Source organism: Actinoplanes sp. NPDC024001 (genome assembly GCF_040638955.1).
Classification (GTDB): Bacteria; Actinomycetota; Actinomycetes; order Mycobacteriales; family Micromonosporaceae; genus Actinoplanes.
In genome coordinates, this window is sequence record NZ_JBEZZB010000086.1 from 1 (window position 1) to 42,734 (window position 42,734).

The window sequence follows — 42,734 nt, forward strand, 5'->3', positions numbered from 1 at the left end:
GGCGACCACCACAGGCCATCTCCCGATCCTCGCCGAGTTCCGGCGAGACCTTACAACCAAGATCTCGTCGAAAGGATGGTGCCCTAGTGACCACCGTGCACCGGCTCCCGTCCGGCGCGTACCTCGTGGTGTGCAAGGGCGCACCGGAGAACCTGCTCGATCCCACCGCAGACGCTGCCCTGCTCGACGCCGCGGCGGAACTGGCCGCCGACGGGCTGCGCGTGCTGGCGCTTGCCACCACGACTGTCACCGAACAGCCCGACCCGACCGAGCCGCCCCCGCTGCGTACGACCGGGCTGGTCGGGATCGGCGACCCGCTGCGAGCCACCGCCCGCGACACCGCCGCAGCGTTCGAGCGCTCCGGCGTACGCCTGCTGTTGATCACGGGTGATCACCCGGGGACCGCGACCGCGATCGGACGCCGGCTCGGCATCCTCGGCCCGGGCGACGTCGTCGCCCGCGGCGACGACGGCCCGCTGACCGCCACCGACATCGAGCACGCCCGGGTGTACGCGCGCACCCAGCCGGAGCAGAAGCTGGACATCATCGCCGCCCTGCAGCAACGCGGCGAGGTCGTGGCGATGACCGGCGACGGCGTCAACGACGCGCCCGCGCTGCGCCGCGCCGACATCGGTGTCGCCATGGGCAGCGGCACCGAGGTCGCCCGGCAGGCCGCCGAGCTGGTGCTGGTCGACGACAACCTCGGCACCGTGGCGGACGCCATCGGCGAAGGCCGGCGCATCTACGACAACATCCGCCGCTTCCTGCGATACGCGCTCTCCGGCGGTGTGGCTGAACTGTTGGTGATGCTGGCCGGTCCGCTGCTGGGCATGCCGCTGGCGCTGCTGCCGGCCCAGCTGCTCTGGATCAATCTGCTCACCCACGGGGTACCGGGCGTCGCCCTCGGCGCCGAACCCGCCGAGGCGGACGTGCTGCGCCGGGCGCCGCGGTCTCCGCAGGAATCGGTCCTCGGCGCCGGCCTGCTGCGCGACATCCTGGCCGGAGCCGGGCTGCTGGCGGTGGTGACCCTGGCCGCCGGCGTCGTGGCCGGCCGGTCCGGTCTGCCGTGGCAGTCGGTGATGTTCCTGGTGCTCGGCCTCAGCCAACTCGGCGTCGCCCTCGCCGTCCGCGCGAAAGCCGCCCCGGGGACACCCCGAAACCATGCGCTGCTCGCCGCGGTGGCTGTCTGCGTGCTCCTGCAAGTCGCCGGCGTCCTGGTCGCTCCTTTGCGGGCACTGCTGGGCACAGAGCCGCTGACCGTCACGACGATCTTGGCGTGTTGCGCGGTCGCCGCCCTGCCCGGTGCAATCCTGCGGCTCACGCGCCGCCGGCACTGAGGTGGGGCCGTCCGGCCGCTGCGGCCGGGACCTTTCACCCTGCCCGGCAGGCATCGATGAGCCTTTGATTGAGGAAGAACGGTCGGACCCGTCACCGCGCTCCCCGCGCGGTGCACGGCGCCCGAGAGGAGGTCCGTACCGTGCACAGAAAAATCATCGTCGGATATGACGGGTCGTCCTACTCCCATGCCGCCCTCGACTGGGCACTGGACGAGGCGGCCCGCACCGCAGCACCCGTCCACATCATCTACGCCGACGAATGGCCGGTCCTCGCCCCCGCGGCGAGCATGGTCCCGTCTCCGGCCCTGCGACCGGAAAGCTACGTAGTCGACGTCATCAACGGCACGCTGGAGCACGCGGTCGCCCGGGCGAAAAAGATCCAACCCCTCGTCGACGTGACCTCGACGGTCATACGCGCCCACGCCGCGCCGGCGCTGATTGACCTGTCCAAGCAGGCCCAGTTGATCGTTCTCGGCGCGCGGGGACACAGCGCCGTCGGCGGGCTACTCGGTTCGGTCAGCTCCGCGGTCACCGCCCACGCGCACTGCCCGGTCGTCGTCGTCCGCGGCGAGGCGGCCGCGGACGCCCCCGTGGTGGCCGGCGTCGACGGCTCCGCTATGGCCTCGCCGGTGCTCGCCTTCGCCGCTGCCCAGGCGGCCGAACGTAAGGTGCCGCTGCGGGTGATCCGCGCCTGGCCGCCGGTGACCGGGCTCTGGGAGGAGACCCCGATGGTCACCAACAAGGTCACCGACCATGAACGCGAGCCGTTCGACACGCTGGTCACCGTCATCCGCGACGAGTACCCCGATCTCGTCGTCGAAGCCGAGGCGACGGTGGCGCACCCGGCGGCCGTCCTCACCCGTGCCAGCACCGGCGCGCAACTGCTGGTGGTCGGCAGCCGAGGGCACGGCGCGTTCAGCGGCCTGCTGCTCGGCTCGGTCAGCCAGCATTTGCTGCGGCACTCCGCATGCACTGTCGCGGTGGTCCACCGCGAGATCTGATCCCGAACGGTTCGGTACGCCGTCGACCCCGGAGGCAGACATGAACCCGGTACGGCGCGACATGACGCCACTGCCCGACCTGCTGCACGACGAGGCCCGCGGCGGCCCGGTCCGGCAACGGCGGCCGGTGTACGTCGACCTGCTGCCGCCGTGCAACGCCGGCTGCCCGGCCGGGGAGAACATTCAGGCCTGGCTCGCTCTCGCCCAGGCGGGCGAGTACGAGCAGGCCTGGCGGGTGCTCACCGCCGACAATCCACTGCCGGCAGTGCACGGCCGGGTCTGCTATCACCCGTGCGAGTCGGCGTGTAACCGTGCCCACCTGGACAGCCCGATCTCCATCCACGGCGTCGAGCGGTTCCTGGGCGACCTGGCGCTGGAGCGTCGCTGGATGTTCGACCCGCCGCCCGCGCCGACCGGCCGGCGGGTTCTGGTGATCGGCGCCGGCCCATCCGGGTTGTCGGCCGCCTACCATCTCGCCCGGCTCGGCCACCAAGTGAAGATCTACGACGCGGGTGACGAGCCCGGCGGCATGATGCGCTACGGCATCCCCGCCTACCGGCTGCCCCGCGAGGTGCTGGGCGCGGAGATCGCCCGGATCGCCGCACTCGGCGTCGTCTTCCGGACCGGCCACCAGGTACACGACCTGGAGGACGAGCGCCGTGCGGGTGGCTTCGACGCGGTCTTCGTGGCCGTCGGTGCCCACCTGTCCAAGCGGGTCGATATTCCCGCCCGCGAGGCGGGCCGGATCGTGGACGCCGTCACGCTGCTGCGCAGCGTCGCGGCCGGCGAGCGCCCGGCGATCGGCCGGCGGGTGGCCGTCTACGGCGGTGGCAACACCGCGATGGACGCGGCCCGGGTCGCCCGCCGACTCGGCGCGACGGAGGCGGTGATCGTCTACCGGCGGACCCGGGCACAGATGCCGGCGCACGCCGAGGAGGCCGACGACGCCGAACGCGAAGGCGTGAAAATCAACTGGTTGCGGACCATCCAGGCGTTCGACGGCCCGGAACTGACCGTCGAGGTGATGGAGCTCGACGAGACCGGACGGCCGGTGCCCACCGGGCACACCGAGACCCTCGCCGCCGACACCCTGGTTCTCGCGCTCGGGCAGCGTGCCGACACGGCGTTCCTGCAAGGCGTGCCTGGTGTGGAGTTCGGCCCGGATGGCACGGTCGTGGTGTCGCCGACGTTCATGACCGGCTGCCCCGGCGTGTTCGCCGGCGGCGACATGGTGCCCGCGGAACGTACGGTGACCGTCGGTGTCGGGCACGGTCGCAAGGCGGCCCGCCACATCAACGCCTACCTGCACGGCCTGCCGGCGCGGACGCCGCCCAAGCATCCGGTGGCGGAGTTCGACATGCTGCATCCCTGGTACTTCGGCGACACCGGACGCCGCGAGCAGGCCGAGCGTGAGTCGGCCGCACGCGTCACCGACTTCGCCGAGGTCGTCGCCGGACTCGACGAGAGCGCCGCCCGGTTCGAGGCCGGCCGGTGCCTGTCCTGCGGCAACTGCTTCGAGTGCGACGGCTGCCTCGGCGCTTGCCCGGAGGACGCGGTGATCAAGCTCGGGCCGGGCAACCGGTACCGGTTCGACTACGACCGGTGCACCGGCTGCGGCACTTGCTTCACCCAGTGCCCGGTGCACGCGATCGAGATGTTCCCGGAGGTGCCGCGATGAGTCGCGCGATGGTGGACGGCAACGAGGCCGCTGCGTTGGTCGCGTACCGGCTGAATGAGATCTGCTGCATCTACCCGATCACCCCCTCGTCGCCGATGGCCGAAATTGCCGATCAGTGGTCTGTAGCGGAACGTCCCAACGTCTGGGGGTCGGTGCCGACCGTGGTGGAGATGCAGAGCGAGGGCGGTGCCGCCGGGGCATTGCATGGCGCGCTGCAGAGCGGCGCGCTGACCACGACGTTCACCGCGTCGCAAGGGCTGCTGCTGATGATCCCGAACATGTACAAGATCGCCGGGGAGCTGACGCCCGCAGTGCTGCATGTAGCCGCCCGCTCGCTGGCCACCCAGGGCCTGTCCATCTTCGGCGACCACTCCGACGTGATGGCGGTCCGCGCCACCGGATTCGCCATGCTGGCCTCCGCCTCCGTACAGGAGGCCCACGATCTGGCCCTGGTGGCCCAGGCCGCGTCACTGCGCACCCGGGTGCCGTTCGTGCATTTCTTCGACGGATTCCGCACCTCGCACGAACTCAACACCATCGAAACCCTGACCGACGATGACCTGCGGGCACTGGTCCCGGCCGGACTGGTCCGGGACCACCGGGCCCGGTCACTGTCCCCGGAACGCCCGGTGATCCGCGGCACCGCCCAGAACCCGGACGTCTACTTCCAGAGCCGCGAAACGGTCAACCCCTTCCATGCCCGGGTGCCCGCCGTCGTGCAGGACGCGATGGATCAACTCGCCGTCCGGACCGGACGCCACTACCGCGTCGTCGAGTACCACGGCGCCCCGGACGCCGAACGCGTCCTGGTGCTGATGGGCTCGGGTGCCGAGACAGCCCAGCAGACGGTCGCACACCTGGCCGCGCAGGGCGAACGGGTCGGTGTCCTGCAGGTGCGGCTGTACCGGCCGTTCCCGGCCGCCGAATTCCTGGCCGCCCTGCCGGACTCCGCCGCCCGGATCGCCGTGCTGGACCGGACCAAGGAGCCCGGCTCGGCCGGCGAGCCGCTCTACCTGGATGTCGTGGCGGCCCTGGCAGGAAGGGACCGGCCGATGCCCTCCGTGATCGGCGGCCGCTACGGGCTCGGCTCCAAGGAGTTCACTCCTGGCATGGTCGCCGCCGTCCTGGCCGAGCTGGCCGGCACACAGCCGCGGCCGCGGTTCACCGTCGGCATCATCGACGACGTCACCGGCACCAGCCTGCCCTGGACCGACCTCGACATCGAAGCACCGGGCACCACCCGGGCCGTCTTCTTCGGACTGGGCGCGGACGGCACCGTCGGCGCCAACAAGAACACCATCAAGATCCTTGCCGTCGACCCGAAGATCCACGCCCAGGGCTATTTCGTCTATGACTCCAAGAAGTCCGGCGGTCTCACCGTCTCCCACTTGAGGTTCGGTCCGAAACCGATCCATGCCCCGTACTTGATCTCCCAGGCCGGCTTCGTCGCCTGCCACCACATCGGTCTGCTCGACCGGGTGGACGTGCTCGACCGGGCCGCTCAGGGCGGAATCCTGCTGCTCAACAGCCCACCGGACCAGGTGTGGCAGGACCTGTCCCGCCCGGTGCAGGAACAGATCCTGGCGAAGGGCCTGACCGTCTTCGCGATCGATGCGGACCGCATCGCCGCCGACGCGGGCCTGCCCGGCCGCACCAACACCATCCTGCAGACCTGTTTCTTCGCAATCTCCGGCGTGCTGCCCCGCGGGGAGGCCGTCGCGCGCGTCAAGCAGGCCATCACCAAGACGTACGCCAAACGCGGTCCCGACGTCGTCGCCCGCAACCACGCCGCCGTCGACGCGACCCTCCGGGCACTGCACCGGATCACACCGCCCGCGCAGGTGACCACTACCCGCCGACCGCCGCCCGTGGTGCCGGCCGACGCACCGCCGTTCGTCCGTGACGTCACCGCCGTGATGATGGCCGGCCGCGGCGATCGGCTGCCGGTCAGCGCGCTTCCGGTCGACGGCACCTACCCGGGCGGCACCACGGCCTACGAGAAGCGCAACATAGCCGAACTCGTCGCCACCTGGGACCCGCAGACCTGCATCCAGTGCGGCACCTGCGCGTTCGTCTGCCCGCACAGCGTCATCCGGTCCAAACTCCTCGACCTGAAAGAACTGGCCGGCGCACCGGACGGGTTCCCGTCCGCACCGCTGAACGCCCGCGGTCTGCCGGACAGCCGGTTCAGCCTCCAGGTCTACCTGGAGGACTGCACCGGCTGCGGGCTCTGCGTCGAGGCCTGCCCGATCGGGACGCCCGAGCGCAAGGCCATCAACCTGGCACCACGGAAGCCACAACTGGACGCCGGGCGGACGCACATCGCATTCTTCGAGACACTTCCGTACGCCGACCGCTCCCGCGTCGACTTCGGCACCGTCCGCGGCACCCAGTTCCTCCAGCCGCTGTTCGAGTTCTCCCTGGCCTGCACCGGCTGCGGGGAGACGCCCTACCTCAAAGTGCTGTCTCAACTGTTCGGCGACCGGCTGATGGTCGCCAACGCCACGGGCTGCTCGTCCATCTACGGCGGCAACCTCCCCACCACCCCCTGGACCCGCAACGCGCAGGGCCGCGGCCCGGCCTGGTCCAATTCGCTGTTCGAGGACGACGCCGAGTTCGGGCTCGGTTTCCGGCTCACCGCCGACCTGCACCGCGACCTCGCCTGCAGCCGGCTGCGGGAGCTGCACGACCGGCTCGGACCGGACCTGGTGGACGCGATCCTGGACGCGCCGCAACGCCGCGAATCCGAGTTCGCCGCCCAGCGCGACCGGCTCACGGAGCTCAATCGGCGCCTGACAGCGCTGCCCGCCGACGACCCGGCTGTCGCGGACCTGCGCAGCGTCCTGGATCAACTGGTACGCCGCAGCGTCTGGATCGTCGGTGGCGACGGCTGGGCGTACGACATCGGGGCGGCCGGGCTCGACCACGTGCTCGCCTCCGGGCGCAACGTGAACGTGCTGGTCCTCGACACCGAGGTGTACTCCAACACCGGTGGGCAGATGTCCAAGGCCACCCCGCTGTCGGCGGTTGCCCGGTTCGCCGCCGGCGGCAAGACCACCCCAAAGAAGGACCTCGCGCTGCAGGCCATCGCGTACGGCAACGTCTATGTGGCCCGGGTAGCGATGGGTGCCGACCCGCAGCAGACGTTGCAGGCACTGCGGGAGGCCGAGGCGTACGACGGGCCGTCGCTGGTCATCGCCTACGCGCACTGCATCGCCCACGGCATCGACATGCGCGACGGCCTGACCCAGCAACACCGGGCGGTGGCCACCGGATACTGGCCGCTGATCCGCTACGACCCGGTGCTGCGGGCCGCCGGTGCCAACCCCTTCCTACTCGATTCGCCACGGCCACGCCTGCCGCTGAGCGACTTCACCGATCGGGAGCTGCGGTTCCGGCAGTTGCACGACACCGACCCGGCGGAGGCGGCCCGGCTGGCCGGGCTCGCGCAGGAGGCGGTCGATCAGCGGTGGCGGCTGTACGAGGAGATGGCCGCGTACGGCCCGGACCGATTCCCGGCAGACGCCGGACGCTGACCGGCAGCGGCCGTCCTAACGGTTGTCACCGCGCATCCAGTCGTTGGCACCGAGAAGCTGAAGCACCAGACGCACCGCCGCGCTGACGGCCACCAACACCACCGGGAAGTCCTGTTCCTGGCCACGAAGCCGCAGCAGAAGCAGTTCCCGCCCTCCGGCAGCATCGCAAAAGCCCACCTCGGCCAGATCAAGCTCCAAACACGGAGCCGGAACCACGAGCAGGGCCGCGAGCCGCCGGCGCAATGCGGGCACGTGGAACACGTCGAGATCACCACTCACCCGGATCCGCAACGTGCCGTCGCCCCTACGGTGACCGGTCACCCGCAGGGCCTGCTCGGATCCGTTGTCACTGATGTCCCAGGAGGACATGGCGCGCTCCCGCACGAGCCGCTTGCAGCAGGCCAGGTCTTGGCCTCATATCCATCGTTTCCCGACGTCGGCCGCCACCATCAGGCAGAAGGACCTGTCTTGCAGGGGCGCGGCCGGCTCCAGGCCTTTCGCCTCTGCCCGAGGGACGAAGGATTACACAGACTGAAGATAGACATCGAAGACTGTCGGCACCCCGGAGGGGGAATCGTCATGACTGCTGACACCGCGAGACGCCGGCCCTCAACGGCTTCCCGCCGAGTGGGTTACGGCGTCTCCGCCGCGATCAACATCGTCGCTCTCTATCTAGTCAACGTTTGGCCGGGCTGGGACGCGGCGCCGTTCCTCACCGAACAGACAACCGACGTGATACCTCTGGTCAACGCCTCGCTGCTGGCTGGTGTGATCGTGAGCCTGGCACAACTCGTCCACGACCCGCAGTGGCTGGTCGCGCTCGGCAGCATGACCACCACCGCCATCGGGACGCTCTCACTCATCCGGATGTGGCAGGTGTTTCCCTTCGACTTCGGTGGTACCTCGTTCGACTGGCCCCTGGCGACACGCGTTTTTCTCGCCGTGTGCATCGTGGGCAGCATCGCCGGTTTCGCCGTACAGGCGGTCGCTCTGGTAGGCGCCCTTAGAGAGGACTCAGACCGCACAAGGAGATTGACGTGAAGGCCAACGACGGCATTCGAATCTTGCACCCCGCCACTGGCGAGCTGCTACGGGTCTGCCGCGGCCCGACCTCGGCGGGATCCTGTCCGTTGGCCGGCTCGGACGGCGTCGTGCCCTGCGCCGGTCTGCTGATCTCGCCGGCGCACGCTGATCCCGAGTACTGGCCGCTGCGGATACCTTCCGGCTATCGGCACTGCGATGTGCTGTGGAACGAAAGAGCGCTGTCCTGCCTGGAGAAAGCCGAGAACTCCCGGCGACGGTGGCAGAGCGGCCTGGCCCTGGAGAACCGGCGGGTGGTGGCGCTGGCAGCCGCCCACGACCCACGCTACCGGCGAATGACAGCACGCCAGCTTGAGAAGACGGCCCTGTGGCGGTGGCGGTTGTCAACGGCCGCGCAGGCCCTGCGCCGATCGGAGAACAACTCCCGGGAGCGGGCGGAGAAGTACCTGGCCTTCGTCGAGTTCCGCCGCAACGCCGGTGCCGGACCCGCATAACCCGGCCCAGCTGATCCGCGAAAGCTGCTCGCCGCACGGGCGCCGGTGACCAAATCTGTCAGCTGGCAGTGCGGGCCGAGCCGTGGAGCGCTTTCGAGGACGCGTTCGCCTGGGGTCTTTCGGCCCTGACGAATACCCGCCAAGGCCTGCGACCGTGAAGGCACCCACGACTGGCGGAGGTGTTACGGATGGACAAGCCGGCGAACAACCTGCCCCGCGCCGAGGCCCGAGAAGCCCTGGAGTCGGCCGCCCGGGCATCCCTGCGAGCTCCGTCAGTCTTCAACACCCAACCCTGGAAGTGGCGCCTCACCGGCGAAGTGCTCGAACTGGCCTCCGATCCCGGCCGCCGGTTAGGAGTTACTGACGCCGAAGGCCGTCTGCTGCTGCTCAGCTGCGGCGGCGTCCTGCACCACGCCCGTATCACCCTGGCGGCCGCCGGATGGCACAGCGTGGTGCAGCGTTTCCCCGAGGAGCGGCGACCGGACCTGCTTGCACGGATCAGCGTCGCCGGCGCCGGCGAACCGGACCCGCTCGCCCAGAATCTCGCCGCTGCTATCAGCCGGCGCCGCACTGACCGCCGTGCCTTCGGCGAGAGCCCCGTGACCGAGCAGACGCTCACCCGCCTCCGCCGGCTCGTCGAAGCCGAAGGCGCCTATCTTCACGTCGTGCCGGACGATCGGGTGCCCGAACTGGCCATCTCGGTCGACCTGGCTGCCGACGCCAACTACTTCGACCCGGCGCACCGCACCGAGCTCACCGCCTGGACGCACCGGCCGGCCTGGACCGGGGACGGCGTGCCGCCGAGCACCGTGGTCGAACCGAGCTTGCGCCGCGTACCCGTACGCAACTTCCTGCCCGGCGGCTCCGCCGGCCTGCTCGCCAGCGCCGACCACGACGAGGGCGCCACCTACGTCATCATCTTCGGCACCACAGACCGGCCGGTTGACCTGCTCCGCGGCGGTGAAGCCATGTCCGCCCTGCTACTGCAAGCCACCGTCGAAGGGCTGGCGACCGCGCCCATCAGTGAAGCGGTCGAGGTGGCGTGGCCCCGGCAGTTGCTGACGCGCTTGCTGGCCGGCATCGGCGAACCGTATTTGATCGTGCGGCTCGGCTACGTCGAGTCGGCGGAGGACGTGCCCCCGTCTCCGCGCCGTACGCCCACCGAGGTCATCGAAATCGAGGAGTGACCACCGGGGCCGCGCGACCAGCGCCTGGACAATTGGTCGTGCCGGCCTGGGAGCATCTCTCAGACTCCTGATCACCCGGGCGGTGTCCGCAACGGATGAGCGTGGGCGTCCCGCTCGGCCAGGGCCGCCATCGCGGTCCGGTACTCCTCGCGCCGGATCCTTCCCGACAACAGTTGATCGAGAAGATCGTATTCGGGATCCGGCGGCGGCGTGAGCGCCATCAACGGTGCCAGGCAGGGATCATCGTGCCGGGCCGGGCGTTGTGCTGTTCGGGGCGGCTGGTCGGCCAGGACCAGCAACACCAGGCCGACCAGTCGAATGACCAGGAGAACCGCAACGACGACGAGTAGGGCTCCCATGTCAACCGACCAGGAACACCGGGCAGAGAGCCCGTTGCGGCAACAGGTGCGCGGCCGAGCCCAGCAGCGAACCCGAGAACGCGGGATGCTCGTACCGGCCGACAACCACGGCCGCGGCTCGGCCGGACTCCTCGGTCAGCGCGGTCACCGGGTCGCCGGAGATGATCCGGTGATGAACCTGCACTCCGTCGCGGGTCTCCAGACGACGAGCCAGGTCCATCCGGTCACCGACAACGTGCAGCAGCACGACGTCGCAACCACGGGTGAGGGCCTCGGCCAGGGCGAACTCCACGGCGGCCCGGGACGGCGCGGAACCGTCGACCGCGGCCACGATCGGTCGCGTCCCGAACTCGGGGCCGGCCGGCCAGCCGGGCATCCGGATCACCAGGACCGGCCCGGCATGGTGCCGGCCGACCCGGTCGGCGACGCTGCGGCCGAGCGCGGTGGTGGTGGCGCCGTGCCGGTGGCCGACCACCAGCAGGCCGGCGTCCCCGGCTTCTACGATCAACGCCTGAGCGGGATGGGCGCCGGCGACGAGGCGGCTGCTCACCGGCACCGTCGGGGAGCTGGCGTGCACGCGGTCGGTGAGCCGCCGCAGCAGCCCCGCCCCGGCCCCGTCCGACCCGCTGCGCCGGACGTTGACGATGTGCAGCGCCCAGCCGTGCAGCTCGGCCTCGATCGCGGCGTGATCGACCGCGACGCAGCTGATCGGGCTGTCGTCCACGCCGACCAGCACGACCCCGGTGGCGGTGTAGGTGGGTTGCGGGTGGGTCTCCGGGGCCGGTTTCGGCGCGACAGCGTACGGGTCACGGTAGTCGGCCGCGCCGAGATAGCGGTTCATCATTTCGCCGAAGCGGTTGGGGTGCCGCACCTCGCCGGCGGCACGGCGCGCCTCTGTCTCCGCCCTGAACCTGCTGAGGTCAGTCATGACGGCACCTCCGAGAATGCCGGGGACGCCTGCGACGCGCCGGCGCCTCTACCTCTATGCCACCACCGCCACAGTCTCGGTGACAGTGCCGTTCGGCCCGGGCTCGGGGTCCAGCCGGACGGCTGCCACACCGGGGACCCGGCGGGCCAGCGCCGCCGCGATCCGGCGCTGCTGTTCGTTCGGGAATTGGCCGGCGACAGTGACGATCCCGGCGTCGACTGTCGCAGTCCACAGGCCTCGGCGGCCGGCGTACTCGTCCAGGCGTTGTTGTACGTCGGCGGCGAGCACCGAGTCGTCGCGAACCATCGCTTTGAGGATGTCGCGGCGGCTGACGATGCCGATGACGGTACGGTTCTCCAGTACCGGCAGGCTACGTACGTCGTGGTCCAGCATCACCTGTGCCACGTCCGCCACGTCGGCGGCCGGTGTAGTGACCAGCGGATACTCGGACATGACCTCCATGACCAGTCCGGGCCGGTGTACCGGGTCGGTACCGGGATGGCTGCGTGGGTCCGCTGCCGGTCCGGCGGGAACCCGGTGCCACAGCAGGTCGCTGTCGCTGACCATGCCGACCAGCAGACCGTCGGTGTCGAGTACGGGTAGAGCGGTCACTTCGTGGGTGGTCATGAGATCGGCCGCGTTCTCCACGGGCGCGTCCTGTGCGATGACGTGGACCGGGCTGGTCATGATGTCGCGGACTCGCATGATGGTGCCTCCTCGATCGTGGTGGTCCCGCGGCGGCGGAGCCGCGCGCGGTAGATCTCGTCGACGCCCCACACCAGCACCGGGAACGGCACCAGGAACGCCAGTTCAGCGACGCCGAGAGGGGCCGTGCCGAAGACGGCCTGCAGAGGCGCCAGGTAGATCAGGGCGGCGGCGAAGACCAGTTCGAAGGCGATGCCGCCGAGCAACAGCCGATTGCTGAACACGCCGATGGACCGCAATGAGGCGCGGTCGGTGCGCGCCGCGAACGCAGTGCCGATCTGGCAGGCCACGATCCCGGCGAATGTCATCGTGGTGGCTTTCGCGTACGCCGCCGCGGGCAGCTCCGCACCCGGCTGCCAGCCGGCGCGCCACAGCACCCAGAAGAAGCCGCCCATGACCAGCACCGCGGAGGTGACGCCGAGCAGTCCCCAAGCGCGCAACAGCATCCGGCGGTCGATGACCCCCGCCTTCGGCGAGCGGGGTGGACGGTTCATGAGCCCGGGCTCGGCCTGCTCGCGGCCCAGCGCCAGCGCCGGGACCGTCTCGGTACCCAAGTCGATGGCGAGGATCTGCAGCACGGTCAGCGGCAGGGGGACGGCGCCGCCCGAGAGCGCGAAGATCAGGAAAGGTACGACCTCCGGCACGGCGTGCGCGAAGATGTAGAGCACGAACTTGCGAACGTTGTCGTAGACGCGCCGGCCGGCTTCGACGGCCCGGACGATCGTGGCGAAGTTGTCGTCGGTGAGCACCATGGTCGCGGCCTCGCGGGCGACATCGGTGCCGGAGCGGCCCATCGCGATCCCGATGTCGGCGCGGCGCAGTGCGGGGGCGTCGTTGACGCCGTCGCCGGTCATCGCGACGATGTGACCCTCGGAACGCAGCGCCTCGCAGATGCGCAGCTTGCCCTCCGGCGAAGAGCGGGCGAAGACGATCTCCCCGTTTTCGGCGAGCAGCCGGTCCAGTTCGGCGTCGCCCATCCGGTCGAGCTGTTCGCCGGTGACGATGCGCTGGTGCCCATCGCCAATACCGACCTCGGCCGCGATGTGCGCCGCAGTGGGCCCGTAGTCGCCGGTGATGACGTGCACGCGGATCCCGGCACGGTGCGCCGCGGTCACCGCATCGGGCACCGCGAGGCGGGGCGGGTCGAGCATCGCGACAAGGCCGAGCAGGGTGAGGCCGGTCTCCGCGACGTCCCGGCTGGCAGTCAGCACCAGCGGGTCGGCGACCCGCTCGGCGACAGCGAGTACGCGCAGACCGGTGTCGGCGTACCGGTCGATCGCTGCCTCGGCGGCCGCGCGCACATGCTCGGTCAGGTTGACGCACAGCGGAAGCACCGACTCGGGCGCACCTTTGGTGTAGAGCATGCGGCCACTCACGGTCGACATGCGCTTGGTGCGGGGGTCGAAGGCGTAGAGCGCGGTTCGGGCCGCGTCGCGCTCGGCCGCCGGCACCGGCACTCCCAGCCGCGTGGCGAGCCGCAGCAGTGCCAGCTCGGTCGGGTCCCCGCTGTCCGCCGGGACGCCGCCGTCACCGGTCAGGTGCGCGGTGGTGCACGTGGCCGCTGCGAATGCCAGTGCCCGGGCGGGCTCGTTACCGTCGTCCGCCTCGTGTTCTCCCTCGGTTGTCCAGAGCCGGGTGACATGCATCCGGTTCTCGGTCAAGGTGCCGGTCTTGTCGGTGCAGATCACCGTCGTCGAACCGAGGGTCTCCACGGCGGACAGGCGTTTGACCACCGCTCCGGCCCGGGCCAACTGCCGGACCCCGGCAGCCAGTGCCAAGGTGATCGTAGGCAGCAGGCCTTCGGGGACGTTCGCCACGATCAGGCCGATGGAGAAGGTGATCGCCGCCGTCCAGCCGAGCCCGGCGAGCACACCGATCGGCAGGAACGCGGCCCCGGCGGCGACCGCTACGGCGGCGATGATCCAGGTGGCTCTGCGGACCTGTCGTTCCAGCGGGCTGGAGCGGGACGGGCCGCGTTGCGACAGGGCGGCGATCCGGCCGATCTCGGTGTGCATACCGGTGTGGGTCACCACGGCCCGGGCCTGCCCGGCGACGCAGGAGGTGCCGCTGAACAGTAGCTCTCGCGCCTCCAGCAGCGGGCCCGGCACCAGCTCGGTGTCAGCGCTACGGGTGACCGGGACGGATTCGCCGGTCAGCGCGGACAGGTCCACCGCCACCGTGCCGTCCACCAGCCTGGCATCGGCGCATAGCCGGTCGCCCTCGGCGACCTCGATGACGTCGCCGGGCACCAGGTCGCGGGCCGGCGCCTCGATGAGCACCCCATCGCGCATGACGCGCGCGGACATCGGCAGGTAAGCCGCGAGGGCCTCGACCGCTCGTTCGGCCTGCTGCTCCTGCACGAACGCGAACGCGGCATTGAGCAGGATGACCGCAACCACCGCCACGGCCAGCGCCGGGCTGTGCCCCGCCCAGGCCAGTACCGCGGCGACCATGAGCAGGACCGCCAGCGGCTGGGTGAACTGAGCGAGCAGCTGCCGCGGCCAGCGGCGCCCGTGCCGGCGGGACAGCTCGTTGGGGCCGTACACGGTGAGCCGGCGCGCGGCCTCTCGCGAGCGCAGGCCGCTGGGCGTGGAGCGCAAGTGCCGGAAGAGCTCGGTCGGAGGCTGGCGTTCGTCGACCTCGGCCGGTGCCGTCATCGTTTGAGCCATAACCTCAGCGTCTGCTCGCCGCCACGGCCCGGACAGGGCCGGACGGCCCGCACACGCGGGACCCTGCGACACCGAGCGGCCCGATCAGCGCTCCGATCGGCGCCTGACTTCCCACAGCAGCAGTACCGCCGGCACGAGGAAGAGCGCGGCGATCACCGGCTCCACCGGATCGAAGGCAACCGCGCCAGGTACGCTGGCGGCCGCCTGGAACCACAGGGCCACCATGTAGCTGACCTGGTGCAGCGTCCCGGAGATCAGAGCCACCGCGGCGAGGACGAAGCCGGCGGCGGTGCCCCTCCACAACAGCGCGCTCGCCAAGGCGTAGAACGGCACCAGCAATACGAGATCCAGCACGATGCCCAGATGCACCAGCAGATCCGGTTCGACCAGCATGCTTCCCGCCGGCACCTCGCCGGTAGCGGCGAACCGCAGCGAGGAGAACACCCACATCCCGCCCATGGCGACTGCAAGCAAGCCCAGCACCGCGCTGACCAGACGCCTCGGCGTACGCCGGGCGACCACAGCATCGGCGGACGGTATGCCGACGGCCAGAACGGTCCCGGCCAGCGCCAGGACAGCAGCCATGAAGACGGCGACATGCAGCAGGAACACGTCGTTGAACGAGACACCGAACAGGTAGTACGCGTAGGTGTAGACCAGGTAAGCCAACATCCCGAGCTGCAGCAACCGTGCGAGCACGGAACCGCGCCGGCCCCGCGACTGTGTCCAGGCCAGCACGGGCGCTACTACCACCAACGTCACGAGATCGAAGCCACGTAGCATCTCGGCGACCGATGCGGGACCCACGTACACGCCGTCGACGAGGAGTCCGATCAACGACGACGCACCCGCCAGGACAGCCACCAGCACCGACAGCCGAGACGCCGTCAGCCACCTGATCTCGGACGGCGCCCGCATCCTCTGTGTCATGCTCTCAGACTTGGCTAGGGCAGCCGTCGCGGTCAGAGCCGAACGTCCCGGCAGAGCCGGGACGAAGCTGACACCGGCCGGCGCGATGCGCCGGCCGGTGGGCGGGTGGATCATTTCTTGGTGACGGCGATGTTCCGGCCGGCGGGCTCCGGCGCGGTCAGCGGCACGGTGATCTCCAGGATCCCCTTGTCGTAGACCGCGGTGATGGCCGCCTCGTCGGCGCCGGCCGGCAGCCGCACCGAGCGGTGCAACATCCCGTACCGGAACTCCGAGCGGCTCGGCCCGGTGCTCTCCTCACGCCGTTCCGCTTTCACGGTCAGCACCCCGTGCAGAGCCGTGATCTGCACGTCCTTCTCCGGGTCCAGGCCCGGCAACTCGGCACGCAGCACGTACTCCTTGTCGGTGATCCGGTCCTCGAAACGGATCGCCGGCAGCGGACGCGGCAAGTCGACCTCCAGCCAGTCCGTCATGTCGCCGAACAGGCGTGGTAGCAGCCCACTCATACCAGTCCTCCCTTCTGCCTCTTCGGTTCCATCACATCTCGCGCAACCAAGTCCGTTCAGGGTCCAAAGCCCTGTTCACGGTTGCCGCGTACCACCACGACCGGGCAATGCGCGTGCTGGACGCACTGGTGGCTGACGGAACCGAGCAGCGCTCCGGCGAAGGCGCCGTGCCCACGCGATCCCACCACCAGCAGCGCCGCGCGAGTGGACGCGTCAGTCAGCACCTGTGCCGGGTGCCCGGCCACGACGCTCTCCGCCACCTCAATGGCCGCGGGTTCGTCGCCGAGGACTTCTTGCACTGCCGCGGTTAGCACCTTGCCGGCGACACCGGCCAGATCCTCGTCGTACGCGTCCACCGGCGCCCAGCCGTAGTAGGCCGGTATCTGCCAGGCTGTCACCGCTTGCAGCCGGGCTCCGGTGAGCCGGGCCTGCTGCGCCGCCCAGCGCAGGGCCTGCCTGGCCGACGGCGATCCGTCCACGCCGACCACGATGTCACCGGCGCGGGCGTCCATCGAGTCCCGTGTCATGTCCCACCTCCGCGATGTCCGACGTCTCCTTCCACGATGCGCCGAGTTGTGCCTGGCCCGGCAGGGTCCAACGGCCCTGCCGAGCCCGCTGGTCGAGCAGCACAGTGAGGGTGAGAGGGAGGTGCCCCAATGACCGTCATCTGGCTGATCGTCTGGTTGATCCAGGGCACCCCGGACGTCGCGTCGTGGGGATCCTGGAACGGCTGGGGCATCGCCCTGTTCGTCTGCCTCGCCATCGATTTGATCGGCGCGCTCGGCCGCGGCGCCCGTCCGGCGCGCGGGTGATGGGCCGTCCGGCCGCGATGGGCGGGACCTCCCGCTCTGACCGGCCTCGGCGTACCGCGTGACGATCGATGGATAGGAACGTGAGGTGAGGGACCATGCAGACCCCGGCCATCGTCGTCGGAACCGACGGCACTGAGACCGGAACAGCCGCCGTACGCTGGGCTGCCCGGGAAGCCGAACGCCGTCGACTGCCATTACGCGTCGTGCACGTCCTCGACTGGGACTGGGCGACGTCCCGCTACGACTTCGGCGGCGACCGATTCGAGTGGGCTCGCCAGTCCGCCAAGACGGTCGCGAAAGACGCCGCCATGCGGGCGAGCGCCATCGCCCCCGGCGTGGAAATCGAGTTTCAGGTGCCGATCGGGCACCCGGTGACCCGGCTGCTCGAGCTGTCCAAGAACGCCGAACTGCTGGTGCTGGGCGATCGTGGTCGCGGCGGCTTCGGCGGCGTCCTGATCGGCTCATTGAGCCGGCGGCTGGCCAAGCACGCGCATTGTCCGGTCGTCGTGGTCCGCGGCCGCTGCGACGTCGCCGGCCCGGTCGCGGTCGGTGTGGACGACTCCGAAGCCGCCGACGCGGTACTGGAGGCCGGGTTCGCCGCGGCCGCTGACCGCGGCACCAGCCTCGTGGTGGTGCGCTCGTACCCGTTCGCGCGGGCCCTGCCGCTGGGCCGGATCCCGCCGGACGTGGTCGAGACGCCGGAACAAGAGGCGGCCGAACGGGAGCAGTTGGCCGCACAGCTGGCGCCGTGGCGCGCGAAACACCCGGACGTCCCGGTGGAGACGCTGCTGTCCCGCGACAGCGCGGCAGCGGTACTGGTCGACGTGTCCCACGGCGTCCAGCTGGTGGTCGTCGGCAGCCACGGTCACGGCGTGATCAGCGGAACGGTCCTGGGCTGCACTGGGCTGCACCTGCTTCGCCACGCGGACTGCCCAGTACTCGTGGTCCGGCGCGGCTGAGCGACGCGAAAACATCAGGAGGACACCATGAAGGCTCGTATCGGCGACCGCATCGTCGTGGAAAGCACCTACCTCGGCACCGAGCGGCGCATCGGCATCATCACCACCATCGAGCACGACGACGGAACCCCGCCGTACCGGGTGCACTGGCTCAATGACGGCCGAACCACACTCTTCTTCCCGGGCCCGGAGACGCACATCCAACCGGGACACGGCAATCCCCTGCCCGCCCCGAATTGACCTCGAAGGCATCGAAAACCGCATAGTCCAGCTGGTCCGCTGGATTATGCGGTTACGGCACCAGCACGGCGGCGCCGTTCACCCGGTCTGCGGCCAGATCGGCAAGGGCGTCGGATGCGTGCGTCATGGGGTACGCGACGGCTTCCACGCGCAGGCGGTGCTTCGCGGCGAACGCCAGCAGCTTGCGGCCGTCAGCGCGGGTATTGGCGGTGACACTGCGCAGCGTGCGTTCCTGAAAGAGGTCGCGGTCGTAGTTCAGCGGTGGGATGTCGCTGAGGTAGATGCCGGCCACTGCCAGAGTGCCGCCCCGGTCGAGTGCCTGCAGGGCGACCGGGACGAGGTCACCAACCGGCGCGAACAGGATTGCCGCCTCGAGCGGTTCAGGCGGTCGCGCGTACGCCTCGCCCGCGGAGCTCGCCCCAGCTCCAGCGCAAGTTCTCGTGCCTGCGGTGACCGGGTGAGTACGTGCACGCGCGCGCCTTCGGCGAGCGCGACCTGGGCGGCCAGATGCGCGGAGGCGCCGAATCCGTAGATGCCGAGGCGCCCACCCGGCGGCAGGTCGGCACGGCGCAGCGCCCGGTAACCGATGATGCCGGCACATAGCAGCGGCGCCAGCTCGGCCGCGGCGTAGCCTTCGGGCAGCTGGTACGCGAAGTCGGCGCGCACGACAGCGCAGTCGGCATACCCGCCGTCGGCGTCCCATCCGGTGTACCGCGAAGCCGCGCACAGGTTTTCCGCGCCGGCTCGGCAGTAGCCGCAGCTGCCGCAGGTCTCGCGCAGCCAGGCCACGCCGACGGCGTCGCCCGGCCGGAAATCCGTCACCTCGCCGCCGGTTTCCAGAACATGGCCGACAATCTCGTGGCCGGGCACCACCCCTGGGCGGTGCACCGGAAGCTCGCCCGCCGCCACGTGCAAATCGGTGCGGCACACACCGCAGGCGTCGACGGCCACCAGCAGTTCCCCGGCCGCCGGACGGGGCACCCGCATCGTCACCCGACGCAGGGCCCGCCGGAGATCGGGCCCGGGCTCCACCACCTGCCAGGCGTACACGATGCGACCTCCGCCGAGTCAGCTGCTCAGGTGCACAGGCCGGTGAACGACCGCCTCGATGTCGCCTGCGGCGACGTCCAGCAGCTGGTAGGCCAGGTCGGCCAGGGCTCGCGCGGCGGCGAGTTCGTCGCCGATCTCCGGCACCTCGTGGTCACGAGGTGACCGGCGAGCGAACCCTTCACCGCGCACCTGCGGGCGGGCCGCGGTGCGCAGAAGGGCAACGGCATGGGTACGACGTTCATCTTCGTTCTCGTCGATGTTGATCTCGACCGACCAGGTCCGAGTGTGCATCATCACGTGCCTCCTTGCGGTCCTGCCTCTATCGCAACGCGTCGCGCTGGCGGAAGACAGGGCTGTTGGTCCCGTCATCGGACCCGACATTTCCTACCGGCGTAGTGAGACCGGAGCCGCGTAGCAGTCGGTCGTCGTGGCGAATCGCGGTCACGCGGACCGGAATATCCGGAGACCGCGTTGAATGTCCTCTTGCAGGACGGTCACCTTGCCACGTGGGGCAATGCCCACCACGCCGACCCACATGTCGGCGGCCGGCTCGGGGAACAGCGTGGTTTTGCCGTTGTGCCACCGGAACGGGACGCCGGGGCTTTCGGTCGAGGGCGCCCACGACACCCCGCCGACATCACCGCGGTCGTTGACGACCGACCCGATCCCGTGATGCGTGCCGAAGCCAATGTCGATCATCCGGCCACGCTTCCAGAGCACCGGCCGGTTGTATCCGTCGGCCCAGGTCGCCGAGCCGGTCATCATTCCGCTGTCGCTGAGCGCGTTCACCCGGCCGCCGGTGGCTGTGGTGTTCGACAGCAGGTCGGTCATCCGGCCGCGCTGCCAGAGGAACGGATGGTCGCTGGAGGACCCTTTGATCGCGCTGTTGCCGGCGACCTGGCCTCGCTCGTTGATGGCGATGGGGGCGCTGTAGGCCCCGCCCAGAGTGCCCAGCCGGGTCATTCGGCCGCGCTGCCACAGCACTGCTTGGCCGTAGTCGGATCCGCGAGGTATGACGACACCGATGGTCTGCCCCCGGTTGTTGACGCCCAGGGCCTGGCTCCTCGCCGCCTTGGGAACGGGCAGCCAGGTGAGGCGGCCGCGCTGCCACCGGAACGCCTTGGAGCCAGCGTTTTCGAAGTACGCGGTGCCGACGACCTCGCCGCGATCGTTGACGCCGGTCGCCTGGAGATCGGCATTAGCCGGGTCCCACCGGTAGGTGCTCTTGCCCTTGTTCCACAGGAACAGCCCGCCACCCTTGCGGTCAACCTGCCCAGCGATGATCCCATGATCGCTGATCGCATTAGGTGTGGCCCGGTTGACACGTAGCCTGGTGGGGTTGCGCTGACCGTGCCACCAGACCACGGCCTGCATTTTGCCCGTCGCGTCGCGGCTGCGGCCGGTCAGGTCGCCTCGTGCGTTGGTCTTGTCGGCGAAGGATTCACCGCCACCGAGTGACTTGAGCGCGATCAATCGGCCGGTGCCGACCCGGGCTACGGTTGTTTCAAGATCTGCGGAGTCCGTCGGGGTGGCGGTGGCCGCCGGTACGGCCACGGTGCCGACCATCACCACCGTGGCCGCCAGCATGAGGTTGAATCTGCGAATCGAATGCATCTCGTCCTCCTCGTTCGTACGTCATCCCCACAGGCGCCCTCGCGGCGCGGGCGACGGGGCTGAGGGCGGCCGGCGCCCGGCTCGTGCACCTTCATCGCCGGCTGCCGGCGTCGGAGCGGATGGCCTCGGGTCAGCGCTGTAGGCACGGTCCGGAGCGGCTAGCGGAAGAGCACGCCGGGACCGACCCAGTCGGGCGGCAACGCCAGGTCTGCGGCGAAGTGGCCCCGGTTGTTGATGCCGGAAAGACTGCCGGGGTTGGCCTGCCCGGTGACGGTTTCCAGCACGACGCCGCGGGTGGACAGGTCGATCGTCCGGCCGCCCTGCCAGATGACGCCGTGCAACTCCTCGTTCGCCGTGCGGCTCGTACCCAGGATCTGTCCCCGGTCGTTGATCGCCGTGGGCCAGTCACTGGTGCCGCCCAAGGTGCCCAGCTGGGCGGTTGTTCCGGAGCGCCACAGGAATGCCCTGATCCCGTAGTCGGACCCAACCGCCACGCCGGCGACCCAGCCCTGGTTGTTGATCGCGATCGGCATGTCGAGTTCAAGATCAGTGAGGCGCCCGCCTCGCCAGATGCAGGCCCGGTACCCGGATCCCTCGACATAGCGACCCGCGAGGATCTCTCCGCGGTCGTTGATGTCGACCGGGTCGATCTCGCCGAGATCGGTCAGTGTCCCTCCTTGCCACAGAAACCCATGGGGAGCGCCACTGGAGGAAACGTAGTAGGTGCCTACGATCTGGCCCCGGTTATTGATCGCCTCCGCCGAGGACAGGGCGCCGTCGGGTCCACGCAGCGCGGTCATGACCCCTCGGTCCCAAAGGAAAGCCCCGGCTTCGCTGGTCCCGACGACCTGGCTCAGATCATTGAGATCCCGGGCTACACCCCATCCGTCCGCCGAACCGGGAAGCGCGCCAAGGTCGACCAAGGTGCCGGCCCGCCAGAGGAACGGATGGTTGACGTTGCCAGCTGTGGCGCTGTAGCCCGCCACCTCGTCGCGGTTGTTGATCGCGGAAGGAACGGTCCACGTCCCGCCCAGACCCCCCAGATCGACCATGCGGTACGTCCCCGGAGCCTGGTGCGCGGAGGCCGGGCCGGCGGCGGCAACGGTTGCCATCGCCACCGGAAGCAGTACGGCAGACATGATCATCCAGAATCGCCTCATCACGCACTCCCTTCGCGCGTTACCCGGGTTACTCAGCGGGTGCGATCGCATCCATCGGCCCCGGCCCCGCGCTGTCCCCTTAGGATGCTCGTGCGCCCCGGCGGCGGAAGTGCCGAAGGTCCCACTCTTGAGGCGAATCGCTACGAGCCGCCCGTACGGATAGCGCCCTGACCGAGCTGCGCTGCTCCGCCACGCCGTCGACGGTCTCGGCCCGGCTGCCCGCCCGTAGCGGTGACACCTCCGACGCGACGCTTCGATCGACCGCCTTGCTGGCGGCCGGCATCGACGAGTGGCCGCAGGCAGAGGTCATCGACGCCGACACCGGCTCCGCGTTGGCGCAGGCGCTCGCCGCCATCACGGGACCTTCGACCCGGGACACTCAGGCCCATCAGCACGAGAAACCGGCAGCGCGGCAGCGGATAGTCAGCCATAGATACATGCCATTGAGGAGGAAACCATGACTGCCATCGGCCACGACTCGGCCAGCCACCTCGAGCACGCTCCGGCGCCTGGCTCGATGCTCACCACCACGGCGGCCCGCGCGCTCGCCGTCCTGCGGATCTCCCTCGGGTTCACCTTCCTGTGGGCGTTCCTCGACAAGACCTTCGGCTGGAACTACGCCACCCCCGCCGAGCGCGCCTGGCTCAACGGCGGCTCCCCCACCAAGGGTTTCCTGTCCGGCGTCGAGGTCGGCCCCTTCCAGGGCTTCTTCAACGACATCGCCGGCCAGGCCTGGGCCGACTGGCTGTTCATGCTCGGCCTGCTCGGCATCGGCGTCGCCCTGATTCTCGGCATCGGCATGCGCATCGCCGCCGGCGCCGCCACCGTGATGCTCGTGCTCATGTGGTTCGCCGAGTTCCCGCCCGCCCAGACCAATGCCGCAGGCGAGGCCACCCACTCGACCAATCCGTTCATGGACTACCACCTGATCTACGCGATCGGCGCCATCGTCACCGCGCTCACCTACGCCGGACACACCTGGGGCCTCGGCCGCCAATGGGCTCGGCTGCCCCTGGTCCAGCGCAACCCGTGGCTGATCTGACGGTGCCGCGCACAGCGGCGGACAACTGGCCCGGACGGTCGCGATCGCGACCGTCCGGATCCTCATGGAGGATCGAGATGACACACACGTCATGGCAGGATCTGCAACCGTGGCAGCGCACCGCGACCATGGTGCTGGCGCCGGTGGAGCTGGCGCTCACCGCATACGCCGCCGTGGACCTGGCCCGCCGGCCCCGGTCCCGGGTCCGCGGTTCGAAGGCCATCTGGTGGCCGATCATCTTTATTCAGCCGGTCGGCCCGATCGCCTACCTGATCCGCGGCCGTCGAAGCTGAGACCGCGACCGGCCGACGCATGAGCGTCGACCGGTCGTTCCGCATCCGACGTTGCCCTTGACCATCGGTTCACCTGTCGGCGGCGTACCGGTGCGGCACCACCAGCACCGGGCGGTAGGCATGATGCAGCGTGGCCATCGCGACGCTGCCGAGCACGATCTCGTGCAGGGCGGAACGTCCGAGAGAGCCGACAGCGAGCACGGCGGCGTGTTCGGTGCGCGCCTGGCTCGCCAGTGCCGCAGCGACCGACCGCCCGTGTTCCACGGAGCTCCCCGCCTTGGGCAGCTTCTTCAAGCCCGCGATGGTGCGCTCGGCCGGCCCGTTCCCGTCTTGCACGAACACCGGAACCACCGCACGGTCCGGGAACAGCCGCGCGGCCACCCGGTGTGCGGTCTCGGCTCCTGACGAGCCGTCCCAGCCCACCACCACCGGCCCTTTGCCCAGGGCGGCGCGATCAGCTTCGAGCAGCGGGTACGGCACGACCAGCACGGGACAGGGCGCATAGTGCACCGCCACGTCGGAGACACTGCCGAACACCGCCCGGGCACCGTCGAGTCCCCGGGAGCCGGCCACGATCAGATCGGCACCGACGTGCTCGGCGAGTTGGGCCAGTTGCAGGCCCTCACCGCCGTAGGTGCGCTGGACCAGCGGTGCGGCATCCCATCCCTGCACACCGGCCAGGGCGACGCCCATGGCCGCCAGCCGGTGTGCTTCTGCTTCGCCCTCCCGCTCGATGGCGGCGACGAACTCGTTGACGCCGGCCCTGCCGTGCCACAGTCGGCGCCGCAGCGCCTCACTGGCGAACGGGGGCGACCACACGTAGGTCACCTGGGCTTGTGCTCGCGGCAGGAGCCGGGCCGCGACCTCGATCGCGGCGCCGGCGGGAACTGATCCGTCATAGCAGGCCAGAACCTTGCTGACGGGTTTCTGCATGCTCGCCTCCTCGCGCCACGAACCGGTCCGCGGCTCAGGCGACGAAGATGGCCGGGACCGAATCGGCCACCTTGTGATCGTCATAGTCGAAGGTGATCCGGTCGACGACCTCGACCACGCCTGGCACGAGACGCACGAGGCGCAAGGTCAGCATCGCTGTGGACCACCGTTCGACCCGGCCGGTCAGGGTGACGACGCCCCGTTCGACCTGGGTGCTGACGGTCGCGAAGTTCTCGGCGAGCAGCACGTCGTGGACGGCCGCCCGCGCGTCGGCGCCGATCTCGTCGTCGGAGCGCAGGTGCTCCTTGAGCAGATCGCCGCGAGTCACGATGCCGACCAGCCGGCCGAGGTCGTTCTCCACCGGCAGCTGCTTGACACCCGCCTCGTCCATGCGGCGAGCCGCAGACCTGATGCTCGTGAGCGGCAGCACGATGACCGGCGGGGCCGTCATCAACTCGGCCGCGGTACGCCCGGCCGCCTTGTGCTGCTGGGCGCGGCGGCGCCGCTGGAACCAGTGGGGCTGCTCCGCGCCGACGTATTCGATCTTGCGGAGCAGGTCCGACTCGGAGACCACTCCGATCACGCGCCGATCGGCGTCGACGACCGGCACCGCGTTGATCCGCTTGTCGGCCAGCAGACCGACCAGATCTCGGTACGGTGTGTCCGGTTCAACCGCGACGACGTCGGCCGTCATCACGTCACTGACTTGCCATTTCCTCATCACAAACCTCCACTTCCACGCTAGGTGTCCCGCACGGGCGCCGGCAGGGTCGGCCGGCCCGGAAACGCGGGTCCATCGCCAGGACGTACAGCGCGGGGGGATGCGCGACACCCGGCGGGTGCGGGCCGGGTCCGGTTTCCGCCGATCATCTCTAACGGTCGTGCAGCATCACCTCGGAGAGCGGACGCCGCGGCGTCCGCCCGGCGAACCGGCCGTAGCCGGCGCGCAGCACCATCTGCGCCGACGTGCCCGGAGGGCTGCCGGCGAGGAGTCGCCGCACCGCCGGCACTTCGACCGGCTGGCTGATCGGCGTGGTTGCCAGTCCCAGCCAGGTCGCGGTCAGCAGCACCCGTTGCAGGGCCTGCCCGGCGCGCAGCCAGTCAAGCCGGGTGTCGTCCTCGGTGGCCAGCACCAGAATCGTGGGGTGTGGCTCGAACGGCTCGCGTGGCCTCGGCTGCGGTGAGAACTGTGCGAAGTCGCGGATCGGCACCGCCTGCAGGGCGTCCCACGGGCCGGCGGCCCACGTCGGCACGCCGTCGTGTCGCACCTTTCCTCCGCTCCACCGCCGCAGCTCCTGTTCATAGCCTGGGCGCTGGCGCAGCCAGCCGTCCGCGGTGCGGGCCATTTCCAGGATCGCGTCCCGGCTCGCCGGATCGGTCATCCTGAGTACCGCGTCTTCGGCCCGGGCCGCCTGCCGCAGCCGGCCGAACGCCTCCGGGCGAACGGGGACCTGCGCGAACGGACCCCGGTTGGTGTGCCGGTGCGGGATCGCCTCGGCCAGCGCCTCGATGGCGGGGTCGACCGGTGCGGGCTGGGTCGCTGTCACCCGCGCGGCCAGAGTGGATTCGGGCCCGTCGGGCAGGAGTTCCACCAGCGTCCGGTAACCGGCCTGATGGACGGCCACCCGGAGGGTGAACACCGCCGCACCAAGGCTGAGAAACAGCTCCCGACCAGCCGGGTCCACCACGGGCAGACGGCGGGCCGGATCGGCGTACACCTCGACCGTCGGCCCGGCGATGCGGAACAGCCACGGCTGGCTGTTGTGCAACGACGGCGCGGTGGTGGCCGATCGTACGCAGCCGGTTAGGACTCGCCGCGACGGTGGGACGAAGGTCGTGGACATCGCTGCTCCCTTCAACCGATCACCAGGTTCAGCCCGGCGGGTACGCACTCAGCTCCGCCAGCCGCAGCCGCGCCGATTGGAAGCCGGCGCCCACCTTCGCCAGCAGACGCGCGTAGAGCTGACGTCCCAGTTCGGGTTCGTCGGCGGTGAGACCGCGGATGCCGGTGGAATAGAACTCGACCGCGTACACCGGCTCGATGGCCACCACGCCGAACGTCCATCGGTGCGGCGGGATCAGCGACTCCCAGCCGGCGATCGCACCGGGGCCGAGCCGGTCCACCACGATGTCGCCGCGTCCGGGCACGTGCAGGTCGAGCGTCACGACACCAGCGTGGATCAAGCACAGCCGGGTGGCGGGCTCCTCCTCACGGAACAGCCGATCACCGGCCGCATAGGTCACCGGATGGCAGCAGATCGCCAACCGGCGGAGCCACTCGGCCGGGAAGTCGGCCACCAGGTCATGCACCGCCAGCAGGTCGAACGTGGTCAAGAACGCCATGGCCGCCTCCCGGAGGTCACTTCGGTGGCGACGCTACGGCCGCCGCCGCGGCACGCACAGGGCCGGATGACCCCAGGACACCTCCACAAACCGTGACTTCCGGCCCTGCCCTGCGCCGGTAGGGCGCGTTGTGCTGGGAGAGAAGTTGGGAGGTGTCATGAATCTCTACCCGCTGCGGGTGGAGGCGCGCCGCGACGAATCCCTGAGCCGCTGGCTCTGGCTCGTCAAGTGGCTGCTGCTCATCCCGCACTATCTGGCGCTGCTGGTGCTCTGGACCGGTCTAGTGGTGCTCACCCTGGTGGCCTACCTGGCGGTGCTGATCACCGGCCGTTGCCCGGCGCCGATCCGCGCCTACAACCTGGGGGTGCTGCGCTGGACCTGGCGTGTCGGTTACTACGGCTATCAGGCCCTCGGCACGGACGCCTATCCGCCGTTCACCCTCGCTGACATCCCGGACTACCCGGCCCGGCTGCGGCTCGATGCCGAGGAGACGCCGCCACGCTGGCTTCCCCTGGTCGCGTGGCTGTTCGCGATGCCGCACCTGCTGATCCTCGGGGCGTTGAGCGGCGCGGCGAACCGTACGATCAGCGAAAGCAACGCCGTGGTGTACGGCCCGCCCAGCGTCGTCGGGGCGGTGCTGTTGATCGCTGCTCTCGCGCTGCTGTTCACCGGACGATACCCGCGTGGGTTGCACGACCTTCTGGTCGGCATCGCCCGCTGGGGTCTGCGGGTGGCCGCCTACCTGACCCTGCTTACCCCGCGCTACCCGCCGTTCCGGCTGGACCAAGGCGGCTACGAGCCCGATCCGGTTCCCGACGGCCCGGTCGAGGCTGAACCGCCACGCCAGGGCGCGGTCGCCGGTTCGGTCGCCGGTTCGGTGGTGGCGCTGGTCGCCGGCGTGCTGCTGCTTGCCCCGGCCACGGGTCTCGGCATCGGCGGCGGCGTGCTGCTGGCCGTCGACTCCAGCCGTGACCAGGCGGGCTTCGTGACCAGCCCAACGCTGATGCTGGACAGCAGCACCGCTGCGATCACCGCCGAGAACCTCACCATCACCGACACCGGCGTGTGGACCCGTGAGGTCGCCGACGTCGGTGGGCTGCGGGTGACCGCCGCTTCACCGTCCGGCCGGCCGGTGTTCGTCGGGGTCGCTCCGCAGTCGGCGGTCGACGCGTGGCTTGCCAGCACCGCACACGACCGGCTGATCGGTCTGAACTCCGGCCGGCCAGTCTACGACCGCGCCCCAGGCGCGGTGCGTGCGGTAAGCGACCCAGCCGACCAGGGCTTCTGGCTGGCGCAGGCGACTGGGCCGGGCACCGTGTCCCTGCAATGGGACGTGACGGACGGCAGGTACGCCGTAGTCGTCGCGAACGCCGACGGCTCCCCCGGTGTCTCCGCCGATACCCGCGCGGCCGTGCAGGTCCCGGGTCTCGCGGCGCTCGGCGCCGGGCTGCTCGCCACCGGAATCGTGCTCTTCCTCGTCGCGGTGGCGCTGATCGTCCTCGGCGGCGTCGGACTCGGCCGCAGGCACGAACCGCCACCGATGGGACCGATCGGCCCGGCACCGAAGCTGACCCCCCTCGCGCCCACCACCTAGAGATCGATGTCGCTGGTTGGGACCTCCGGCCCTGCCGTACGGGCCGGAGGTGGCGATACCAAGGAGGGAGAGGCGGGACGCCCCGCCACCGGATCTCGAGGCAGGTACAGGATGTCCCGCTACGTATACGACTTCGTCGAAGGCAACAAGGATCTGAAGGACCTGCTCGGCGGCAAGGGCGCCAATCTTGCGGAGATGACCCGGATGGGTCTGCCGGTGCCGCCGGGCTTCACCATCACCACCGAGGCTTGCCGCGAGTACCTCCGCACCGGAGCACCGCCGGACGGGCTGTTCAAGGAGGTGGAGGACCACCTGCAGCTGGTGCAGGCGGGCCTGGGCAAGCGGCTCGGTGACGCTTCCGACCCGCTGCTGCTGTCGGTGCGCTCCGGCGGCAAGTTCTCGATGCCCGGCATGATGGAGACGATCCTGGACATCGGCCTCAACGACACCACTGTGCTGGGCTTGGCGGCACGCAGCGGGGACGAGCGGTTCGCGTGGGACTCGTACCGGCGGCTGATCCAGATGTTCGGCAAGACCGTCTACGGGGTACCCGGCGAACTTTTCGAGGAGGAGCTGGCCGCGGCCGGCCCGGAACCCGACGCGGCCGCGCTTCGTCAACTGGTCGCGGCGTACCAGAAGATCTTCGCCGCGCACACCGGCCGGGATTTCCCCCAAGCACCGCATGACCAGCTGTACTCGGCGATCACCGCGGTGTTCCAGTCGTGGAACGCCGAACGGGCCGTCCTGTACCGCCGGCAGGAACGCATCCCGCAAGAGTCGGGCACCGCAGTGAACGTGATGGCGATGGTCTTCGGCAACCGCGGGTCCACCTCCGGCAGTGGCGTGGCGTTCACCCGTGACCCGGCGACCGGACGCCGCGGCGCCTACGGCGACTACCTGCCGAACGCCCAAGGCGAGGACGTCGTCGCCGGCATCCGCAACACCATGGGTCTGGGGGATCTCGCGGAGATCGACCCGGCGAGCCACACCCAGCTGCTGTCGATCATGGAGAAGCTGGAGCAGCGCTACCGCGACCTGTGCGACATCGAGTTCACCATCGAGGACGGCAAGCTCTGGATGTTGCAGACCCGGGTCGGCAAGCGCACTCCCGCGGCCGCGTTCGTGATCGCCGCCCAACTCGTCGAGGAGGGCGTCATCAGCCTCGACGAAGCCGTGCGGCGGGTCACCGGCGAGCAGTTGGCCAACCTGATGTTCCCCAGTTTCGACGATGCCGCCGCTCCGCAGCCGCTGGCCACCGGCGTGCCGGCCTCCCCCGGCGCCGCTGTCGGCGCGATCGTCTTCGACTCTCCGGCGGCCGCCGCCGCCTCCGAACCGGTGATCCTCATCCGGCACGAGACCAACCCCGACGACCTGCCCGGCATGATCGCCGCCCAGGGCATCCTCACCAGCCGCGGCGGCAAGACTTCGCACGCCGCAGTGGTAGCCCGTGGCATGGGCAAGACCTGCGTGTGCGGTGCCGAGGACCTGCTGGTCGACGCCACCGCCGGCACGCTGACGGTCGGCGAAACGGTGCTGCGCGCCGGTGACGTGATCTCCCTGGACGGCACGACCGGCCGGGTCTACGCCGGCGCGGTGCCGGTGCGCCCGTCGCCCGTGGTCCGCTGGTTCGAGGGCGAGATCTCCGCGATCGGTGACCCGCTGCTCGCCGCCGTGCAGCGGCTGATGACCCACGCCGATCACGTCGCCCGGCTCGAGGTGCACGCCAACGCCGACACCGCCGCCGACGCCCGCCGGGCCCGCCGCTTCGGCGCCACCGGCATCGGCCTGTGCCGCACCGAGCACATGTTCCTCGGGCCGCGCCGCGAGCTCGTCGAACGACTCATCCTGGCCGGCACCGACACCGAACGCGAAACCGCGCTCGCCGCACTGCTCCCGCTGCAGCGCGACGACTTCGTCGACCTGTTCGAGGCGATGGACGGCTTGCCGGTCACCGTCCGGCTCATCGACCCGCCGCTGCACGAGTTCCTGCCCTCGCTGGAGGAGCTCACCGCGCGGGTCGCGCGGGCCGAAGCCCTCGGCCAGAACCCGGGCGACGACGGCCGGCTCCTCACGGCGGTGCGCCGCATGCACGAGCAGAACCCGATGCTGGGGCTGCGCGGCGTACGCCTCGGTCTGGTTGTTCCCGGCCTGTTCGCCATGCAGGTCCGGGCGATCGCGCAGGCCGCCGCGGCGCGGGTCGCCGCCGGCGGCGACCCGCAGCCGGAGATCATGGTTCCGCTGGTCGGCGCGGTGCAGGAACTGGAGATCGTACGCGCGGAAGCCGAGCGCGTCCTGTCGGAAGTCGAGGGCGTCCCGCATATCCGGATCGGCACCATGATCGAAGTACCACGAGCCGCCCTGACCGCCGGCCAGATCGCGCAGGCGGCCGACTTCTTCTCCTTCGGCACCAATGACCTGACCCAGATGACCTGGGGATTCTCCCGCGACGACGTGGAGGGCTCGTTCTTCGGCCGCTACCTGGAACTCGGCGTGTTCGGTGCCTCACCGTTCGAGACCCTCGACGCGTCCGGGGTCGGCGAACTGGTTCGCATCGCCGTGGAACGTGGCCGCGCCCACCGGCCGGAGCTGACCGTCGGCGTCTGCGGCGAGCACGGTGGCGACCCCGCGTCGGTGCGGTTCTTCCACGACGCCGGCCTTGACTACGTGTCCTGCTCGCCGTACCGGGTGCCGATCGCCCGGCTGGAGGCGGGCCGCGCCGCAGCCGGTGACGGGCCGGCATCCGACAGCCGATAGGAGCCAGAACCATGACCAGCATGCTCGACGAACGGCGCGCACCTCAGCCGGTGCGCGCCGGGCGGCGCGAGATCGGGGCGTACGCGCCCGGCCCCGACCGCCCAGTGTTCGTGCCGGCAGTGGATGTGACCGCCATCGTGGTCGCGTCCCTGACCGCCGCCACCGTGATCGCGGTCGCCGTATCCGCCGGCATCGCCGCGCGCCGCCGCCCCGCGATCGGCACGGTGACCATGGGACCAGGCGGCTGGGTCAGCCTGAGGAACAGCAGCGCCCCGGCGTTGCGGGCCGCGCCACCCGCCAGCCGGCCGTGGTGGGCGCGCATCCTGCGCGCCCGGCCTCTGGTCGTCGGCTGACCGACCGGTCGGTCGGTTCTCCGGGCCGTCATCCGGCGCCGGGCCCATGCCGAGTCCGGGCAAGCGGCTGATCGCCGGCCTGGCCCGCGAGGTGACCCCCTCCGGGACACGGGACTCACGGCCTACCCCAGCAGGTCGTATCACCCTGCCGCGACACATCGACGCGGATCACGCTGGAGGTAGAGAACGGCGAAGGAGGAACCATGCGCACCCCAGCGATCGTCGTCGCAGTCGACGGCACCGATCCCAGCCGAGCGGCCGCGCGATGGGCCGCACGGGAGGCGGAACTCACCAACCAGCCGCTGCGGCTCACCCACGTCATGGACTGGGACTGGGCGGCCGGGCGCAATGACTTCGGCGGCCAGCATTTCGAGACGGCACGCAGGTTCGCGGAGAACATCGCGGCCCGCGCGGCGCATGACGCGAAGACCGCCGCACCCGATATCGATGTGGACACCAACGTGGCGATCGGCGACGCGGCAGCTCAGTTGATCATCGGCTCCGAAGAGGCGAGCCTGCTGGTGCTCGGCAATCGCGGCCACGGCGGGTTCGCAGGCCTGCACCTCGGGTCGGTCAGTCAGCGGGTGGCCATGCACGCCAAGTGCCCGATCGTCGTGGTCCGGGGACGGACGGATCCGACACAAGGGCCTGTCGCGGTGGGTGTCGACGACGCCGGCTCCGCCGACGAGGTACTGGAGGCGGCGTTCACCGCGGCACGGGCACGCGGCACATCCCTGGCCGTGATCCGCTCGTTCCTGCCGGCCGTGCCGCCGTACTGGGGCCACCTCCCGCCGGCCCAGGTGCACATTCCTGAGCAGGACATTCCCGAACGGGCCAGGGTGACCGCTCAGGTGGCGCCGTGGCGAGAGAAGTTCCCGGACGTGCCGGTGGAGATCCTGATGTCGCACGACAGCGCCGCGGCCCTGCTGGTCGGCGTCTCCCACGGCGCGCAACTGGTAGTGGTCGGCAGCCGCGGTCACGGCGTGATCGCCGGAACCGTGCTCGGCTCCACCGGCCTGCAACTGCTGCACCACGCCGACTGCCCGGTCCTGATCGTGCGCCCGCACGGCAACCGGGACAGCAGGCGATGACCGCGCCCGGCCGGGCGCTCCCCGGCACCGACACGGTCGACGCGCTGACCGCCGACGGCGGCATCGTCTCGATCCGGCCCATCATGGCGTCGGACCACCCGGCCGTGGCGGCCCTGCACGAGAACGCGTCGGCGGCCAATCTGCGGCTGCGGTTCTTCGCCCAGCCCAGCGCCGCCACCCTCGCCGCCGAGACCAACCGGCTATGCCGGCCCGAATCGGACGATCACGTGAACGTCCTCGCTTACGAAGGCGAAGAACTGGTCGGTGTCGCCTCCGCCGAGCGGCTCGGCGAGCGGCCCCGCGCCGAGTTCGCGGTCTTCGTCGCCGACCGCCACCACGGGCGCGGCATCGGCACGCTGCTGTTAGAGCACCTCGCGGCACGCTGCCGCCAGCACGAGATCACCGAACTCGTCGGCGAGGTGCTGTCCGGAAACACCGACATGCTGCGCGTCGCGCGAGATCTGAGCTCGCGAGCCCGGCGCCACTTCGACCATGGCGTCGTCGACGTGACCCTGCAGATCGGCGGCGACGAGCAGACCGATCTGGTCGTGGACGAGCGCGACCGCTTCGCCGAACGCGCCTCGCTGCGCGCCCTGCTCAGCCCGGCATCGGTCGCCGTCGTGGGCGCCGGCCGGCGGCCCGGCAGCGTCGGCCGTGAGACCCTGCAGTCGCTGCTGGACTACGGCTTCACCGGCACCCTGTACGCGGTCAACGGCCGTGGTACTCCGATCGGCGCGGTGCCCGGCTACCGCAGCCTGCTCGATCTACCGGGCCCGGTCGACCTGCTCGTCGTCGCCGTGCCTGCCGAACAGGTCGCCGGTGTGCTCGCCGACGGCGCCCATGCGGGTGCACACGCCGCCATCGTGCTCAGCGCCGGCTTCGGTGAATCGGGCCCGGACGGACGTAAACGTCAAGCCGACTTGGTACGGGTGGCCCGGTCCCACGGCATCCGCCTGGTGGGCCCCAACTGCCTCGGGGTTTTCAACTCCGATCCGCAGGTCCGTCTCGCCGCCGGCTTCGCCCCGGCATCCCCGCCGCGCGGCGGGCTGGGAGTCGCCGCCCAGTCCGGTGCGGTAGCGATCGCCGTGCTCGACCATGCCGCCCGCTCGGGTACCGGCGTGTCCACCGTGGTCTCGCTCGGCAACAAGGCCGATGTGAGCGGCAACGACCTGATCGCCTACTGGTACGACGACCCGGCCACCCGGGCAGTCGCCCTGTATCTCGAGTCGTTCGGCAATCCGCGCAAGTTTGCGCGTACCGTGCGTGCCCTGTCGCGGCGCAAGCCGGTGCTGGCCCTCAAGAGTGGCCGCTCGGCCGCCGGCCGGCGGGCCGGAGCCTCGCACACCGCAGCCGCAGCCGCCCCGGCAGCCACTGTCGATGCCTTGTTCGCCCAGGCCGGTGTGGTCCGCACGGAGACCCTCGGTGAGCTGTTGGATGCCGCGCGGATGCTCACCGACCAGCCCCTGCCCGCCGGGGCGAGGCTGGTGGTGGTGAGCAACGCCGGTGGGCTGAACGTGCTCGCCGCCGACGCGGCGGAGTCGGCCGGACTACATCTGCCGGTGACCGATCCGGCTCTGCACGATAATCCGCTCGATCTGGGCGCTGGCGCGTCGCCGGAGGAGTTCGCCGCTGCCGCCGAGGCAGCCGTCGGCAGCGGCTCCGCGGACATGCTGCTGCTGATCGTGGTCTGCACCCGGGCGAACCGAGCCGCGCAGATCCTGCGAGAGCTGGGCCATGTCGTGGACCGCCACCCGGATCTGAGCGTCGCCGCTGTGGTGACCGGCGGCATCGGTCTGCCGAACCGGCTCGGCACTCGTGGCGCGCCCGTCTACGACCTGCCGGAACAAGCCGTACGCGCCCTCGCGCACGCCGCGTCGTACGCCGCCTGGCGGCGCCGTCCGCTCGGCGGGCGCGCCGAGTTGACCGGCGTCGACCGGCAACGGGCACGACACCTCATCGATAGGGCACTCGAGGAAACGCGTGGTTGGCAGACCTATCAGCGGACCGCGGAGATACTCGCCGCGTACGGGATAAACGCCGTACCCGCCGTGGTCGCCGCCGACGCGCGCGCAGCCGCCGACGCCGCCGAACAGTTCGGTGGTCCGGTCGTGCTGAAGTCGGCCGACCCCGATCTGATCCACAAGAGCGACACCGGCGGGGTACGCACCGGCCTGATCGGGAATGCAGCCGTACGGAACGCGTTCGCCGCGGTCGCCGCGGCCGGCCAGCCAGGACGCGGCGTACTGGTGCAGCCGCAGCTGACCGCACCTGTCGAGCTCGTCGCCGGGCTGGTGCACGATCCGCTGTTCGGGTCCCTGGTGCTGCTCGGCCTCGGCGGAGTGCAGACCGACCTGCTCGGCGACCGCGCCCTGCAACTGGTCCCGATGACGGACCTGGACGCCGGCCGGATGTGGCGTTCCCTGCGCAGCGCGGCACTTCTCACCGGCTACCGCGGAGCACCCCCGATCGACATCGCCGCCCTTGAGGACCTGCTGCTGCGGCTGAGCCGGCTCGCCGAGGACCATCCCGAGATCGCTGAACTCGACCTCAACCCCGTGCTCGCCGGGCCGGACGGGATACACCCGGTCGACGCCAAGCTGCGCCTCGCACCGATCGGCAGCGAACCCGACCCGGTGCTGCGGCGGCTGCGCGACCCGGACTGATCTCGGCGAAGGGAGCAACGTGAACACCAACCAGCTGATCGTCGTCGGGGTGGATGGCTCCGACGGTGGTCGCCGCGCGCTCGACTGGGCGGTCCGGGAAGCCGCCGCCCGTGGCAGCGCCGTCCAGGCGGTGATGGCGTGGTCCTGGGACGGCTTCGGCTACGGGCCGGTCGCCGCCATCACCCGGGACGAGGCGCAGCAACGCGCCACCGAGGTTATCGACACCCAGGTCCGCGAGATCATCACCCGGCACGGGTCACACCTGCCCATCGCGGCCAAAGCCATCGAGGGACGCCCCGCCGACGTGCTCACCGCGGCCGCACGCAACGCCGGCCTGCTCGTGCTGGGCAGCCACGGCCACAGCGCGGTGCGGCACACCGTCCTCGGCTCGGTCAGCGCTGAGTGCATCCGCAAAGCCACCTGCCCGGTCGTGGTCCTGCCGGTCCACACCGACCAAACCGCACCGGTACGCGAACCGGTGCCCCGGAATTGAAGGAGATCCACCATGAAGGCACTGGTGGTCTACGAATCCATGTTCGGCAACACCGCCGCGGTCGCCCAAGCGGTCGCCGACGGCCTCGCCGACACCTACGACGTCACCCTCGCCGACGTGCAGGACCTGCCGCCGGCAGCCGAAGCCGATCTGCTCGTGGTCGGGGGACCGACCCACGCCTTCGGCATGAGCCGGCCCGCCACCCGCACCGACGCCGTCAAACAGGGCGAAGTCCGCGCCGGCGCCGAGAAGGCCGGCATCCGCGAGTATCTCGACAGCTCGCCCCCACTCGCCGGGATGCCGGTGGCCGCCTTCGACACCAAGGTGAAGATGCGGTTCCTGCCCGGCTCCGCGGCCCGCAAGGCCCTACGCCAATTGCGGAGCCTCGGCGGGCGGCCAGTGGTGCCGGCGGAGAACTTCCGGGTCGACGGCACGACCGGCCCGCTGCTGAACGGGGAACTCGACCGCGCCCGCCAGTGGGCGCAAGGCGTCGCCGCGGCGAGCTCACGATGATCCCCACCCTGCCGCGGCCGGCTCCGCCTGCCGTGGACACCCCCACGACCCGCCATGCCACCGCGCCGGCTGTGCTCGCCGGGTTGGTCGTCGCCGCATCCGGCGTGCTGGCAGCCGCCCTCATGCCACGCGGCCCGGTCACCGGAACGGAGGTGCTGGCGCTGCTGATCGGAGCCGCCCTGGTAGGCGTGCTGGCCGGCCGACTCACCCGTTCCCGGTGGATGATCATCGGGGCGCCGGCACTGCACCTCGCAACCTGGGAACTGGCCCGCGCCACGATCTTCGAGCTGGAGGGTCCGTCCTTCGACCAGCCCCGCTTCGACGTGCCGCTCGCTGTTGCGCTGTTCCTCACCGTACATCTGATGTATGGCCTGCTCACCGGAGTGCCGATGGTTATCGGCGTGCTCGGCGGGCGGGCCTTGGCGCGGCGGCGAAGCGTCGCCGCCGCGGCCAGCGGCGCGGCGCTACTGGCCGTCACGGCCGCAGGCGTGCTCCTGGTGTGGCCCGGGCGGGTCGCCCCGGTGGTCGCCGCCGACGGCACGACCGTGTCCGGCAGCGTCGCGGCACTCGAAAAGGTGCGCCTCGGCGGCACCCCGCAGTGGGTGTCGATGCGCGGCAGCAGCGCCGCGAACCCCGTGCTGCTGCACCTGTCCGGGGGCCCGGGCAGTTCCGACGTGGGGTGGGTACGAACCTTCAACCAGCCCTTGGAGCAGCGCTTCACCGTCGCGGTGTGGGATCAGCGCGGGGTCGGTAAGTCCTACCCGGCGCTCGATCCGACGGACCGGCTCACCTTGGACCGGCTGGTGGCCGACGGCGTCGAACTGTCGGCTTGGCTGGCCCGCCGCTTCGACGAGCAGAAGATCTACCTGACCGGGAATTCCTGGGGAAGCACGCTCGGCGTTCTGATGGTGCAGCGCCGGCCCGACCTGTTCCACGCCTACGTCGGCACCGGGCAGATGGTGAGCCAGCGGGAAACCGACCGGTTGCTCTACCGGCAGCTGCTCGACTACGCCGAACGCACCGGCAACGAGCGGCTGCGCGACCGGCTGGCAGTCCTGGGCGAGCCACCGTACCGCGACATTTTCGGGTACGCCCTGGTAATGGAGTACTACGACGCCCTCGAGCCGTACGAGCGGGTGCCGGCCTTCGAAACGGCGCGCGGGCTCCAGGGCTTCTTCCCGGACGAGTACAGCATCCTCGACACCTGGAACGAGGTACGCGGCTTCGCCGACATGGGCGGAACGCTCTACCCGAGGCTGCAACACATCGACTTCCGCACCGACGTGCCCGTCCTCGGCGTACCCGTCTACTTCGCGCAGGGTCGGCACGAACTGACCGCACGCAGCACGCTCGCCGACGAGTGGATCGCGCGGCTGCGGGCGCCCATCAAGCGGACCTACGTCTTCGAGCAATCCGGCCACAACCCGGACGCGGAGGAACCCGGACGCTTCAACGAGCTATTGATGAACACGGTCCTCGCCGAGACGTATCGGAGGTGAGGACACGCCACTCGAGGAGGCCTCGGGTCCGCGCCGACGAGATACGTACGTCATCAAGATGGCGCCGGGGTGGCAGACGAGGTACGGCGCGATGGGGCCGACGGCATCATCCGGACATCGCCTTGGCGCGAGATCATTCAGTGCCGTCCGCGTCCCCGCAGACAATTCTTTGACTGTCACCCCGGCTTGCAGGCTTGCCCCGACATCCTGTCCCCCGGGATCGGCGGTCGGGATACCGCTCACATAAGGGCTTCCGGCGCTTGGCTCTTGACGAGGGCGTAGTCGTCGCCGACGGATCTCGCCGATCGACAAAACAGCCGCCGAAGCGGCTCGTCGGCAGCGGTACGTCATTGCGGATGCGAGCCGAACAGTCACTCGGCTGGAGGTGGCGGCGGCTCGCTGACGGAGGTGAGTTTCTCCAGCACGCCGGTGATGGCGAGGGCACGCTGGCTTCGGCCGTGCAGATTGGTCACTTGAAATGTGCTGCCGTGACGGTGCGCGAAGGCGCGGACTTTGATGAGAACGTGAATGCCCGACGAGTCGCAGAATCCAAGTTCGTCGGCGTCGATGACCAAGCGCCGCGGGTGATGCGTCGCGAGAGTGTTCAGGACCAGTCGTTCGAGGGCGTCTGCGGTAGCCAGGTCGAGGTCGCCGGAAAGGTGCAGGCGGACGACGTCAGAGCCGCCGTGATGCACGGTGATATTCATGGCATGTCCGAGGGCGTTAGTGGCGCAGGGTGGGACCAAGGATGTGGGCGCAGATCCACGCAGACGCGGTGGCTCTGCACCGACCATCGGGCCGCGAGCGCCTCGATAACGGTCAGCCCGCGGCCACCGGTCTCGTCGGGCTCACGCCGGCGTGGGAGGACTGAGGAACCGTCGGCGACGGATACCGCCACCTCCAAGCCGTTCGCCTGAACCTCGATCGCGCGGAGTCGGGCCCGGTCGCCGCGGACGATCCCGGCTTGCCGGTGCAGCCTTCCATCGCGAACGCAACCGGCCCGGTCCTGGCCGGATCGAACCGGGTCAGCCAGCCGACCAGGTGCTCCCGGTCGGCCGGGACGATCCGGCCGCGTTCCCACTTCCCGTTCTCCTGGTCGACCCAGTCGAATGTCAGCTGCTTCCGATGGATGTCCAAGCCGCCTACGATCGACATTCGGTACCTCCTCAAGCTCCGCGACCCTCGATGTCCAACGCAGAAACCTGCGTTTGAGCTGAGGAGGCCCCCCGATTCCACCGCCGGTCAAGACCCTGAACGGCGTACATCTCGACCTCAACCCATCGACCGGGACCGGCCGATGCATGTCATCTCACATGCCGCGATCCGCTTGCGTCCGTCTCGTTGATATAAGTGGCTCCCGAGCGGCCTGCGGATGGGCCGGTTGTGTAGCAGACAAGCCGTCCAACCGTGAGTGGCCTTCGTATCTGGGGATCCGAGCCCCAAGTGGCTGCTGAGATTTCGTGATCAGCCCGTCGTGTCAACGAGTGGGTTGCTCCGACACGGTGGTTAAAGATCCTCGACCCTCTGTCCTTGGCCGACACCGGTGTTGGTGACGCCCGGAACGGTCGAGCGCTCGGAGGTCAGTTCGATCATGTTCCGGGATGTCACATGCTCGGCGGGGATGTCGTTGTCGGCCACGATCAACTGGATTCGGTCCTTGTACGCTTCTGCCAGCGTTACCAGCCGGGCATAGATCCGGCGGCCGAGTTCGCGGTCTCGATCGCCGGTGCCGATGGCTTTGCGTGGCGAGTCGATGATCAACAGGCCCGGCAGCAGTACAGCCGGATGATCGAGCGCAGTCGTCAGCAGGGTCAAGTGGTAAGCGATGTTGAGCGCCGTACTAGCACCACCACCGCTAGCCTGCAGGTCCTCAAACGCAGTGTCACCGACCAGCGGCAGGAAGGTGTCAGGATCGATGCGAGCGGCGCCGTCGGCGGGGACACCGATTAGGGCCACCTCCTCGGCGAAGGCGGCGCTGATGTCGTCTAGTTGGGCACCGCGGGCTCGCAAGAGTCTTTCGCGTTCAGTGATGTCGACCTTGAGTTGCCGGTCTGTCTTGCGGTGAGCTGCCGCCTCGCTGCGAACCTGGTCCAGCCGCCGCCACATTTCCGCATGCCGCCCAATCTCGGCGATGTCACGACGAAGCGATTCCGCCTGCCGGCTCAGTTGCGCGACCGCCTCGATCCTCGGGGAAACCGCACTAGCCGTCGCCTGGTCATATTCACGGTGAAGGGTGTCCACCACTAGGTCAGCGTGACGAGACACCGACTGAGCCTGTTGGAATGCGGTGACGTCAACGCGGAGCAGGGCTTCAGTCTCGGCTATCTGTTCCCGCACACGATCAGCGTTCTCGTCCGAGGCGTGGACATCTTCGACGTCGACCGGGGCCAAGGGCTGACAGCACAGGCGGCAGTCCGTCTCGGCGACCACCCGGTTGTCGAGATCCTGCATGCAACGCGGACAGGTGGCGAACTCGAATGGTGCGAGCAGGCCGATCGCGATGCTGCGCCGTTCGGCTTTGTCCAGATCTAGGCGCAGCTGTGAGAGAGAGGCTTCGCGGCCTCGTACGGTGACCGCGATCAGGTCGACCGCTTCGCGTCTCTGCTGGGACGCGGTCAGGGCTGCGGAGAGCTCAGCACGCCGTTGCTCTTCCACCTGGGTCAGCGCAGATACCTCGTCACGGGTTGCCCGAAGTTGGTCCTCGGCGGCCGCGAGCTGTTGAACGAGATCCATACGACGTGCCCTCAGCTCGTCGACATCGGCGACACCAGAGTCTCGTATGAACCGGTCGATCGCTGCGGCATCCTTGTCCAGTTGCTTGGCCCGGTCACGCGCGACGCCGCGAAGGCGTTTCAGTTCACGAAGCTCGGCGTCGGTCAAGCCGAACATCATCTCGAAAGCGGCGATGCGTTTCGGGTTGATGTTCGTGAGGTCGAGATGCCCCACGACCGACCGGTCGATCTCCTTGGCCTGCAGGTAGCAGTATCGGAAGATGTCCTTGAAGGTCAGGGCAACGGTGCGGGAGTTGACACCGGCCCGTGATGTCGAGACGCGCTCTACCGGAATGCCCAACGCCTCGAGGAGATACCGCGAGATGGACGGTCCGTCCGCAGGTGTCGGACTGACGGCCCAGGTGTGTTGCACTTCCTGGGAGCCAGGCTCGATGACCTCGACCACGCCGGCGGTGGCACCGATCCTGCGGCGCAGGATCAGCGACGACTCTCCTGCCTCGATAGCGAGGTCGACGTGAGTGACATGCTGGACGACGGCGGGGGTTAGGGCGGCGTTGCCGCCGAACGCATGCTTGATCAGCATCAGCAGCGTTGATTTGCCCATCGTCGTCGTGCCGGTGACGAACGTCAGCGGAGACTGGAAGTCGAACGTGTGTGACGCGGTGTTGGTCGACACGGTCAGCGATCGGATCCGGAGGTTGGTGGCCATCTAGATCTCGCTCCTGAGCGGGAGGGCGACGACGTCCGGTAGTTGCTCGTAGATCAGGTCTTTCAGTTCTTGGCCGGGCAGGTCGAAGTGCTCCCGTAGGAATCTGGCTCTCTCGGCCACGATCGCCCAAGAGCTGGTTTCTCCCAGGGCGATGCTGAGGTCGCGGCCGGCCTCGGTCAGGGTGATCTCCATAGAGCCGCCGACCCGTGCGAACGTCGCGAGCCGCTTACCGACCAGCGCACCGAGCAGCGGGTAGTAGCGGTCATCCCATGGGCCGTACTTGTAGCGGATCATGCGACTCTCCACCGCTTGCCGTTCGTCCGCCGTCGGTGCGCTGTCCTGCCAGGTAGTTCCGCCCGGCAGAAGACGTTCAGCCATCACTGGATATCGGAGCAGGAAATCAACCTTCGCCAGCTTCGTCAGGCCGCGGAAGGGCGCACCAGGCGCAGTGAACTCAGAGATGAGAATAAGTACCCGGGCTTCGTGATACAGGCTTTCCTGACGGATGGCCAGGACCGCGGCAGCAGGCAGCGGAGCTGCCATCATCCCTCCACCGGCCGTAGAAACCCGAACTTGCACATGTCGCTCAACTCGTACGCGAAGCCGAGGATATGAAAGTCGTTGAGTGGCACGGTGATCTTCTTGCCGAGTTCCGCCCTCCGCAGTTCAGAGTGCAACAGAGCCTGGAACTGAACGCCGTAGTGACCGTTACTTCCGATCAGCTGGGCCCGGATCTGGCGAACGATGTCAAGAATCTCCATCTCCAGCCGGTACTGCGTCTCGATATCCTCCGGGAAGCCGGTTCTGGCTTGTGGCCAGATGTGCAGCCAGAGGTCCCGCATACCTAGAGCGTTGGCCTGTTCGTCCTCCCCCATCATGGCGGTGCGCATCTTCTCGAGGAGACGACGCCCTCCAGGCGCACTGGGCGGTGCCTGTCCGGCGCGCAGCAGCGAGACCGAGTCACCAACGGCGCGTCGCGTACCGAGCCGGATCGCGTCTAGGACGGCGTCACGGGTCACAGTTCGCCGTTCAACCGTCTGCGCAAGCTCCGATCGCGGGTCGTAGGCGCCGGGAATCGGTGAGGTACTGGGCGAGGTCGGCGACTCGTCCGCTGTCGTCGCGGCTCGCCTCCGCGACGAGGTCGACAACCTCCTTGTAAACGTCAGCAGCAGCTGACCGCGCGAACCCGAGCTTGTCGGCCGCCGGCTCCACGATCCGCCGGATGTTGACGTCTCGGATGTCCGGTTTCGCTGGGCGCTCGCAGTCGAACTGACAGTTGTGTACGAACCGCTGGAGCATTGCGAACATGCCGGCAGGCAGGCCAGCCGGGTCGTGTCGTTTCGGTTTGGGTGGCACCGGCGCAGCAGCTTTGGGGATGTTGTTCAGGGTGGTGGACTTGGTTGCCATCTCCACCATGGCCCACGCTAAGACGGCATCTCATTTGGGGTTGTTGTAGCGCAACATCATTCGTTGTACGGGCGTGGGTGATGTAGAGAAGTACTGCCCGGATGCGTTGTGG

42 protein-coding genes are annotated in these 42,734 nt (G+C 69.7%); 21 read left to right on the forward strand and 21 right to left on the reverse strand.

The window, feature by feature from the left end:
- Window positions 1-86: 86 nt before the first annotated feature.
- The 4 genes from AB0F81_RS29425 to nifJ all read left to right on the forward strand — a co-directional run bounded on the left by AB0F81_RS29425 (window position 87) and on the right by nifJ (window position 7,552).
- Complete coding sequence (locus AB0F81_RS29425) at window positions 87-1,337, forward strand: HAD-IC family P-type ATPase (protein ID WP_360202415.1); 1,251 nt, start codon at window positions 87-89, stop codon at window positions 1,335-1,337.
- Window positions 1,338-1,477: 140 nt separating this feature from the next.
- The gene (locus AB0F81_RS29430; protein WP_360202417.1) at window positions 1,478-2,338 is read left to right on the forward strand and encodes a universal stress protein; all 861 of its coding nucleotides are present in this window, start codon (window positions 1,478-1,480) and stop codon (window positions 2,336-2,338) included.
- A gap of 40 nt (window positions 2,339-2,378) precedes the next feature.
- Entirely contained in the window at window positions 2,379-4,016 is a 1,638-nt protein-coding gene (locus AB0F81_RS29435) for an NAD(P)-binding protein (RefSeq protein WP_360202419.1), read from the forward strand.
- The gene (nifJ, locus tag AB0F81_RS29440; protein ID WP_360202421.1) at window positions 4,013-7,552 is read left to right on the forward strand and encodes a pyruvate:ferredoxin (flavodoxin) oxidoreductase; all 3,540 of its coding nucleotides are present in this window, start codon (window positions 4,013-4,015) and stop codon (window positions 7,550-7,552) included. Before AB0F81_RS29435 ends, nifJ begins: the two co-directional genes overlap by 4 nt.
- A gap of 15 nt (window positions 7,553-7,567) precedes the next feature.
- On the opposite strand, the gene AB0F81_RS29445 is transcribed toward nifJ, so the two are convergent.
- A complete protein-coding gene (locus tag AB0F81_RS29445; RefSeq protein ID WP_360202422.1) occupies window positions 7,568-7,921 on the reverse strand; it encodes an STAS domain-containing protein in 354 nt (117 codons plus the stop codon).
- A gap of 210 nt (window positions 7,922-8,131) precedes the next feature.
- On the opposite strand from AB0F81_RS29445, the gene AB0F81_RS29450 reads away from it, so the two are divergent.
- The 4 genes from AB0F81_RS29450 (at window position 8,132) to AB0F81_RS29465 (ending at window position 10,624) form a co-directional block, all read left to right on the forward strand.
- Window positions 8,132-8,593 carry a hypothetical protein gene (locus tag AB0F81_RS29450; protein WP_360202424.1) on the forward strand — a complete coding sequence of 154 codons (462 nt, stop codon included), beginning with the start codon at window positions 8,132-8,134 and terminating at the stop codon, window positions 8,591-8,593.
- 89 nt (window positions 8,594-8,682) lie between these two features.
- On the forward strand, window positions 8,683-9,087 hold the full coding sequence (locus AB0F81_RS29455) for a hypothetical protein (RefSeq protein ID WP_360202425.1): 405 nt from the start codon (window positions 8,683-8,685) through the stop codon (window positions 9,085-9,087).
- A 188-nt stretch (window positions 9,088-9,275) separates the two neighbouring features.
- Entirely contained in the window at window positions 9,276-10,274 is a 999-nt protein-coding gene (locus AB0F81_RS29460) for a nitroreductase (RefSeq protein WP_360202427.1), read from the forward strand.
- Window positions 10,275-10,375: 101 nt separating this feature from the next.
- Entirely contained in the window at window positions 10,376-10,624 is a 249-nt protein-coding gene (locus AB0F81_RS29465) for a hypothetical protein (protein WP_360202429.1), read from the forward strand.
- 10 nt (window positions 10,625-10,634) lie between these two features.
- Here AB0F81_RS29465 and AB0F81_RS29470 read toward each other — a convergent pair whose 3' ends face one another.
- The 6 genes from AB0F81_RS29470 to AB0F81_RS29495 all read right to left on the reverse strand — a co-directional run bounded on the left by AB0F81_RS29470 (window position 10,635) and on the right by AB0F81_RS29495 (window position 16,895).
- Window positions 10,635-11,561 (reverse strand): universal stress protein, encoded by a 927-nt coding sequence (locus tag AB0F81_RS29470; protein ID WP_360202431.1) that lies wholly within the window; start codon window positions 11,559-11,561, stop codon window positions 10,635-10,637.
- Window positions 11,562-11,615: 54 nt separating this feature from the next.
- Window positions 11,616-12,266, reverse strand: a complete 651-nt coding sequence (locus tag AB0F81_RS29475; RefSeq protein ID WP_360202433.1) for a CBS domain-containing protein — start codon at window positions 12,264-12,266, stop codon at window positions 11,616-11,618.
- Window positions 12,245-14,923 carry a cation-transporting P-type ATPase gene (locus tag AB0F81_RS29480; RefSeq protein WP_360202434.1) on the reverse strand — a complete coding sequence of 893 codons (2,679 nt, stop codon included), beginning with the start codon at window positions 14,921-14,923 and terminating at the stop codon, window positions 12,245-12,247. The genes AB0F81_RS29475 and AB0F81_RS29480 overlap by 22 nt, the downstream gene beginning before the upstream one ends.
- Before the next feature lie 96 nt (window positions 14,924-15,019).
- The gene (locus AB0F81_RS29485; RefSeq protein WP_360202436.1) at window positions 15,020-15,865 is read right to left on the reverse strand and encodes a hypothetical protein; all 846 of its coding nucleotides are present in this window, start codon (window positions 15,863-15,865) and stop codon (window positions 15,020-15,022) included.
- Window positions 15,866-15,975: 110 nt separating this feature from the next.
- Window positions 15,976-16,368 (reverse strand): Hsp20/alpha crystallin family protein, encoded by a 393-nt coding sequence (locus AB0F81_RS29490; RefSeq protein ID WP_360202437.1) that lies wholly within the window; start codon window positions 16,366-16,368, stop codon window positions 15,976-15,978.
- Between the two features lie 56 nt (window positions 16,369-16,424).
- Complete coding sequence (locus AB0F81_RS29495; RefSeq protein WP_360202439.1) at window positions 16,425-16,895, reverse strand: universal stress protein; 471 nt, start codon at window positions 16,893-16,895, stop codon at window positions 16,425-16,427.
- Between the two features lie 129 nt (window positions 16,896-17,024).
- Here AB0F81_RS29495 and AB0F81_RS29500 point away from each other — a divergent pair, with 129 nt between their 5' ends.
- From AB0F81_RS29500 to AB0F81_RS29510, 3 genes are all read left to right on the forward strand, one after another.
- The gene (locus AB0F81_RS29500) at window positions 17,025-17,180 is read left to right on the forward strand and encodes a hypothetical protein (RefSeq protein WP_360202440.1); all 156 of its coding nucleotides are present in this window, start codon (window positions 17,025-17,027) and stop codon (window positions 17,178-17,180) included.
- 95 nt (window positions 17,181-17,275) lie between these two features.
- Window positions 17,276-18,139: a universal stress protein gene (locus AB0F81_RS29505; RefSeq protein WP_360202442.1), complete on the forward strand. Its 864-nt coding sequence runs from the start codon at window positions 17,276-17,278 to the stop codon at window positions 18,137-18,139.
- A 27-nt stretch (window positions 18,140-18,166) separates the two neighbouring features.
- A complete protein-coding gene (locus tag AB0F81_RS29510; protein WP_360202444.1) occupies window positions 18,167-18,379 on the forward strand; it encodes a DUF1918 domain-containing protein in 213 nt (70 codons plus the stop codon).
- A 52-nt stretch (window positions 18,380-18,431) separates the two neighbouring features.
- Here AB0F81_RS29510 and AB0F81_RS29515 read toward each other — a convergent pair whose 3' ends face one another.
- The 5 genes from AB0F81_RS29515 to AB0F81_RS29535 form a co-directional block, all read right to left on the reverse strand.
- Window positions 18,432-18,671 (reverse strand): hypothetical protein, encoded by a 240-nt coding sequence (locus AB0F81_RS29515; protein WP_360202446.1) that lies wholly within the window; start codon window positions 18,669-18,671, stop codon window positions 18,432-18,434.
- Window positions 18,635-19,429 (reverse strand): zinc-binding alcohol dehydrogenase family protein, encoded by a 795-nt coding sequence (locus AB0F81_RS29520; RefSeq protein WP_360202448.1) that lies wholly within the window; start codon window positions 19,427-19,429, stop codon window positions 18,635-18,637. Before AB0F81_RS29520 ends, AB0F81_RS29515 begins: the two co-directional genes overlap by 37 nt.
- Window positions 19,430-19,447: 18 nt before the next feature.
- Complete coding sequence (locus AB0F81_RS29525) at window positions 19,448-19,723, reverse strand: dsRBD fold-containing protein (protein ID WP_360202450.1); 276 nt, start codon at window positions 19,721-19,723, stop codon at window positions 19,448-19,450.
- Between the two features lie 147 nt (window positions 19,724-19,870).
- On the reverse strand, window positions 19,871-21,043 hold the full coding sequence (locus AB0F81_RS29530) for a hypothetical protein (protein ID WP_360202452.1): 1,173 nt from the start codon (window positions 21,041-21,043) through the stop codon (window positions 19,871-19,873).
- 158 nt (window positions 21,044-21,201) lie between these two features.
- Complete coding sequence (locus AB0F81_RS29535) at window positions 21,202-22,203, reverse strand: hypothetical protein (RefSeq protein WP_360202454.1); 1,002 nt, start codon at window positions 22,201-22,203, stop codon at window positions 21,202-21,204.
- Window positions 22,204-22,720: 517 nt separating this feature from the next.
- On the opposite strand from AB0F81_RS29535, the gene AB0F81_RS29540 reads away from it, so the two are divergent.
- Window positions 22,721-23,245 (forward strand): DoxX family membrane protein, encoded by a 525-nt coding sequence (locus AB0F81_RS29540; protein WP_360202489.1) that lies wholly within the window; start codon window positions 22,721-22,723, stop codon window positions 23,243-23,245.
- A 77-nt stretch (window positions 23,246-23,322) separates the two neighbouring features.
- Window positions 23,323-23,538 carry a PLD nuclease N-terminal domain-containing protein gene (locus AB0F81_RS29545; protein ID WP_360202455.1) on the forward strand — a complete coding sequence of 72 codons (216 nt, stop codon included), beginning with the start codon at window positions 23,323-23,325 and terminating at the stop codon, window positions 23,536-23,538.
- A 69-nt stretch (window positions 23,539-23,607) separates the two neighbouring features.
- Here AB0F81_RS29545 and AB0F81_RS29550 read toward each other — a convergent pair whose 3' ends face one another.
- The 4 genes from AB0F81_RS29550 to AB0F81_RS29565 form a co-directional block, all read right to left on the reverse strand.
- On the reverse strand, window positions 23,608-24,471 hold the full coding sequence (locus tag AB0F81_RS29550; protein WP_360202457.1) for a universal stress protein: 864 nt from the start codon (window positions 24,469-24,471) through the stop codon (window positions 23,608-23,610).
- Between the two features lie 34 nt (window positions 24,472-24,505).
- A complete protein-coding gene (locus AB0F81_RS29555) occupies window positions 24,506-25,192 on the reverse strand; it encodes a CBS domain-containing protein (protein ID WP_360202459.1) in 687 nt (228 codons plus the stop codon).
- Between the two features lie 151 nt (window positions 25,193-25,343).
- The gene (locus AB0F81_RS29560) at window positions 25,344-26,315 is read right to left on the reverse strand and encodes a nitroreductase family protein (RefSeq protein WP_360202461.1); all 972 of its coding nucleotides are present in this window, start codon (window positions 26,313-26,315) and stop codon (window positions 25,344-25,346) included.
- A 28-nt stretch (window positions 26,316-26,343) separates the two neighbouring features.
- A complete protein-coding gene (locus AB0F81_RS29565; RefSeq protein ID WP_360202463.1) occupies window positions 26,344-26,814 on the reverse strand; it encodes a cyclic nucleotide-binding domain-containing protein in 471 nt (156 codons plus the stop codon).
- A 157-nt stretch (window positions 26,815-26,971) separates the two neighbouring features.
- Here AB0F81_RS29565 and AB0F81_RS29570 point away from each other — a divergent pair, with 157 nt between their 5' ends.
- From AB0F81_RS29570 to AB0F81_RS29605, 8 genes are all read left to right on the forward strand, one after another.
- A complete protein-coding gene (locus AB0F81_RS29570) occupies window positions 26,972-28,408 on the forward strand; it encodes a DUF4389 domain-containing protein (RefSeq protein WP_360202465.1) in 1,437 nt (478 codons plus the stop codon).
- Between the two features lie 111 nt (window positions 28,409-28,519).
- Complete coding sequence (ppdK, locus tag AB0F81_RS29575) at window positions 28,520-31,162, forward strand: pyruvate, phosphate dikinase (RefSeq protein WP_360202467.1); 2,643 nt, start codon at window positions 28,520-28,522, stop codon at window positions 31,160-31,162.
- Window positions 31,163-31,173: 11 nt separating this feature from the next.
- Window positions 31,174-31,515, forward strand: a complete 342-nt coding sequence (locus AB0F81_RS29580) for a hypothetical protein (RefSeq protein WP_360202469.1) — start codon at window positions 31,174-31,176, stop codon at window positions 31,513-31,515.
- Between the two features lie 203 nt (window positions 31,516-31,718).
- Window positions 31,719-32,606 (forward strand): universal stress protein, encoded by an 888-nt coding sequence (locus AB0F81_RS29585; RefSeq protein ID WP_360202470.1) that lies wholly within the window; start codon window positions 31,719-31,721, stop codon window positions 32,604-32,606.
- On the forward strand, window positions 32,603-35,269 hold the full coding sequence (locus AB0F81_RS29590; RefSeq protein WP_360202471.1) for a GNAT family N-acetyltransferase: 2,667 nt from the start codon (window positions 32,603-32,605) through the stop codon (window positions 35,267-35,269). Before AB0F81_RS29585 ends, AB0F81_RS29590 begins: the two co-directional genes overlap by 4 nt.
- A 19-nt stretch (window positions 35,270-35,288) precedes the next feature.
- Window positions 35,289-35,762, forward strand: coding sequence for a universal stress protein (locus AB0F81_RS29595; RefSeq protein WP_360202473.1), 474 nt, complete (start codon window positions 35,289-35,291; stop codon window positions 35,760-35,762).
- Window positions 35,763-35,774: 12 nt separating this feature from the next.
- Window positions 35,775-36,275, forward strand: a complete 501-nt coding sequence (locus AB0F81_RS29600; protein WP_360202475.1) for a flavodoxin domain-containing protein — start codon at window positions 35,775-35,777, stop codon at window positions 36,273-36,275.
- Window positions 36,272-37,774 (forward strand): alpha/beta hydrolase, encoded by a 1,503-nt coding sequence (locus AB0F81_RS29605; protein WP_360202477.1) that lies wholly within the window; start codon window positions 36,272-36,274, stop codon window positions 37,772-37,774. Before AB0F81_RS29600 ends, AB0F81_RS29605 begins: the two co-directional genes overlap by 4 nt.
- A 371-nt stretch (window positions 37,775-38,145) precedes the next feature.
- Here AB0F81_RS29605 and AB0F81_RS29610 read toward each other — a convergent pair whose 3' ends face one another.
- The 5 genes from AB0F81_RS29610 to AB0F81_RS29630 all read right to left on the reverse strand — a co-directional run bounded on the left by AB0F81_RS29610 (window position 38,146) and on the right by AB0F81_RS29630 (window position 42,622).
- Window positions 38,146-38,481 (reverse strand): STAS domain-containing protein, encoded by a 336-nt coding sequence (locus AB0F81_RS29610; protein WP_360202479.1) that lies wholly within the window; start codon window positions 38,479-38,481, stop codon window positions 38,146-38,148.
- Between the two features lie 799 nt (window positions 38,482-39,280).
- Window positions 39,281-41,215: a hypothetical protein gene (locus tag AB0F81_RS29615; RefSeq protein ID WP_360202481.1), complete on the reverse strand. Its 1,935-nt coding sequence runs from the start codon at window positions 41,213-41,215 to the stop codon at window positions 39,281-39,283.
- A complete protein-coding gene (locus tag AB0F81_RS29620; RefSeq protein ID WP_360202483.1) occupies window positions 41,216-41,758 on the reverse strand; it encodes a hypothetical protein in 543 nt (180 codons plus the stop codon).
- A complete protein-coding gene (locus AB0F81_RS29625; protein WP_360202485.1) occupies window positions 41,758-42,234 on the reverse strand; it encodes a hypothetical protein in 477 nt (158 codons plus the stop codon). Before AB0F81_RS29625 ends, AB0F81_RS29620 begins: the two co-directional genes overlap by 1 nt.
- A gap of 10 nt (window positions 42,235-42,244) precedes the next feature.
- Window positions 42,245-42,622: a hypothetical protein gene (locus tag AB0F81_RS29630; protein WP_360202487.1), complete on the reverse strand. Its 378-nt coding sequence runs from the start codon at window positions 42,620-42,622 to the stop codon at window positions 42,245-42,247.
- Window positions 42,623-42,734: the final 112 nt, after the last annotated feature.

Excerpts from the sequence above, each read along its gene's own strand:
- AB0F81_RS29620 (WP_360202483.1), bottom strand. The coding sequence starts at position 41,758 with ATGGCAGCTCCGCTGCCTGCTGCCGCGGTCCTGGCCATCCGTCAGGAA.
- AB0F81_RS29450 (WP_360202424.1), top strand. The coding sequence starts at position 8,132 with ATGACTGCTGACACCGCGAGACGCCGGCCCTCAACGGCTTCCCGCCGA.
- AB0F81_RS29500 (WP_360202440.1), top strand. The coding sequence starts at position 17,025 with ATGACCGTCATCTGGCTGATCGTCTGGTTGATCCAGGGCACCCCGGAC.
- AB0F81_RS29470 (WP_360202431.1), bottom strand. The coding sequence starts at position 11,561 with ATGACTGACCTCAGCAGGTTCAGGGCGGAGACAGAGGCGCGCCGTGCC.
- AB0F81_RS29550 (WP_360202457.1), bottom strand. The coding sequence starts at position 24,471 with ATGCAGAAACCCGTCAGCAAGGTTCTGGCCTGCTATGACGGATCAGTT.
- AB0F81_RS29495 (WP_360202439.1), bottom strand. The coding sequence starts at position 16,895 with ATGACACGGGACTCGATGGACGCCCGCGCCGGTGACATCGTGGTCGGC.
- AB0F81_RS29610 (WP_360202479.1), bottom strand. The coding sequence starts at position 38,481 with ATGAATATCACCGTGCATCACGGCGGCTCTGACGTCGTCCGCCTGCAC.
- AB0F81_RS29570 (WP_360202465.1), top strand. The coding sequence starts at position 26,972 with ATGAATCTCTACCCGCTGCGGGTGGAGGCGCGCCGCGACGAATCCCTG.
- AB0F81_RS29560 (WP_360202461.1), bottom strand. The coding sequence starts at position 26,315 with ATGTCCACGACCTTCGTCCCACCGTCGCGGCGAGTCCTAACCGGCTGC.
- AB0F81_RS29585 (WP_360202470.1), top strand. The coding sequence starts at position 31,719 with ATGCGCACCCCAGCGATCGTCGTCGCAGTCGACGGCACCGATCCCAGC.
- AB0F81_RS29545 (WP_360202455.1), top strand. The coding sequence starts at position 23,323 with ATGACACACACGTCATGGCAGGATCTGCAACCGTGGCAGCGCACCGCG.
- AB0F81_RS29445 (WP_360202422.1), bottom strand. The coding sequence starts at position 7,921 with ATGTCCTCCTGGGACATCAGTGACAACGGATCCGAGCAGGCCCTGCGG.
- AB0F81_RS29460 (WP_360202427.1), top strand. The coding sequence starts at position 9,276 with ATGGACAAGCCGGCGAACAACCTGCCCCGCGCCGAGGCCCGAGAAGCC.
- AB0F81_RS29480 (WP_360202434.1), bottom strand. The coding sequence starts at position 14,923 with ATGACGGCACCGGCCGAGGTCGACGAACGCCAGCCTCCGACCGAGCTC.
- AB0F81_RS29630 (WP_360202487.1), bottom strand. The coding sequence starts at position 42,622 with ATGGCAACCAAGTCCACCACCCTGAACAACATCCCCAAAGCTGCTGCG.
- AB0F81_RS29565 (WP_360202463.1), bottom strand. The coding sequence starts at position 26,814 with ATGGCGTTCTTGACCACGTTCGACCTGCTGGCGGTGCATGACCTGGTG.
- AB0F81_RS29475 (WP_360202433.1), bottom strand. The coding sequence starts at position 12,266 with ATGCGAGTCCGCGACATCATGACCAGCCCGGTCCACGTCATCGCACAG.
- AB0F81_RS29485 (WP_360202436.1), bottom strand. The coding sequence starts at position 15,865 with ATGACACAGAGGATGCGGGCGCCGTCCGAGATCAGGTGGCTGACGGCG.
- AB0F81_RS29510 (WP_360202444.1), top strand. The coding sequence starts at position 18,167 with ATGAAGGCTCGTATCGGCGACCGCATCGTCGTGGAAAGCACCTACCTC.
- AB0F81_RS29605 (WP_360202477.1), top strand. The coding sequence starts at position 36,272 with ATGATCCCCACCCTGCCGCGGCCGGCTCCGCCTGCCGTGGACACCCCC.
- AB0F81_RS29600 (WP_360202475.1), top strand. The coding sequence starts at position 35,775 with ATGAAGGCACTGGTGGTCTACGAATCCATGTTCGGCAACACCGCCGCG.
- AB0F81_RS29435 (WP_360202419.1), top strand. The coding sequence starts at position 2,379 with ATGAACCCGGTACGGCGCGACATGACGCCACTGCCCGACCTGCTGCAC.
- AB0F81_RS29540 (WP_360202489.1), top strand. The coding sequence starts at position 22,721 with ATGCTCACCACCACGGCGGCCCGCGCGCTCGCCGTCCTGCGGATCTCC.
- ppdK (WP_360202467.1), top strand. The coding sequence starts at position 28,520 with ATGTCCCGCTACGTATACGACTTCGTCGAAGGCAACAAGGATCTGAAG.
- AB0F81_RS29505 (WP_360202442.1), top strand. The coding sequence starts at position 17,276 with ATGCAGACCCCGGCCATCGTCGTCGGAACCGACGGCACTGAGACCGGA.
- nifJ (WP_360202421.1), top strand. The coding sequence starts at position 4,013 with ATGAGTCGCGCGATGGTGGACGGCAACGAGGCCGCTGCGTTGGTCGCG.
- AB0F81_RS29555 (WP_360202459.1), bottom strand. The coding sequence starts at position 25,192 with ATGAGGAAATGGCAAGTCAGTGACGTGATGACGGCCGACGTCGTCGCG.
- AB0F81_RS29580 (WP_360202469.1), top strand. The coding sequence starts at position 31,174 with ATGACCAGCATGCTCGACGAACGGCGCGCACCTCAGCCGGTGCGCGCC.
- AB0F81_RS29530 (WP_360202452.1), bottom strand. The coding sequence starts at position 21,043 with ATGCATTCGATTCGCAGATTCAACCTCATGCTGGCGGCCACGGTGGTG.
- AB0F81_RS29525 (WP_360202450.1), bottom strand. The coding sequence starts at position 19,723 with ATGATGCACACTCGGACCTGGTCGGTCGAGATCAACATCGACGAGAAC.
- AB0F81_RS29590 (WP_360202471.1), top strand. The coding sequence starts at position 32,603 with ATGACCGCGCCCGGCCGGGCGCTCCCCGGCACCGACACGGTCGACGCG.
- AB0F81_RS29535 (WP_360202454.1), bottom strand. The coding sequence starts at position 22,203 with ATGAGGCGATTCTGGATGATCATGTCTGCCGTACTGCTTCCGGTGGCG.
- AB0F81_RS29615 (WP_360202481.1), bottom strand. The coding sequence starts at position 41,215 with ATGGCCACCAACCTCCGGATCCGATCGCTGACCGTGTCGACCAACACC.
- AB0F81_RS29490 (WP_360202437.1), bottom strand. The coding sequence starts at position 16,368 with ATGAGTGGGCTGCTACCACGCCTGTTCGGCGACATGACGGACTGGCTG.